The organism is Roseofilum sp. (assembly GCF_982964205.1).
Genome location: NZ_CEZBFX010000019.1, coordinates 1 through 57,671, shown reverse-complemented (window position 1 = coordinate 57,671; position 57,671 = coordinate 1). Strand labels below are relative to the sequence as shown.

Below are 57,671 nucleotides of genomic sequence, written 5' to 3'. Positions count from 1 at the left end.
CCTACAGAATTAAGTTCATCATTTCTTGCGGGCTTTCAATTTTAGCCCGAGGTTTACAGCTAGTTCCTTTTATTCTGATTTATTTAGGCATTACCGCTTTTTTAAATCCTCCCGTCCAACCCGAGAATATTTGGCCATTGGTTGGTATTGCTGGTATTGCTATTCTTCTGCGTTGGGGACTGCTCGCAGTATCGGGAGGAATTGCTCATAAAATTGCATATAATATTCTCTACGATATCCGCGTAAAACTCGCCGAAAAATTAGGTTATTTACCCTTAAGTTATCTCAATCGTAAATCAACTGGAATGCTTCAAAAAATTGTTAATGAAGATGTAGAATATCTCGAACAGATGTTAGCTCATGGTATTCCCGAAGGAATTGGGTTAATAACAACTTTGTCTTTCACAGTGCTGGCTCTTTTTATTATTGATTGGCGTATGGCTCTAGCAGCTTTAGGAGGAATTCCCGTAAGTATTGGCTCTCAGTACTTACTCTTTAAAGACTTAAAGCCTATCCTTAAAGAGTATTATGAAACCCAAGATTGTATGAATGCAACAATCATCGAATATGTGCGTGGAATGCCTGCTATTAAAGCTTTTGCACAAACTATTAAGTCTTTCGATCGTTACGAAAAATCCGTGCGTAACTATCAAGAATTTGAAGAAGATTGGTCTAAGCGCGCGCTTCTGCCTTGGACATTATTCAGCGTTAGCGTATCGCTCAATTTGATTATTATTCTTCCTGTGGGTTTACATCTCTTTCAAAAAGAAAGTTTATCCTTAGAAACATTTATTCTGTTTTTGTTACTCGGGGTTGGTGTTAGTACTCCGTTAATGCGCTTACTCGAATCGGTAGAGGTCTACACACAAACCCAAAAAGGATTGGAGAGAATTTTTACTATTTTAAACGAACCAGAATTACCAGAAAGTGAAAATTTAGATTTGCCACAAGATTTAAAATTTGAATTTCGTAATGTTTCTTTTGCCTATGAAGAAAAAGAAGTTCTACAAAACATAAACTTACACATTCCCCCCGGTCGAGTTACAGCTTTAGTCGGGGCTTCTGGCTCTGGAAAAACAACAATTGCGAGATTATTAGGTCGCTTTTGGGAAGTATCAGAAGGGGGAATTTACTTGGGAGATGTGAACATTAACCGTTTAAGATATAATGATCTTCTCTCGCAAATGACATTTGTTTTCCAAGAGGTTTCTCTATTTAACGATACTATTTACAATAATATTACTATGGGAAAACCAAACGGCAGTCGTGAAGAGGTTTTTTTAGCATCAAAAGCAGCTCAATGTCACAGTTTTATTGCCGCTCTGCCTCAAGGTTACAATACTATAATTGGTGAGCAAGGTGCTAAATTAAGTGGCGGACAAAAGCAGCGCATCTCTATTGCTAGAGCAATTTTAAAAGATGCGCCTATTGTCATTCTCGATGAAGCAACAGCTTTTCTAGATCCAGAAAGTGAAGCACAAGTGCAAGCAGCAATTAGCCAACTGATTGCGGATAAAACGTTATTAGTCATTGCCCATCGCCTGTTTACGATTGTCGATGCTGACCAAATTATCGTGATGGATAGAGGTAAAACTTGCGGTTGTGGGTCTCATTCCGAACTCTTAGAAACTTGCGAAATTTATCGCCATCTCTGGGAGGCTCATTTACAGGCGAAAGGATGGACTTTACAAGAAAGGCAAGCATCCATTTTAAATGCTGTCTCTCCGTAAATATTGAAGCGTTGATTTGGGAGAAATTAGAAAATGTTGAATAATTTATTTAAGATAGCAGGAAGCTATCGATTTCAACTGATTCGCGGAACTTTTCTACATATTATTTCCTCAGTTTTAGCAGCAACCCCCTACGGTTTTCTCTATCTAATTTTGAGAGAGTTATTATCAGAATCTATTGACTCACAGAAACTGACAATCTTGACGATCGCGATTGCTCTGTGCCTGCTCTTGCAAGGAATCTTTCTCTATAGTGCGAATTATCTCACTTATTTAACCAGCCATCGCGCCATTGCCGACTTGCGCTTGCAACTGGGCGATCGCATTCGCCAACTTCCCATGGGATTTTTCAATGAAAGGCAAATTGGCGATCTCAATGGCTTGGTGAGCGACGATATGCGGAAGATCGAACCCATTCCTTCTTGGGTTTATCCGAAAGTTGTCACGGCGATTGCTTTCCCAGCCACCATCGCCGCTTTCCTCGCTTTCATTGACTGGCGTTTAACCCTAGCAATGCTGGCAGGAGTGCCGATCTCAGTTATCATCTATGTCAGCTATCAACGCTCCATGCGGGCGATCGCCAAAGAGCAAAAAGCAGCAATTATTGAAGCCAATTCCCGCACAATTGAATACATTCAAGGATTGGCGACTATTAAAGCCTGCAATCAAACGGGAACTCGCTTTGCCAAATTACAAAATGCCTTGCAAGAATACAAACAAGTGAACTTAAAAATGGTTTCTGCTTTAACACTGCCCATTGTCGCATTTGCTGGCATGTTAGAATTGGGTTTTGCAGCCGTTTGGGCTGTGGGAACTTATTTATTGTTGCAGGGAGAGATCGCGATCGCAGTTTTTCTCCTCTTTCTCGTCCTCGGATTGCAGTTTTACACCCCCATCTTTGGGCTGATGGAGTTTGCCGCCATGACTCGCATAATGGATGCTGCTCTGGATCGTGTTGCGGAAGTGTTAAATTTATCACCTTTACCCGAACCCCAACAGTCGCCAAAGTTAGAGCGTTTCGATATCGAGTTTAAAAATGTCTCTTTTAGCTATGAGGGAACGCCAATCTTACAAAATATGAGCTTTACCGTTCCCGAACACAGCATGACTGCTCTTATTGGTGCTTCTGGTTCTGGCAAAACAACCATTACCAACTTAATTGCTCGATTCTGGGATGTGGATGGGGGGGAAATTTGCATCGGCGGTCATAATATTAAGAACCTTCACATTGATGAATTGCTCTCGCACATCAGTATTGTTTTTCAGGATGTCTATCTGTTTAACGACACCATCGCCAGTAACATCCGCTTAGGCAAACCGGAAGCAACCATGGCAGAAGTGATCGCAGCAGCAAAATCTGCCTGCTGTCACGACTTTATTCAACAATTACCCGACGGTTACCACACCCAGATTGGAGAAGGTGGAACCACCCTATCCGGAGGAGAAAAACAGCGCATCGCGATCGCCAGAGCCATTCTAAAAGATGCCCCCATTGTCTTGCTCGATGAAGCAACCGCCTCTATCGATCCAGAGAATGAGCTGCTTGTACAAAAAGCAATCAATGCCCTCACTACCTCAAAAACCCTGATTGTCATAGCCCACCATCTTTCTAGCGTCGCTGCTGCTGAACAAATTCTCGTCCTCGATCGCGGTCAAATTGTCGAACAAGGAGATCGGAAAAAACTCCTTGCCCTCAATGGAGTCTATAAGCGTTTCTGGGATGTCCAACAGCAGGCTAAGGGATGGAAATTAACCGCAACTCAGTCTTGAGAAACTTCATTCTCTTGTTCCTTCGGACGGATTCACAAAAAATTGATAATATTTCTCTAATACTAATTCTCCGATCGGCGTGAATCCGGATTATGTGTTAAAAAATAAATAGTTTTTTAACATAGTTATTGACATTAATTTGCATTTTATGCCGTAAAATATGGCAATGGTTTTTACTGTAGTCTCAAGCACCTAAGTTCAGTTACAATGTCTATTGAAAATTTTTTCCTAGCGGGTGGTATCGTCGCTTGGCCCCTGCTCGGATTTTCGATTATTTCCGTCGCCCTGATTGTCGAACGCTTGTATTTTTGGTTAAAAATCAATCGCCGCCAGCGTCGAGTCATTCGCGATATCCTCAGAACATACCAAAGCGAACCCCAAACCGCGATCGCACGACTGCGGCAAAACTCTGAACTTCCCCTTTGTCGAATTTTTCTCGAAGCCTTAGAACTAGACCGACCGACTCCAGACGAATTTCGGCTGGCTCTCGAAAGTGCCTCTCAAGCAGAGTTACCAAACCTGAAGCGGTTTAATACCGTCTTCGAGACCATCATTAGTGTCTCTCCCTTGTTAGGCTTATTAGGAACGATTTTGGGCTTAATTACAGCCTTTAGCTCCCTGCAAATTGGGGATGTTGGAGGATCGCGCACCTCAGCCGTTACAGGAGGCATAAGCGAGGCTTTAATTTCAACAGTGATGGGATTAGTTGTCGCAATTTTCACGTTACTTTTTGCCAATACATTTCGCGGTCTCTATTTGCGCCAACTGGCATTAATTCAAGAGTATGGCGGTCAGTTGGAATTGCTGTATCGTCGCCATTACGAGCAAGATAAACCAGGAGAAGAAGCGTATGCAACTGCCCAATGAGCCAGAAGAGCGTTTGGAGATTAATATCGTGCCGATGATCGATGTAATCTTCTCCATTTTGGCGTTTTTCATTATTTCAACGCTATTTTTGACCCGTTCGGAAGGATTGGATGTTTCCTTACCCAAAGCCTCTACCGCTCAGGCTCAGAAGAGTCCTGAAATTACGGTAACTATTGACAAAGAGGGTGCCCTTGCAATTAATCGCCAATCTATTGAACTGCAAGGGTTGCAGAATGCGATCCGACAGAAAATCGAGCTGGAAACCGAACCCCTAGTCATTGTCAACGCCGATCGCAGCGTCGATCATGGTCGAGTGGTGGAGGTCATGGATTTGTTGCGTCAACTTGAAGGAGTGAAACTCGCGATCGCTGCTGAAAGACAATAGTATGGTTGTCTGATAACTTCTGATTTCCTTACACCACGCAGGATGTTCGCGAGTTCGATCTATTCATCTACATCGACTGACTCGGGATAATAACCGGTCAGTTCACGGTTTTTTTCGTGAATTTCGCTTTTTCTTTGCAAAATTTAAGTAGGGTTTACTGAAAAAGTTGAAAATGATGCGCTCGCCAATTTTTCTGGGAAGTTCCCGCCAAAATGCAAAATTTGGGCACTGCTAAATACCATAACTTTGCACTTAATCAAATCAAAAAAGCGCTAAAATTTCTATCTGTCTGTTAGTCTATTATTGGGCTTCAACAATACAGCACTTTTCGATGTTATGAGGTACAGTAATCGAAATTTTCCTTGAGAGTGCCTTCCCATGAAAAGCCGGAAGAATGGGCATTATAGCGTGAAAAATGGTTTTCCTATTACCTATTACCTATTACCTATTACCGCGCGAAGCGCTGTATGGGTTTAGTCACTAATAGCTAATACTATTTCAAGCATTTTTGGACTTTTTAGGTTTTAGTTTTAAGCCATAGTTATTGACAGTCCTATAAAGAGGAGCAAAACCTGAAGCAGCTCTAGTATTAGCTCCTAAAATCAGATAAATAGAGCTACTCATAATTCCGACTGATACTAGAGATTGTAGTAGTTTTGAATTCACAATTTTCTCTCTGGGGTAAAGTTTATCATTTTAATATACAATGTCATGAAAATTCTGACAATATATTGCAAATATTTCGAGACAAAACTTTAACATAAGTAGAGTGCATGATTGAGAAATGATTGCCCGGAATTTCTTGCACTTTCAAGTCTCCTAAAATGTATTGATTCCAACCAAATTCAGATGAATCTGGCATTGTTTCGGGTTGCTCTTGCGCCTTAAATAGCGTTACATTACCTGCATATTTTTGCAATTTGTAAAGCAGCATAGCGTTAGTATTAGTTTCGCTCAAATTCGCAATATTTTTTTGTTGTTCGAGAGAAATATTTTGGAGATTGAGATCCGCATTCGGATATGCTCGACTTAGTAACTCGAGTTGTCGATCTCGATCGTCGGCCATAATATCAATTAAGCCGAGAAAATCAACTTTAAGGTTATTTTTTTGCAGTTGTCGTGCCATCTCAAAAGCAACAATTCCTCCCATCGACCAACCGCATAAATAATATGGATCTTCCGGTTGAATGGTTTGGATAGCTTGGATGTACGCAGATGCCATTTCTTCAATCGTTGAAAGCGGAGATGATTCACCATTAAATCCTCGCGATTGTAAGGCATATAAGGGACGTTCTGGGTCAAAATATCGAGCCATCTCAATAAAAGAACTCCCGCTTCCTGTTGAAGAATGAATACAAAACAGGGGATTTTTAGAACCGCTTGGTTTAATTGCAATAGGAGGATTAAAATCGATATTTTGAGTGTCTGATGAGGACTGGTCTAAGAAAGAGGCAAGTTCAGCAATAGTAGGAGATTGAAAAATATATTGAGGTTTAAGTTCTAGATTGCATTCATTCCCGCGAGTAACGACTTGAATATTCAGTAAAGAATCGCCGCCAATTTCAAAAAAGTTATCGTGAATCCCAATTGTTTCAACTTGTAAAATTTCCGACCATACTCGAGCTAGTATTTTTTCGGTTTCAGTTTGCGGTTCCATATATTCACGAGTGGATCGATCGCTTTCTAAATCAGGTTTGGGTAGTTTTTTGCGATCGAGTTTTCCATTACTTGTGAGTGGAATAGCATCCAAGCAAGTATAGGACGAAGGAACCATATAAGCTGGCAGCTTTTGACTTAAATAATCTCGCAAGGCATGAGGATTAAAGGCTGTTGCTGATGTCGAGTTGCGAGCCAGAAAAACATCAAAGCCAATGCGCTCGCGAATGGAATGGGGAGGATTAAAAAAGAGACTTTCGCTAAACCCTTGTTGTACGAGTAACGTTTGCCATTGCTCTTTGGATAAGACAGGATGTGCCGATCGCAATTCCAAATCCTCGAAGCGTTCAAATCCTTGTTGTAGACCCATGTTTAGATCGAACCAAGGATGAAATTGAGTCTTTTCAATAGCTAAAAGCAAACCGTTGGGAGCAAGAAGCGATCGCGTCCAATCTAATGTTTCTTTGAGGTTGCGGGTATTGTGTAAAACGGTTGCTGCAATTACGAGATCGAACTCGTGCAAATGATAACCCTGTTGTTGGGGTGATTTTTCAATATCGAGAATATCGTAACGAACAAAAGGATATTCTTCAAACTTTTCCCTTGCTTTTTGTAAAAAGAAATGGGAAATATCGGTAAAATAATAGGTCGCGCGATCGCCAGTGAGTAAGGGCAACAAATGTGCCGCAGTTGTTCCATATCCCGCTCCAATTTCCAGGATGCGAATCGGTCGATCGCGATCGAAGGATTTAACAAAAGATTTAACTATTCCTACCGCTATCGCATTACAATCAGCGAATATTTCTCCGTAAATGTTCAGGGTTGTATCAGACGTATACAATTCTGCTGAATGAATCTTTTCAATCAGAATATCGGCTAAGACCTCATCGGGTTCTGTAGGGACGATATCGAGCCAAGTTCCAGAACTCGGTCGATCTCCAATGGTTGGCGAATAGCGCGATTTTGCTTGTTTCCATAGAGAAGCAATATTGGTAAAGCGATCGCCTTCTTGTTGCAATAATCCAGCTTTTGCTAATTCTTGTAGAGCGCGAGCTAGCCATTTCCGATAGCGAGGAATAATCCCAGATTGAGATAGGATATCTTCAATCGCGTAAGTTTCTCCCTGAGATTGATAAATTCCGAGTCGGTCGAAAGCCAAACAAACTGAGAGAAGATAGCGATGATTCTGTTCTTCCCAGAGCTGTTCAAAAGTTGCCCGGTCTAAATTCCAATCTCGTGCTTCCGATTGCTCTGTACCTGCTGCTACTAGAGTTTCCCAGAGTTCTATATTCTCCTCTATCTGACTGGAAGTTTCCTCATTTTTGGGAACGATGTAACTGGCGAGATGCTTACTTTCTTGCGAGTCTCCAACTGCTAGAATAACAGCTTCTTTAACCGCAGGATGCTGAAGCAATGCCGACTCAATTTCCCCTAATTCGATACGATAGCCATTGACTTTCACCTGAAAATCTTCTCGTCCGAGAAACTCGATATTACCATCGAGTAAATAGCGTCCTAAATCTCCCGTTTTATACAGTCGTTCTCCCGTTTTTGGATGTTGGATAAAGCTGCTTGCGGTTTTATCCTCATTGCGCCAATATTCCCGCGCTAAACCGATACCGCCGATGTATAATTGTCCCGGTATCCAAACCGGACGAGGCTCGAGAAGTTCATCGAGAACGTAAAAGCGTTGATTGGCTAAAGGGCGACCGTAAGGAATGCTTTTCCAAGCTGGATCGACAGTTTCGATCGCATAAAAAATCGACCAGATCGAGGCTTCGGTTGCGCCTCCCAAACTAATAACTTGCCCTCCTGTTGCCATTTGAATGCGACGGGGTAAAGTGAGGGGAATCCAATCGCCACTTAAAAGAATCGATCGCAAGGATGAGAGATCGAAATCGGTACGGGATGCTGTATAGTCGAGAAGCATCTGCATTAGGGCGGGTACTGAGTTCCAGAGGGTGATGCGGTGTTTGTGGATGAGTTCCGCCCAATTTGAAGGATCTTTACTGGCACCAGGGGCGATCGCCACAAGGGTTCCTCCCGCAGCCAATGTTCCGAAAATGTCGTAAACTGAAAGATCGAAACTAAGAGAAGAAACCGCTAGCACTCGGTCTTCCGCCGTTACCTCAAAGCGTTGATTGATATCGAGAATTGTATTGACTGCTCCGCGATGCTCGATCGCCACTCCCTTCGGTTTGCCCGTCGAACCTGAGGTATAGATGATATAAGCGAGGTCTGTTTCTGTTTGTTGAGGCTCTAACATGGGGCAAGATGGCTTTGGAACGATCGCATCTACCCAAAAGCGCTCCGGATTTTCCGGCCAATCGAGACAATCTTCAAACTTCGACTGAGTCAGTATTCCACAAATCCCTGCCTCAGCCATAATATGCGATCGCCGCTCTTCCGGTAATTCCGGATCGATGGGAACGTAAGCCGCCCCTGCGGTGAGAATGGCTAAAGTTGCGACAACTTGTTCCCATCCCCTTTCCATCACCACTGCAAGCAGTTTGTTGGGTTTTGCCCCCCTCTCGTGTAGTTGACGGGCGAGAGTGAGGACCAAATCGCGCAATTCGCCATAAGTTAACATGCGATCGCCCGCAATTACCGCCGTTTGCTCTGGTTGTGCCATTGCCTGCTGGAAAAACAGGGTATGCAGCAGCTCATCATTTCCCGGCAACTCAGTGTCGGTATTATTAAATGCTGCCAGATATTCCCGTTGCTCCGAAGGCAGCAGCGATTGCTCCGCCCCTATCCAGACTTCCTCTTCATCAGCCAAACGTTGCAGAAAATTGCCGTAAGCAGCAAACATGTCATCGAGCAACCCTGGGGGAAATAATCCCTCTACCGAATCCCAACAAATAACTAAACTGCCGGCATCCTCGGAAATTTGACTGTCCAGGTAAACTTGGGGAGTTTGGCTGATCATATAGATGAATTTGCCCAAACCTTGGAGTAAATCCGTTCTTTCTCGATCCTCTTGCCCCAACCCGAGCATACTGGTAAATACAATAGGCATCAGTGCCGCCGATCTGCGTTGGGAGCGCCGGGCTAATTCCCTCAAAACCTGCACCCCGCTATAGGTTTGGCGATCGAGATCCTGCCAGAGTTGCTTTTGCAAGCGCTGCGATCGCGTTATAAATGCCTCCTCTCCCGTACAATTAGCCTCGAGGAGAGTAATCGAAGTAAAATCGCCGACAAGCTGCCCGATTTCCCGATGTAAGGGCGGACGGTTCACCAAAGTCAGATTGAGGGTAAAGTGCGGGTTTTTGCTCCAGGTTGCCACCACCTCAGCAAAAGCCGCCAACAATACCCCTGATGGAGTTAATTGCGCTTGACTGGCTCGGCGCTTGAGTCGTTGCCAATCTTCAGAAGGCAATTGTCGGCGACGGCGGGTAAATTGAGGATTAACTAAGGCAGCCGGATTACTTTGGAGGGGAATTTCCGGCGGAGGAGGAAGGGTTTCCAGGCGAGTTTGCCAGTAATCGCGATCGCGCTGATAGCGGTTGCTCTTTCTTGCTTCTTGTTCGGCTAAAACACAATCGCGAAACGAGAGGGTTAGAGGAGGTAAAGCGAGAGTAGGTTGCCGGAGAAAATAGGCTAATTCTGCCATCAAAATTTGCACGCTCCAAGCATCTCCGAGAATCAGATCGAAACTGAAGCAAAAGCGCACCGTTTGAGAATCGAGACGCGCGGCTTGCAACTCGAAAAGCGGCCAGCGATCGCTCTGAAACACTTGATGGGAGAGGTCTGTGCGAATTTCTTCTAGTCTGGCACTTTGAGTGGCTGCGGTTTCTCCTTGCAAATCGACGACGAGAATTCGATAAGGAGGAGTATGCTCTAAAATGCGCTGTTGTCCGTTTTCTGCAATGATCGCCCGCAACATATCATGGCGATCGATCAGGCACTGCCATGCCCATTCTAGCTCTTCTACCGCAATCCCTTGGGTTTCGATTTCCCAGTAGATATGAGCCGAAATGCCCCCTAATTCTAGTCCCTCTTGACGACCCAACCAATAGGCTTGCTGAATGTCGGTTAGGGGAAACGGTTGATGGCGCAATTCCGGTTGCGGAATAATGGTCTCGATCGCCATTTGCTGGCGCAAAAAGTCGAGAATTTCACTCTTGCGTTCCTTCAGTCGCGCTTGTAACGAAGGAGTGAGCTTCTCTTTCGGCGCATTGCACCGCAAGATATCGCCCTCAATATAGAGGTTAATATCTTGCTGTTTGAGATCGTCGAGGAGGGTTTGAACAGATTGCATGGCAGTTATCGGTATCGGTTATTGGTAGGGATATGGCCGGCAACATCCCGAGATGAAATCGGGGTTATAATTCGATTTCGACGCGATCGGCTCCCAAAGCTCCGGTTTGCTTCTGGAGGCGCTCGATGGCTGCAGCTAGCTCGGCGATAGTTGGGGTTTCAAACAAGCTACTCCCCGGCAAATCCACATTAAAAGCTGTGCGAATTTTTGCCATCACTTGCACGGCAATTAAGGAATCTCCCCCGAGTTCAAAGAAGTTATCGCGAACGCCAATAGGAGTCATTCGCAACATCTCTTGCCAGATGTCTGCGAGAATTTCTTCGCGAGGATTGCTCGGGTTTTGATAGGAATTGCTCAATTGAGGACGGGGATAGGAAGAAGTTACCAGGGTTTCTTTGCCGTCTGCAGGTTGAGCCAAAACCTGTAATTGTTGCTGTCCGCGAGCGGTAAAATCAATCGTTGATACCAAGATTTGCGGTAGAGAACACCCCAAGACGCGATCGAAGACTTCTATGCCTTCCGAAGGCAATAACCAGTGCTTTAACTCGGAAATTTCTGCCTTTTTCATGGGGGAAACGGCGGGCTTTTGTGGAGAAGAAGCGGCTGGCATTACCCATTCGCTTAGAGATTCGCACCCTTGCCAAGAGACGACAACTTTCCCGATATGGCGGGCGTTGGCGACAAAGTCGAACGCTTCTTTCACGTTCGTGCTCGAAAATACTCGATACTCGAGTGGAGCAAATGTGCCTTCCTCAACTCGTGCCATCACATCCTGCCACAATTGTCCGAAATGGGGATGGGCGCGATCGAGATTGATGGCAAAGAAGGAGAGATTTTTGGCAAAGGGACGCAAACCGATCGCCGCATTGTTGAGAATATCGCGCTGACCTAATTCCAGGAAGCGTCCGTATGGGGCTAAAACTCCCAAACTTTCCGTGAGAAATTCACCTCCCAAGGAGTTGAGAACTACATCGACTCCACGGCCGTTGGTAGAATTCATTACCTCTTCGGCAAAATTCAGCGATCGCGAATCCATCACCCATTGAATCCCTTGGGATTTCAAGAATTCCCGCTTGTGCGGACTTCCCGCCGTCGCCCAAATTTCTGCTCCTACTCCTCGGGCGATTTGGACGGCAGCTTGTCCGACTCCTCCGGCTGCGGAATGGATGAGGACTTTATCCCCTGCTTTAAGTTGTCCCAGTTCGATCAGGGCATAATAGGCAGTAATAAAAGCGACGGGGAGAGTTGCGGCTTCTTCCCAACTCAGGCGATCGGGTTTGGGAGCGACAAAGTCAGCGGGGACGGTGGTGAAGCGGTTATAACAAGATGCGCCAAAACCCATCACCGCATCTCCAACTTTCCATGCGGTGACCCCTTCTCCGACTGAGGCAATGGTTCCCGCGCATTCGAGACCGAAGCGCAAGGATTCATCTCCCAGTCCCGGAATTAATCCCAAAGCTAATAAGACTTCTTTAAAGTTCACTCCCGTTGCTTTCACTTCAATTTCCACTTCTCCCGGTTGGGGAGTGGGACGAGAGGTAGGAATAAAGCCCAGGGTGCTTAAATCTCCCGGAACGGCGATCGCCAGTTCGGCATTTTCAACGGTGGGGGTAGCCGGTTTTTGCGATCGCTTCAGGGTATAATCTTCAATCTCTGCCAGAACATTACCCTCTGCATCCATCACCGCAATGTCAAAGTGCAGGATATCTTCAGTAGATGGATTATCTCGGGCTTCGCCAATATAGCTGTATAGGCGAGCTGGGAATTTGCCATACAAAGAGAGGCGCTTGTAGAAGAAGGGTAGATAAGCTCCCTCCCGCTGGCGAACCAGAGCACCCGTTGCATTATCCAAAAGGGCGGGATGCAAGCCGTAAAACTCCAAGTCGCCGACGAATTCTTCAGGGAGTTCTAAAGCTGCTAAACCGCTCTGATTTCCCCAGAAAACTTCTTGCCAATTCTGCCACCGCGCTCCATAAGTTGCCATTCCGCTATGATTGGAGACATCGATATCCGCTCCAGAAAATTGCCGATCGCCACATTGCGATCGCAGAGCGGCCAAATCTCGAGTTTGGGCTGCTTTGCGATCGAGAATCTCAACTTCACCGCGAGCGCATTCTTGTCCCGTTCCTAAATCTCGCACCGTAAATTCCCAACTTCCATTCTGAGGAGAAAGGACGGTTTCAGCGGTAACAGTTTGTCCTTTTGGTGCAACTAAAGGCGTGAGGAAATAGAGATTGCGGAACTCGAGAACTGAAGAGTTCAAACAATGCTCGCAAGCCGCTCGCACCAGTTCCAAATACCCCGTTCCCGGTAGCGTTGCCCGATTGCCGATGCGGTGTTCGTCCAATACCCAATCTTTGTCAGAATTTAAATTCGATTCAAAAATGTGGCGTTCCCCTTCAAGTCGGTAGCGATGGAGCAGGGGATGAGACGGCGACGCTTCGGGGGCGCTATCATCTGAAGGACGGGTGAGATATTTCGTACCTTCGACTCCCATACCGCTTCCTTGCCAGCCTTCCCAGTCGATCGAAAGGGCAAAAGTACCATCCTTCGCCATTTTGTAGTGAGCGAAAACATCGAGGAAGTTATTCGCTCCACAATAGGCAACCTGTCCGAAGAGGGGGTGAAAGGCGGTTCCCGAAGAGCAAAAGATGAAGAAATCTAAGGGAATATCCGACAACACATCCTCGAGCAGAAGAGTACCTTTGACTTTGGGGGCAAGAACCCGCATCTGACGATCGCGATCGCCCCGTTCGATGGCTTCATCCTCCAGAACTCCCGCACAGTGAACAACTCCGTTAATCGTGCCGAACTGCTCGATGGCAAGGTTGCGAACCCGTTGCAAGGAGTCGCGATCGCAGACATCGGCATCGGCAATGCAAACGGTTCCACCCAATGCCTCAATCTCTTCGATCTGTTGAATTTGCTTGCCAAGGCGATCGTCATTGCGCCATCGTTGCCATCCTTCCCGAGGCGGTAAGCCCGTGCGTCCGCTGAGAATCAGTGTTGCTTTAGTTTCTCTAGCCAGATGGGTGGCTAAAGTCAAGCCAATGGCTCCAAGTCCGCCTACCAACCAGTACACGCCTTCTTCTTTCAAGCGAGGGATGGTATTGCGCTTGGGTAAAGGCAAAGGTTCCACCTCTTGCACCCACCGATTGCGATTGCGGTAAGCCACAATCGTATCGCCGTTAGGGTTTTGCAATTCAGCGGCGAGGCGATCGTAGAGTTGTTCGCTCTGCCAGTTGTCCTCAGTAGGAAGGGTAATATCGATGCTGCGACAGCGCAGGTCTGGAAATTCGAGGGGAATGGTTCGGATCGGACCGAGAACCGTTGCTTTCACGGGAGACAGGGATTCTTCTCCTGTTGTTGGTTGCATCTCGCTCGATAAGACTGTCACGAGCATTGCTTGAGTTCGCGCTTGTTTGCCGAGGGCACGGGCGAGGTGCAAGACGCTGTAAAATCCCCGGTCTAAAAGAGCATCCGTATCGCTTGCTTTGGGGGGGGTAATGCTCCAGCAATGGGCGATCGCATCGGGGTGCAGGCGGCGATCGCGCAGTTCGGACAATAAGGTTTCATAATGCTCCTGCTGGCAGGGGTCAAGGGTATAAGTATTATCTTCGATTTGACCGAATTCTTTCCCAACTTTAGCAAGAATGGCGCGATCGCCGTTTTCTGTCAATTTTTGCGCCAGTTTTGCCCCCACGCCGCATTCATCCGCAAACAGCAACCAGCATCGCGTTTGGGTTGCTGTTTCCACCGGCGGTTGCGAACGCTTCCAAACGGGGGTATAGAACCAATGAGTCGGATCGGGATTTTTGGTCGAGCTCGGGGCGGATTTTACGCTGGTTTCTGCAACCTTGGCAGTAGGTTCTTGCGCTTCAATCCAATAGCGTTGGCGTTCAAAGGGATAAGTGGGTAGAGCGATGCGTTGCGGAAGTTCCTCGCCGTAGAAGTTCGACCAATCGACGGCTACACCTCGCAACCATAACTGACCGAGGGTATCGAGTAAAACAGCGCGATCGGATTGGGCGTTTTTCGGATGGCGGGTGGAAGCGAAAATTCCATGATTTCCCTCTCGGGGAAGGTGGCGTTTGGCTAGTTGCGTCAGCACGATGCCGGGACCGACTTCGAGTAAAATTTGTCCGGGGCGCTCTAATAACATCTCGATTCCCGTGGAGAAGCGCACGGTGGAGCGCAGATGATTCGCCCAATATTGAGGGTCGGTTGCATCCTCCGCTGCCAGCCAAGTTCCGGTTACATTAGAAAGTAAAGGAATTTGCGGTGCCGAGAGCGTAACGGTTTTAACTGCTTCGATAAATGGCGCGAGCATCGGCTCCATCATGGGAGAGTGGAAAGCGTGGGAGGTGTGGAGACGACGCACTTTAATCTCTTTGGCTTGTAATGTTTGCTCCAAAAGAGCGATGGCTGTTTTCGTCCCGGAAATGGCACAGGCATCGGGAGCATTATGGACGGCAAGGACGAGATCGGAATTTAAGAAGGGTTGCAATTCGGCAGGAGAGAGAGGCACTGCCAGCATGGCTCCTTCTGGCATCTCTTGCATTAATTGCCCGCGCATGGCAACCAATCTCAAAGCATCTTCCAGGGTAAAGACTTCTGCCAAGGTTGCCGCCACCCATTCACCGATACTGTGACCGATAAGGGCATTGGGTCGAATGCCCCAAGATAACCACAATTGCGCTAGCGAATATTCGATCGCAAACAGAGCCGGTTGAGCCATCGCCGTTTGTTGCAGTCGCTCTGCTGCGGTTTCTCGGGATTCTGTCTCCGGATAAAGGAGCGATCGCAAATCCAACCCGAGGTGAGGTTGGAGCAATTCGCAACAGCGGTCGAGATGGGTTTGAAAAACGGGTTCGCTCTCGTAAAGTTCTTTGGCCATATCGGGATATTGCGACCCCTGACCGGAGAACATAAAGGCCACAGAACAGTCTTTCCCTTGGCGAACCCCGGTTCTCACCGGCGCTGCATCGGGAGCTGCTAAAGCTTGTATGGCTTCATCTCGCGTTTGCAGAGCGATCGCCCGGCGATAGTTAAACTCGGCGCGACCGACTTGTAGGGAATAAGCAACATCAGCCAGCTCTGTCTCGGGATGACGTTCTAAATAGTTGCCGAGATTAGTGGTTGCAGCATCCAAAGCAGAAGCAGTTTTGGCCGAAAGCAACAGCAGGTGATGGGTGCGAGCCGATTTAACCGATTCTCGCTCTGGTGCTTGTTCCAGAACTAAGTGAGCATTCGTGCCACCAAACCCAAAAGAACTCACTCCTGCCCGGCGCGGCGTACCATTGCTCTGCCATTGCAGCAGGCGATCGTTGACATAAAAGGGGCTGCTGGCGAAGTCAATTTCTGGGTTGGGAGTTTCAAAATTCAAGCTTGGCGGTAACATCTTGCGGTCTATCGCCAGCACGGTTTTCAGTAACCCTGCAATTCCCGCTGCCGTATTTAAGTGACCGATATTGGTTTTCACTGACCCAATAGCGCAAAATTGTTTTTTCGCTGTACTGCCGCGAAAAGCTTTAGTTAAAGCGGCAATTTCGATGGGGTCTCCTAGAGGCGTTCCCGTTCCGTGAGCTTCGATATAGCTAATGGTTTCGGGATTGACCTCCGCGACTTCAAGGGCCTCTGCGATCGCCTTTGCTTGACCCTCGATACTGGGGGCAGTATAACCGACTTTTGCCGCCCCATCATTATCAATGGCCGAGCCGCGAATCACCGCATAGATGCGATCGCCATCGTTGAGGGCTTCTTCGAGTCGTTTGAGAACGACTAAACCAGCTCCATTGCCGCCAACAGTGCCTCCCGCTTTGGCATCAAAGGCGCGACAATAACCATCAGAGGATAATGCACCCCCTTCTTGATAGAGATAGCCCCGTTCTTGGGGAAGGGTAATCGAAACTCCACCAGCTAGGGCTAAATCGCATTGATAATCTAAAAGATTCTGGCAGGCTAAATGAACGGCGACTAATGAGGTCGAACACGCCGTTTGTACGGTCAGGCTCGGACCGGTTAAATTCAGTTTATAGGAGATTTTTGTGGCTAAATAATCCTTATCATTAGCAACACACATCTCAAAATAATTTTCTGTATCTAAAGGCTTGCGATCGGCTAAATTAAACAGTAGATAAGTATTGAGATCTGCTCCGGCAAAAACCCCGATCGATCCATCAAAGCGATCGGGAACGACATTAGCACTTTCCAGGGCTTCGACAGCACATTCGAGGATAACGCGGTGCTGGGGGTCGGTGATTTCTGCTTCTCTGGGGGTGAAGTTGAAAAAGGACGCATCAAACCATTCGACATCATCGAGCATGTAGCTGGCCCGAACATAATCCCCATTATTCAGCAAATCGGGTTCGACGCGACCGGTCAGTTCGTCCCGAGAAAATTCCGTTCTTCCCGTTATGCCATCTTGCAAATTCTGCCAAAATTCCTCCAGGTTTTTTGCTTGCGGAAAGCGTCCGGATAAACCGACGATGGCAATTGAGTTGAGATTATCTTCCATGATTGATAAGAACCTAAATACGAGAAGTTAAATGGGATTGCTAAAAGTGAATCGATGGTTTTTCTCAGCGCGAGCGATTTTTTTGCCGTCGTTTTAAGGCGGCTTGCTTGCGCCGATCGCCGCGATCGCGCACGGTTTGCATCAAGGTTTCGCTGCCTTTGGTTTCCCCGAGATGGCGGGCGAGTGATTCGATAGTGGGATATTCAAACAGGGTTAAAACTGAGATATCCTGTTTCAAAGTTTCGGCGAGTTGAGCGCGAACTTGTACAGCCGCGATCGAATTGCCTCCCAAGTCGAAAAAGTTTTGCTGGATATCAAAGGGAGGTTCTAGATTCAAAACCCCTTGCCAAATTTTGGCGATCGCCTCTTCGAGTTCGTTACTCGGCGGCACAATAGAGCGAGTTTCTGAGGAGGTAATGTCCTCGAGATTAATCAGCTTTTGTCGATTGATTTTGCCGTTAGCCGTGAGCGGCCAGCGATCGAGGGGAATATACTGAGTGGGGATGGCATAATCTGGCAGCCGTTCTTGTAAAAACGCTTGTAGTGCTTGGCGTTTGAACTGTTTTTCCCCATCTCCTCGGGCGAGAATGACGTGTTGTCCCAAAATATCTAAGGGCGATCCAGCTTTCGGGAAAAATGCACAGTCTTCAAATCCTTGCTTGGAAAGGCGATCGCACCACTCTTGGGGCGATAGGGTGGGTAGATTAGCGCTTAAGCGTTCGTCTTTGTAGTCCCTAAACCCTTCGGTTAAACCAATCGTCGTCATGTGCGAGGGACGAAAGTCCGTCAGTTCGACTAACAGTAACGATCCGCCGGCTGCGAGCAGCGATCGCGTGTAGGGTAAAGTGACGTTTAAATCTCGCGCTACGTGGATAACATTGACGGCAAGGATGAGATCGAAACTCCCCAATTCATAGCCCTGTTCCTGCGGATCTCGATTAACGTCAAAGAGACGATATTCGACAAAGGGATAATTTTTGAATTTTTGCCGTCCTTGATTGAGGAAAAATTGGGAAATATCCGTGTAAGTGTAACGGGTATTTTTTATTGGTAACTCCGGTAATAGAGAGCAAGTAGTTGCGCCGACTCCCGCACCAATTTCCAAGATGCGCAGAGGTTTATCTTGCGGCCAAGTGCGAACCAATTGCGCCACTGCCGCTTTCACCAAATTGTTAGAATAGCGCGCCGAAGGCGAACGTTCATAAGCACTTTCAGCCGTCTCTTGACTCCCTTGGATAAAAAGCAGATCGACGGGATTTTTCTCCCCTCGCAAAATGGGAATGTGATGTTCTCCATTGCGTTGCAGATAAGAAAGGAGATCCTGAGAGATAGGATCGGTTAGTCCAGCGGCATTTTGCCAGAGTTGTTGCAGATTATCCGTATTTAAGGGTTTGGGACTGATCCAGCGATCGCCGTCTTCGCAAATTAAATCCCCTTGGTTGGTCAAGATGCTCAACCATTGACGGATAGTTTTGTCATAATCCGGTAGAAGCCCGCATTGCTCGATGAGTTCGCTGCTCGAATAGCTCTCTCCAGCTTGGGTATACACTCCCAAATCCTTGAAGGTTTGCCTCATATAAGCAATGCTCAATGCTTCCAATCGTTCTCCGGTCTCTGCTAGTCCATCGAGATCGAATTCGGGTAAAATGCGATGGGTTTCGCGATCGCCAGCCGCGAGCAGCGATCGCCATGCTGTCTCGATCTCCGACTCATCCCGATCTTCAATAGCGAACAAGCTTCCCTCTGGAGAAGATTGACAAATCAAATAAGCGGCAAGCTGATGCTTGACATTCTCTTTCACCATCACCAAAGCATCCCGAACTCCCGGATGCTGGCGCAATGCCACCTCAATTTCTCCCAATTCGAGGCGATATCCTTGCAGTTTTACGAGATTGTCTTCCCGTCCGAGAAACTCGATATTGCCATCTCGAAGGTAGCGCCCTAAATCTCCCGTTCGGTACAAGCGCTCGCCAGTAGCAGGATGAATGATAAAACTCGCCTCGGTTTTCTCGCGATCTTCCCAATATCCTTGTGCCAAACCGATACCGCCAATATACAATTGTCCGGCAACCCAAACCGGTACGGGTTCGAGGAACTCGTCTAACACATAAAATTTCTGATTTGTCAAAGATTTGCCGTAAGGAATGCTCTGCCACTGCGGATCGACCGCCTCGATGGGGTAGAAAATCGACCAGATGGAAGCTTCCGTTGCTCCACCCAAACTGACAACTTGCAGATCGGGCATGAGGGAATGGAGGCGATCGGGCAAACTCAAGGGAATCCAGTCACCGCTCAATAATGCCAAGCGCAAGGAGGCGAGGGCGGAATCGTTGTCTTGGCTCACATATTCCGCCAGCATTTCCATCAGTGCCGGGACGGTATTCCAAAGGGTTACCCTTTCTCGCTGAATTAACTCTAACCAATGAGCGGGATTTTTCCCATGTAAAGGTTTGGGAATAACAAGTGTTCCTCCCGCAGCCAACACGCCGAAAATATCGTAAACGGATAAGTCGAAAGTGAGGGCGGAGAGGGCGAAAACGCGATCGCCAGAAGTGACTTGGAAGCGCTGGTTAATATCGATAATGGTATTAACCGCACCGCGATGGTCGATGGCTACGCCTTTCGGTTCTCCCGTAGATCCAGAAGTATAGATGACATAGGCTAAATCTTCTTGTTCTTGCAGCGCGTCGTCAGGATCGAGCAGATCGTCAGCTAACTCTGCCTTATCGACCAAAAGCCATTGCACCCCAGTAAACCCAGCAAGATGTTCTTGCAAATGAGATTGAGTCAAGGCAACTGTCACATTAGCACTGGTCAATATTTTTTGTTGGCGGCGTTCCGGCCAAGTCGGAGCAATGGGGACGTAGGTTCCTCCCGCAGCCAGAATAGCTAAGACGGCAACCATTTGTTCCCATCCTTTTTCCATAACCACGGCAACCATTTGATGGGGACGGACTCCCAGTTGGCGCAAATCTCGACTTAATTGACAAGCGCGACGAGAAACTTCTTCATAGGTGAGAACTCGATCGCTGGTAACAAGGGCAGGATGTTGGGGTTGTTGGCGAGCGCGAGCGCTAAAGAACTGATGTAGTAGCCCTTCGGGGGCAATCGCCTCCGTAGCATTAATGGCTGTCCGTTGCGCCAATTGAGCCACGGGAATGAGGTGTAATTGTTGTTGCTCCCAAGTCTCTTCTTTATCAGCCAAGCGATCGAGGAGATGCTGATAGGTCTCGAACATATCTTCGATCGTGCCTGGAGGAAAAAGTCCTTCAACATAATCCCAGTTGAAATCTAAGGAACCATCCGCCCGGACGTAATACTGATAATCGAGCCAAACTTGCGGGGTTTGAGAAATACTGTAAACGGTTTCGGTTTGCTCTTCCAGGAAGGCGATCGCGGTGGGATTAGTTTCGCTTTGTTGCGGCCCGTGGGTAAAAATAATAGGCATCGCTGACAAGCTGGCTTCTCTTTGTTGCGCTTCCACCCATTCTCGCAAAACGCGAACGCCACTCACCGCCCCATGTTCTAAATCTTGCCACAATTGCTCCTGCAAGCGTCGGGCGCGGACAGCAAAAGGTTGATTGGGAGAACAATTCACTTCAAGGAGAATAAAGGAGGCACATTCCCCAATAATTTCATTAATTTGTGGGTGAAAAGGTAGGCGGTTAAACGAAGGGACGTTAAGGGTAAAGTGAGGAGATTTACTCCAGCGTGCCAGGACTTCCGCGTAGGTAGCCAGGAGTAAGCCTGTTGGGGTTAAATTCCGACGGGCGGCTTTCTGTTTTAAAGTTTGCCATTTTTGAGAATCGATAACTGCTCTCAGGCGTTTAAAGCGCGGCTGAGAGATATTGCCGGGATTTTGAGCGAGAGGTAATTCGGGAGCGGGAGGAAGATGGCTGATGCGATCGCGCCAATAGGTTAAATCTTTTTCGTAGCGAGGGGTTTCTTCGAGGGTTCGAGTCCCCAATACATAATCTCGGAAAGATAATTCTAAAGCTGGAAGTTGACTATCGCTCTCATTGTAAAAATGCGAGAGGTCTTGGAATAGTTTTAAGGTACTCCAAAAGTCGGTACACCAGCCATCCAAACTTAAATGCAGGCGAAAATCACGATCGCTTAATTGCGTGGCGACTACCTCGAATTGCGGCCAGCGATCGAGAGGTAAAACTTGATGGGAGAGGCGATCTCTCACGGCTTGAATATGGGAAGAAATAGCCGTTTCATTCGCATCCCGCAGGTCGGTTAGGGCAATTTCATAAGGGGGAGGTGATTCTAAAACTTGTTGGCGACCATCGCTTAAAACCACTGCCCGCAGCATATCGTGGCGATCGATTAACTGTTGCCAAGCGTGTTGAAAGCGAGGGAAATCAAAGTCTTTGGCTTCCAATTCCAAATAGTTGTGCATGGAAACATTGCCCAACTCAAAAGCCCCACTTCTTCCCAACCAATAGGCTTGCTGCATTTCTGTTAGCGGAAACGCCTCGTACCGTCCGGCGCGATCGGGAACGATTTGCGGCACGGAAACGGTTTTTTCTTGTTCGGATTTCAGAGATTTTTTAACTTTCCCCTGTAATAGTTTTTCGAGTAATTCTCGTTTGGGAGTTGATAAATTTTCTTTACTTTTCATTATCCTGGTTTGGGGGTAGGTCTTTCCCCTCCTAGGAGGGGTTAGGGGTGGGTCTCTCCCCTCTAGAGAGGGACTGGGTCTGGGTCTTTCCCCTCCTAGGAGGGGTTAGGGGTGGGTCATTGACCGCTCAACAAATCGGCTGCCTCCTCATCAGATAACCCTTCAAGTTGAGCCAGTAAATTCTCCTCGATAGCCTCGGCCAATTCGGCAACGGTTGACGCATCGAGCAGTTGGCGCAAACTTAAATCGGCGGCGGGTAAAGCTTCTCGAATTCGCGTCAGGATTTGCGTCGCTTGCAGGGAATTCCCTCCGAGTTCAAAGAAGTTTTCGCCGATGCCAATGCGATCGAGCTCTAAAACTTCTTGCCAAATTTGAGCGAGGAGTTCTTCTTGGGCATTACGCGGTGCAACATAGGGGGTTTGAGCCGGTTTAGATTGAGGAGAAGGAAGAGCTTTGCGGTTAATTTTGCCGTTGGCTGTCAGAGGGAATTCATCTAAGAAAACAAAGGCAGAAGGAACCATATAATCGGGCAGGCGGGTAGTTAATAAATTCCGCAATTCTTCCTCGAAAGAGAGGGATTTTTCTGTTGTTTCTTCTGGGTTAGATGCTTGGGGTTGCAACCATTGCTGCTTTTGTTCGGGGGCGATCGCGCCGCCCAAGAATCCCTGGAGCAGGATATTATTACTTTCGAGTTGGAAACAGTCCTCGATCACTTCGGCATCCATGGGGTCGCCAATAGCACAGAGTCCAATGTTGTAGCGCTGACATTCTTCGCTCAATAATTGACCTATATATCCCGCTTCAAGCAAGCAAAAGTCTCGGGCAAATTCGCCGTAAAGTGGCGAGATCGCGTCAAGAGAGCCAATGGAAAAGAGGGCAAAAGCAGCGCGATCGAAAATATCTTTGTTGGAGTAACTGTATAAATCTCGCTCCAAACGGGCTGTTTTGGAGATTAAAATCAGGCGATGCTTGACCGGATGGTAGTAGTAGGTTCCCCCTTCTAAACCGTCAATGCGTCCCGGTTTGACATAAATATAAGTCTGCACGGGATACAGATGGCCGGCTGAAGGATAGCGATATTTCGGCAGAGGAGATTCTGCTAACTGCAAGGAACGCAGGCCATTTAACAGGTTGGCTAAGTCAGTTAAAGGGAAGGGGGCTTGCAAATATTGACGGTAGCTTTGACGCTGGAGATAGATATCGCGCCGCAGGGGTTCGGAGGTGGGTAATTCCGTCTCTACATTCCCCTCTAGGGACCGAATTCCTCGTTGTTCCAGGCGAAACTCTAACCGCGCCACCGGATCGAGAACCAGACCGCTTTCAGAGGTTTCTGTAGGAGTTTCTGGAACGTCAGTATCGCTCACGACATAAGCTACCAATTGTTCTTTGCTACGACGATCTCCCGCAGAGGTGACAATTGCTTTACGGACGCGAGGATGTTCGGCGATCGCACTTTCGACCTCTCCTGCTTCGATCCGATAGCCGCGAATTTTCAGTTGGAAGTCTTCTCGACCCAAAAATTCGATATTGCCATCGGGAAGGTAGCGTCCCAAGTCCCCAGTAAGGTAGAGACGTTCTCCCGTTTCAGGATGAATGATAAAGCTGGCGGCGGTTTTCTCTGAGTCCTTCCAGTATCTCTCGGCTAAACCAACGCCACCGATGTAGAGTTGTCCCGTCACCCAGATCGGACAGGGTTCCAGATTTGGGTTGAGGACGTAGAAGTGTTGGTTGAGCAGGGGAAGACCGTAGGGAATACTGTTCCATGCCGGATCGATCTCGTCAATGGGATAATAAATCGACCAGATAGACGCTTCGGTTGCACCTCCCAAACTCATTACCGTCGCTTCTGGAGCAATGGCTTTAATCTGTGGAGGTAAGGTGAGGGGCAGCCAATCTCCGCTCAAGAGTACCGATCGCAGAGAATTTGCTTTTAAGTCGGGGCGAGATTCCATGTAATCGACAAATAGCTGCATGAGGGCGGGCACCGAGTTCCACAGAGTTATGCCATTACTCTCTACCAACTCCGCCCAATGAGCTGGATCTTTAGCGACTTCCGCTTCGGGTATTACCAGAGTTGCTCCGGCTGCTAGAGTGCCGAAGATATCGTAGACCGAGAGGTCGAAACTCAGAGAAGAGAGGGCGAGGACGCGATCGCTCGTATCCACTTGGAAGCGCTGATTGATATCGACAACAGTATTTAATGCACCCCGATGGGCGATGGCAACTCCTTTCGGCTTGCCTGTCGAACCGGAGGTATAAATAACATACGCCAAGTTTTCAGCAGTTTGTCGGCTTTCTAGAGGAATGTCGGGTTGCTCGGATAGGTCGTCGCTCTCGGGGAAAATAACGGTGATATGGGCGGGAAGAGTAATCCGATCGCGTAATTTCGATTGGGCGATCGCAATGTTGACATCCCCATTTTCCAATAAGTACGCCATGCGTTCGGAAGGCATTTCCGAATCGATGGGCAAATAGGCAGCACCGGAGGCCAGAATTCCGAGAACCGCAGCGACTTGTTCCCAGCCTTTTTCCATGACTACGGCTACCAGTTCGTCTGGCTTTGCCCCTAACTCGCGCAGCCGATGGCCCAGTTGACAGGCAAGGCGAGAGAGTTCTTGGTAGGTAAAGGTGCGATGCAGAGTGGAAATGGCGATCGCTTTGGGAGTCTTTTGCGCTTGTTGGAAGAAGCCATCGTGAAGCAATCCAGAGGGAAGGGGAGCATCTGTTTGATTGCTTTCTTGTTGAATATCGAGTTGGGGAATGTGCAACTGTCGCCCTTGCTCTTCCCAAGCACTCTCCACTGTCGCCAAACGCTGGAGGAAGGTCTCGTAGGTGGCAAACATGGCATCGAGAACCCCCTCGGGAAAAGCTTCATCCACGCAATCCCACGTAACCACTAAAGTCTGTCCATCCTCGTATACTTGATAGTCGAGAATCACTTGGGGCGTTTGGCTGATGCCGTAGGTCAACTGACCGAATTGGGAAATTGCTGGGGGTTTGGCCTCGACTCCATCTTGAATCAGATTGCTGGTAAAGACAATGGGCATGAGAACTGAGGAACCATCTCCTTGCAGTCGGTTCAGTTCTCGCAATAACGTTACGCCACTAACGGCATTGTGATTTAAATCTTGCCAAAGTTGTTTTTGTAAGCGTTGGGCGCGAGTGATAAAAGACTCTTGTTCTCCACAGTCAATTGCCAAGAGGATGAGAGAGGTAAAATCTCCCACGACGCGATCGATTTCTTCGTGAAAGGGGAGGCGGTTGAAAAGCGTCAGATTGAGGGTGAAACAGGACTTTCCGCTCCAAGCAGCCAGAATTTCCGCAAATGCTGTTGCCAGCAAACCCGAAGCAGTAATATTAAATTGACTGGCTTGTTGCTTTAAAGGCTGCCATAATTCCGGGGTGAGACGATAAGAACGACGATGGAAACGGACTTCCTTTAAGGTCGCTAAAGGTTTGGCTAGGGGCAGATCCGGGGCAGGAGGAAGTTCATGCAGGCGCTGCTGCCAGTAATCTAAGGCGCGTTGATAACGATCGCTCTCTTTTAAAGATTCCAAGGCACAGACATAATCTCGGAAGGAAAGAGAAAGTGGCGGGAGTTCGAGATCGGGGGTTTGATAGAGTTCGTAGAGTTCTCGAAATAATATTTCCGCACTGCCCAAGTCGATAATGAGGGCATCAAAACTCAGGTGCAGTCGGACGCGCTCAGAGTCCATCATGGTAGCGCGAATTTCAAATAGCGGCCAGCGATCGCTGGGAATAACTTGGTGAGAGAGGCGATCGCGAATGTCGGCTAGGGTACCGTTAACTTCAGTTGGCGATTTTCCCCGCAAGTCAAGGACTTCAATGTTATAGGGAGGAACCTCTGCCAGAATTTGCTGTTGTCCGTCGGGACGAACGATCGCCCTTAACATTTCGTGGCGATCAATTAAACGCTGCCAAGCTCGGTTATAACGAGGGATATCGAGAGAAATAGCATCGATTTCTCCATAAAAGTAAGTCGCCACATTTCCGAGTTCAAATCCCTGCTGGCGACCGATCCAATATGCCTGCTGAACTTCAGTGAGGGGAAAAGGATCGTTGCGTCTTTGCCAGTCGGGGACGATTTCGGGGAGCGGCGTTGTTACTTTTGACTCGGAGGAGTTGGTATCGATAATTTCTGCTAAACCCGCAATAGTTGGGGCATCAAATAATTCGCTTAAGAGAATCTCCGTGGCAAAGGTTTCGCTAAGCTTAGCAATCAAACGAGTGGCTAAGAGAGAATGACCGCCCAAGGCAAAAAAGTCATCGCGAACCCCAATAGGAACAATACCTAAATAGTTCTCCCAAATTGTGGAAATTTCTTGTTCCCTGGTATTTCTCGGTGCCAGATAGGGCGTATCTAATTGAGGTCGAGAATATCCGGACCGAGAAGATTCTCTCTCGCTAATGTCAATGTCCGGACTGGAAACGGGCAATCCGTTCTTTTCTTCTAAGAAATCTTCAATAGACACGAGAACTTGAGAAAGAGAACTTGCCAAAATTCGCGCAAAGATTTCGACTCCTTCATCGGGAAATAATCCATCGGCAAATTCCACCTGGGAGCGATCGCTGCGAGCGGCCATGCCCACCTCTTGCCAGGCATCCCAATTAATGGCTGTGGTAAATATCCCAGCCGTTGTTTTATAACGAGCAAAAGCATCGAGAAAAGCATTAGCTGCCGTATAATCTACCTGTCCGAAACCACCTTTAATTGAGGCTAAAGAAGAACATAAAACAAAGAAATCAAGGGGAATATCTTTGACGATCGCATCGAGAACTAAAGTCCCCCAAACTTTCGGGGCGAGAACGGTTTGGGCCGTCTCTCGGCTTTTGCGCTGAATGATTCCGCCTCCAGGAACTCCCGCCGCATGAATGATTCCGTGCAACGTTCCATATTGAGCGCGAAACTCACCGATCGCCTTTTCCATTGCCGAGCGATCGCAGACATCAGCTCGGGCGATCATTACTTGTGCCCCAAGACTTTCCAGTTCTTGGATGGCGCGGATTTTCTCGGCGATCGCTTCATCTCCTTGCCAAGTTTCCCATTCTTGCCTCGGCGGCAGGGCAGAGCGCCCGGTTAACAGGAGTTTAGCTTGCGCCGTTTTCGCTAAATAACGGGCTAAAACCAAACCGATACCGCCCAAACCGCCTGTAATTAAGTAAGCGCCTCCTTCTTTAATTCGGGGAGGTTGGCTTGTCGCTTCCAGGCTAACCCGAGAAAAAGTTGGCAACCATCGCTCGTCCTCGCGATAGGCACAGATGGGATCGGAGGCGGTTAATTCTTCTAATAATCGGGCAGATGCTGCCTGGCTATCCTCCAATGCCGAGCTATGGAAATCAATGCTACGACAAGTGAGCTTAGGATATTCCAAGGGAATGACTTTCACCGCTCCCAATACAGTTGCTCGTTCGGGATACACTATTCCATCGGGCGTAACCGGCTGCATATTGTTGGTTATGACATTAATATGCAAAGGTTGATGCCATTTCTGCTTTCCTGCCGCCCGAGCAATTTCCAGCAAACTGAAAAAGCCGATATCCTGACTTTGTTCGATCTCCTCCCATCCTTTTTGAGGATAGCCTTTTGAGTCAATCGTCCACAGATGAACAAGACTGGTGGGGAGCAGATCGCGATCGCGCAAATCGGCAAATAAGGCTTCATAATCTGCCGTAGAATTGGGAGCGATCGCATAACCCTGTTCGCCGTTTCGGGTAAAGCGATCGCCAACTTCTACCACAACCGCCGTCTTGCCTTGAGTGTGCAACTGCTGCACCAAGTTTTCTCCCAAACCGCAACGATCGCTAAAAACCAGCACTCGCGCTAATTTTGCCTCATTTTCGGAGATCTTTTCCCAAGGAGCGCTCTGCCATTGTGGTGCATACAACCATTCTTGCGGCTGGCGTTCTTTTGTAGACTTCTGGGGTTTGGCAGTAGGTTGGGGAGCATCCACCCAATAACGCTGGCGCTCGAAAGGATAGGTGGGTAAAGGCACGCGATCGCGCTTTTCATCTCCGTAAAATCCCGACCAGTCTACCTCAACCCCAGCCAACCACAGGCGACTGAGAGTGCTTAAGAGACATTTTTCCGCAGAGATTGGGTCTTTGGGATGGGGGAGAGAAGAAATCGCAATTCGTCCGTTTCCTTGTTGCTTAACCAGGGTACTGGCTGTTTTTCCGGGGCCGACTTCGAGGAAAAGAGCAGTTTCATCTCGCAATAGTTCTTCTACCCCTTCGCTAAAGCGTACGGTTTGACGCAAATGCCGCGCCCAATATTGGGGATCTGTAGCTTGCTCGGGGGTCAGTTCTTTTCCAGTAACGTTGGAAATGACGGGAATTTCGGGAGGATGGAGAGAAACCCCTTCTAAATGACGGAGGAGGGGTGCGATCGCCTCCTCCATCAAAGGCGAGTGAAAGGCATGGGAAGTATGCAAAGGACGACAGGCAATTTCTGCTTTCTGCAAGCGATTTTGCAGAGCTTCGATGGCTGCGCCAGACCCAGAAATGACGCTGAGTTGGGGTGCGTTGCAGACCGCCAGAGTCAAATCGTCGTTCAAATAGCTGGTAACGTCTTGCGCCCCCAATTCTACGGAAAGCATGGTTCCTTGCGGACACTCTTGCATCAAGCGACCGCGAAGGGCAACGGTGGCTAAAGCATCTTCGAGAGAAAAGATTCCCGCCAAACAGGCTGCCACATATTCGCCAATACTGTGACCCAATAAGGACTGGGGACGCACTCCCCAAGACATCCACAAGCGAGCGAGAGCATATTCAATCACAAAGAGAGCTGGGCCAGCGATCGCTGTTTGTTTGAGAGTATTTTTCGCTTCTGCTCCCGGTTCTTCCGTCGGATAGAGGAGTTGGCGCAGATCTGTATCCAGGTGGTTTTGCAGAATCTCGAAACAGAGATCGCACTCTTGACGAAATAATGGTTCGCTTTCGTACACCTGCCGAGCCATATTGATATATTGAGAACCCTGTCCTGGAAAGAGAAAGACTACAGGAGGATTATCTAATGCCGGAGTTGCCGACATGGCACCGTTTGTTAAAGCAGCGATCGCTTCTGTGGCATTTTCGACAACGACAGCGCGGCGGTGAGAAAATTCCCGCCGTCCCACTTGTAAGGTATAAGCAATATCGGCGAGATTGCTCTTGGAATCAGTTTGTAAGAACTGCGCTAAATTCTCGGTTGCTTTCTCTAATGCTGTAGCGCTTTTAGCCGAAAGCAGAAGCAACTGCCAAGGTCTTGAAGTACTGGCCGGAGTTAAGGTGGGAGTTTCTTCTAAAACGATGTGAGCATTGGTGCCGCCAATGCCGAAAGAACTCACCCCAGCACGGCGGGGACTGCCATTGCACGTCCATTCTTGTAACTTATCATTGACGTAAAAAGGACTATTGGCAAAATCAATGCGGGGGTTGGGTCGGGAATAATTGAGAATGGGAGGAATCAGTTGGCGATCGAGAGCGAGAATTGTTTTGATCAAACCCGTAATTCCCGCCGCCGCATCTAAATGTCCGACATTGGTTTTTACTGAACCGATGGCACAATAGCCTTTGCGAGACTCCTTTGGAGTCGCTTCGCGAACGGTACTGGTGCGAAATGCCCGAGTCATAGCCGCAATTTCAATCGGATCTCCCATCGCCGTTCCCGTGCCATGGGTTTCCATATAAGAAATCGTTTCCGGCTCTACTTCAGCCATTAATTGCGCGGCCTTAATCGCTCGAATTTGACCTTCTTCACTCGGTGCCGTATAACCGACTTTAAGAGCGCCATCATTATTGATTGCCGAACCTTTAATGACTGCATAAATATGATCGCGATCGGCGATCGCATCTTCCAATCTTTTCAGAACGACAACACCAATACCATTGCCTCCCACCGTACCATCGGCTTTAGCATCAAAAGCTTTACAATGCCCGTCAGCAGACACAATTTCATCGGGAGATAAAGTCAGTCCGCTTTGGGGAATTTTCACAGCCACACCCGCCGCTAAACTCATATCGCATTCGCCTGCCAACAAACTTTGACAGGCTAAATGAACGGCAACCAACGAACTCGAACAAGCTGTTCCCACACTAAGGCTCGGTCCGGTCAAATCTAACTTATAAGAAACGCGAGTTGCCAGATAATCTTTATCAACCCCCACTAAAGTTTGCAGAAAACCTCTGGATTCTACCAAATCTGGATTGGGGGCTAAATTATAGAGTAAATAAGTCCCCATGCCGACTCCCGCATAAACGCCAATCGGTCGGTTTTCTCTTTGGGAATCATACCCGGCATTTTCTAGAGCTTCGACAGCACATTCTAAAAATAAGCGGTGTTGCGGATCCATGGTTTCTGCCTCTCGGGAATTGAGACCGAAAAAGGACGCATCAAACAGGTCTACATCCTCAAGAATGCCCCCAGCTTTAATCTTTTTCGCGGGTTGGCCGCCATTTCCTTCTGAATCGGGAAAAACCGACACTAATTCGACTCCGCCGATCAGGTTTTCCCAAAAACTTTCAATGTTTTTACTTTTGGGAAAGCGTCCCGAAAGACCGATTACCGCTATTTCTAATCCTGTCGTTTCAGAAGTTGAATTCATCGTTAAATTTCAAGTGATAGATACTAGCTGGATGGAAGGGTTAAGGTTTTCTGACGATCGCTATCTTGTTTTTTTGAATTTTTGTCTGAGACGATTCTTGCCGGCAGCCACTTTTTCTGCCAGTTCCACAGTTTCCGAGATTGGCGATCGCTCTTCTCGTTGGGGTTTTACCTGTTGGGCTAAAGCGCGAATGGTGGGATATTTATACAAGTCCAATAATGAGATCGATGTAAATTCATCGGGGAACTCGTTTTTCAGTTGATTGTAAACTTTTGCAATCAATAAAGAGTTACCACCAATTTCAAAGAAATTACTACTCGTTCCCACTTTTTCTAAGTTTAAAACCGTTTGAAAAATAGAGGCAATGGTTTGCTCGATATTATTTTGCGGTGCGATGTATGTTGTGGTTACTTGTTCAATCGATACATCCTTTGTAGGAAGGGAACGGCGATCGACTTTTCCATTAGCTGAAAGGGGAAAAGCTTCCAAAAACAAGAACACGGATGGAATCATATAGTCGGGGAGTTTGGAACTGAGAAAGCTCCTCAACTCTTCAAAATCGGGGGCGATTTTGCCCTCGGGAATGATATAAGCGAGCAGGCTCTCTTTACTTTGTCCTTGCCCAAGGGCGATAATAATCGCCGCTTTTACTGCCGGATGCCGAGTCAAAACGGCTTCAATTTCTCCAGCTTCAATGCGATGTCCGCGAATTTTGATTTGGAAATCAGCTCGTCCCAAAAATTCAATATTGCCATCGGGTCGATAGCGACCCAAATCTCCCGTGCCGTATATACGTTCGCCGGTGCGCGGATGAATAATAAAATTATCGCGGGTCTTTTCCTCATTGCACCAGTAGCCTTTGGCCACTTGGACTCCAGAAGAATACATTTGACCGGAAACCCAAATCGGACAGTCTTCTAAGGCATCATTGAAGATATAATATTTCGAGTTAGCCATCGGTTGACCGTAAGGAATGCTTTTCCAGTTCGGATCGATCTGTTCGATCGCGTAACAAATATTCCAAAGCGTCGTTTCCGTCGGGCCGCCGACACTGACGATTTGCGCGTTAGGAACGAAAGCGCGCAAGCGATCGGGTAGAGATAGGGGAATCCAATCGCCCCCGAGGGTTGCCAAACGCAGACTACTCGAAAGAGTCAGAGATTGACTTTCCACGCAATCAACCAACATCTCCAGCATGGCGGGAACGGAGTTCCATAACGTGACTCCTTCGCGGCAAATTAACTCGACCCAGTGATGGGGATCTTTAGCTCTCGCCGCATCGGGCATAACAATTGTGCCTCCAGCAGCTAATAAACCAAAGATGTCATAAACTGACATATCGTGATTGAGAGCCGTTAGAGCTAACATGCGGTCTCGATGGTTGACTTGAAAGCGATCGTTCGTGTGGACGATCGCATTGACGATGCCGCGATGAGAAATCATCACTCCTTTGGGCAAACCTGTCGAACCGGAGGTGTAGATGACATAAGCCAAGTCGTCTGCACTTTGAATGGAAGAGAGAGGCTCTTTACTTTCGCTGCTGAAATCCTCGCTATCGACGCACAGATAGGGAATGCCGCGATCGCGAACTAGCTGGTCTGCAAACCGAGATTGAGTGAGAATGATTTGCGCGTCACTATTTTCGAGCAGATAGGAAAAGCGCTCGGAAGGCAAGCTGGGATCGATGGGAACATAAGCTGCACCAGCAACCAATATCCCCATAACGGCAACAATTTGTTCCCATCCCTTTTCCATGACAACTGCAACTAAGCAATTGGGAGCAGCTCCCAACCGTCGCAACCGATGCCCCAGTTGATGGGCACATTCGTATAATTGCTGATAAGTTAGGTGGCGTTGGGAGCTAATTACCGCTAAGCGATCGGGTTGTTGCGGGACTCGCGCGGCAAAGAGTTCGTGCAGCAGGATTTGGGGAATGGGCGCGTCTGTTGCATTGGCGGCATTGCGTGCCGCCAGTTGAGCCGGAGGTAATAGTTGCCCTATCGTTTCTCCCCAAAGGCATTCGGGGGCAGCTAGTTGTTTGAGGAGAAAGGAATAGGCCTCAAACATATTTGCAATTAAACCCTCTGGAAAAAGCCCTTCAACTGCGTCCCAATTGAAGGTTAATTCTTCTTTTTCCTCCCAAACTTGAATATCCATCCAAGCCTGGGAAGCTTGGCTAATACCATAAACAAGTTCTCCAAAATGACTGAAGGTGCGAGTATCTTGTCCGATGGAACTAAACCCTAATGTACTCGTAAAGACAATGGGCATGGCACTCGGCGCGCTTCCTTTTTTACGAGCCAGTTCCCGCGTTACTCGCACGCCGCTAAAATAACGGTGTTCTAAATCTTGCCAAAGTTGCTTTTGCAAGCCCAGGGCGCGATCGCGGAAAGATTCTCCAGAAGACCCCTCGACCGCAAGGAGGGTGACGGAGGTAAAGTCCCCCAAAAGATCGTTGACTTGACGATGCAGGGGCAGGCGATTAAAGAGTGCCAGATTGAGGGTAAATCGAGAGCTATTGCTCCAAAGGGCGACGATTTCGGCAAAAGCAGCAAGGAGCAAGCTGGAGGGAGTGATACCTTCTCGAGCGGCTTTCTGCTTTAACTGTTGCCATTGAGTTCGGTCCAGCCGACTCTCATAGCGCTTGTTGCGATGCTGTTGCAGTTCTTTGGGATTTTTAGCTAGGGGTAATTCTGGTGCGGGGGGAAGGGTATCGAGACGAGAGAGCCAATAGTCTTGCGATCGCTGATACAATGGCGTTTGTTGCAGGGCCTGCTCGGCGAGGACATAATCGCGGTAGGAAAGGTCTAAAGGTGGCAGCATCCCCTCGGGGTTTTGATAGAGTTGAATCCACTCGTCGAAGAGGCGAAATAAACTCCAAGCATCGAAGACCAGCAGATCGTAGCTGACGTGCAGTCGCATCTGTCCTGCGGGCAAAAGCGTGGCGCGAAATTCAAATAGAGGCCAGAGATCGGCTTGCAAGATTTGATGGGATAGGCGATCGCGGATATCTTCAAGGCGAGCATCAATCTCGGCACTCTCGCATTCTCTTAAATCCAGAACCTTCATCTTATAGGGCGGTACGGTTTCGAGAATTTGCTGCTGACCGTCCGGCAATACTACCGCCCGCAGCATATCGTGTCGGGCAATAATTTGCACTAATACAGCTTCGAGTCGGTCGGTATCGAGAGCATTGCCTTCTATTTCGTAGTAACCGTGATTGGAAACATTACCCAGTTCTAATACGCCACTGCGACCAACCCAAAACGCATACTGCATATCTGTCAGGGGAAAGGGGTCGTAACGATGGGCAGGATCGGCGATCAGAGGGGGGAGAGCCGATACTTCTATGGCTTCATTGCCTTCGAGCAACGCCAACAGTTCGGTTTTTCGTTCCTGTAAGACTTGACGCAGTTCGGCGGTTAATGCTCCCGCAGGGGCATTGACAGCAAGGGAACCATCTTCAACGGCAAGTTTGATATCTTTGGAATGAAGATCTTGGAGTAAGAGTTGTAAATTCATCGATTTAATTAATTGCGTCAAAATGAGAACGATACGGTCTTTTCCAGAGATAAAATTTTAATGACAAGAAATAAATTGCAGTTTATAAATGGATGGTTTCTCGCGATCGATCGCTTTGCGTGGTAGAGGTCACCATCAATTCTTTCAAGAACAAGCGATCGCAGAGATAGGAAGCGAGGCGCTCGCTATTGTTCTCGCCAAAGAATTGTTCCAAGGGAACGCAGATGCGAAAGTCTTCCTCTAAGCGTCGCTTAAGTTCGATCGCCACGAGGGAATCGACTAAACCGCCAAAGGGTAAATCGACTGTCAGTTCTTCGGGAGAACATTGCAGATAAACCGCCAGCCAACCTAAAAGATAGGTAGAGATCCAGGCAGGGCGTTCTGTAGGTGGAGTGGCTAATATTTCTCGGAATGAGGGCAGTGTTGGCGAGAGTTGTTCTTCCTGTGGCGCAAAACTGGCAATGTTCTCTTCGGCTTCAGAAAGATTGAGAGGTGGAGCGGGAGGCGTTCCCAACATCGTTTCTCCCCAACGGACGATGACAGCGGCAGAGGTAGCAGCAGCACCGTTGGCATAAATTAAAACGAGGTCGCCCGGGTTGAGTTTCCCAACGCGAGCGGCACGCTCTAAATTGGCCAGGGGAAAAACAGGTCCAATATTGCTATAATGAGGGTAGAGGTTGAGAGCGCGATCGCGATCAATTCCTAAAGCTCGAATACAAACATCGGCATACCAAGCCGTCGGGGTATTGAAAGCGAAAAAGTCGATGTCAGTTAAGCTGACTCCAGCCATTTCGGCAGCTTTTTGACAGCAGGAGCGCGCTGCATCGACAGCGGTTTCAGCCAGGGCAATGGCATTATCTCCCGTTCGCGCCAGAAGGTGAGTTTTGCCTTTGCTATTGCCAGCCAGTTCGTAACGATAGGCATTGCAAGTTTCGGTTGCGGGGGCGATCGCCACGCTCAATATCCCTTCCTCTTCTCGAACCGGACTGACTATTAAAGCCCCAGCTCCATCTCCTAAAGACCAAGAGAAAGAATCACTGTTGTCCGTCGCATTTGAGCCAAAATGAGAAACGACGATGAGAATATGTTCGTATCGTCCCGACGCGATAAAGGTGCGAGCAGTTTCTAAGGCAACGAGAGCACTCGAACAGGTGGATTCAATATTCCATGCTGGACAGTGCAGCCCGACATCTCGCCCTAAATAAGCGGCATGACCGGGACCGGGGGAGTCGGGAAATAGGGCAGTGATTAAGGCTAAATCGACCGCTTCTGGAGTTAGTCTGGCAAGGGCGATCGCTTCTTTGGCTGCCTGACATTCTAAAGCCAGTCCCGATTCTTCCGGTTGCAGAATGCGTCGTTCTCTTGCTCCTCGGAAGGGATCGGTAAGATAAGGAGCAACGGCCTGCGACCAAATATCGGCATCCTCTCTAGCAATAGGAGCAACATTTCTTTGCCGCTTTCTTGCTTTCGGGAGCAAGTGAGGACAGTTCTCGCGCCAATAATCATTGGTGCGAATGGTGTCGGGAAAGGCTAGAGTTAAGGAACGAATGGCGATAGAAGCGTTCATGGTAGGGTTTGACTCCATTAATAAACGGACATCATAAAGTCAGTTGTGCTTGCCGATCGCCCAAGCGGCAGCATAGCGGGAGGTATGGCTGATACTTAAAAGCCATTCCCCAAAACCGACATCAGCGGCGGTAATTTGACCGCGAGGACTGAAGGCAACAGCAGGCGCGCCGCAGGGCAATCTGCGAATCTCCACATCTTGGTGCGAGAGTTCGGGCATATAACTGAGGATGCTCTGTTTTGCTGCTAGACGACCTCCTAGATGCTGCAACCGTCGTTCTCCTCTCTCGAAAGAGTTGCGTTCGGCAAGAGTGAAGTATCGCTCTTCGTCGATTGCTGGCAAACTATCGACTTCGACTAGAGTCAAAGTGCGATCGCTCGTCGGGTTGTAAAATTTCCAGGATTTATCTGTCATTGTTTTTGCTCTTCTTGCCCGATATTTTTACGGGATTTCCAATGTCCAGTTACTCGATGACAAGATTGGCAAGCATCGTGTTCATTTTGTTCACTGACTCGATATATTCATTGCCAGGAACGGACTCGGCGATAATTCCGGCTCCGGCATTGAGATGAATGGTGTCTCCGTATTGGAAAACTGACCGAATGGCAAGAGCGAAGTCGGCTGTTCCGTTACTGCTGACCCAGCCAAGGGTACCGGCGTAGAGGCTTCGGGGTTCGTCTTCGAGGCGATCGATCCAGTACAATGCTTGCTGCTTGTCAATCCCGGAAACTGTAATCCCCGGAAAGAGAACTTTCAGTGCATCCCAGAGGGTGCGATTGGGTTGCAGGAGACCGCCCACGCGAGAGGAAAGGTGCTGAACGCAACGATATTTCTTAATTTCCATGAAATTGAATACGCCAACGCTGTTGGGCAAGCAAACCGAGGCCATTTCTTGCTGTGCAAGCCAAGCAGAAAGGGCGTGTTCTTTTACTTCTTTAGCATCAGCAAATAACTCGGCATAAAGGCGCAAATCTTTCTCAGGGGTTTCTCCTCGAGGTCGCGTTCCAGCGAGAGGGTTGGTGACGACCCAACGTCCATCTGCTGCTTTCATGAGAATCTCGGGACTGAAACCCACTCCTTTGACTTTTCCGAGATCGAAAGCGTAAGAACGGTAAGCATTATTGGCTTGGTTGGCGATCGAATACGTTCCAAGAACGTTTAATTGTCCCGAATACTTAGCAGTGCGGGAAATAATGGCTTTTTGCAAGCGATTGGCTTTGATGGCTGCAATCAGTTCTGCGACCCGATGTTCGTAATCTTGGCGATCGCTAAAGTCAATTGATATAGGAGTTGCTGTATAAGTCGGGAGTTGTACCTCATTGGTTAATAGTGTATTAATTTCATCAATCCCCTTGATACTCCGGTAACAAATTCCCTCTGGAATAAAGATTAATTCGCTATCGGGGATGATGAGGTAGAGCAGTTCATTCTCGCTTTGTTTGGAGTACGAAGAGTAAAAACTCGCCATATCGAAGGAAACGTAACCATACGCTGTCCAATTTTCTAAGGGCAGAGTATTCAGCATCTCTTCTACTTGTTTGAAGGGATCGCGAATAGGTTGAGAATTGACTTCATTCCCCGACATTTCAATGCGATCGCGGCTGACAGCAATTTTTCTATATTCGCCAATTGCAATTCGGACTTCGTCTTCTCCTTCATAAAGCAGGTATGAATTGATCATTCCTGCTTTTTTTAGATTGCTGAGAACGGTGAGAGGTTCAATGTTATAGTTTGGGAAGAACTGTTCTCTATATTTTACTTTTGTGCTATCTTTCACTTGGTTGTTCATCTTTTTTCTTGTGATTGAGGAAATCTATGCTGACTAAAACTTATCCATTAAATAGATATAAAATGATAAATAAAACCTTTGATATCTTACCTCTATAGTTGTTTACATTAAGATCAAACTCTCCATCATGCCTATAATTACCGCATCAGGTTGAGTAGGATGACTTCGATCCCTTGAAAGGTTTTTATTGTTAATTACATTCTGAAAATAATATTATCAGTATACTCCATAAAAAAAAAGATCATATCCGGTTTTTTTTTTGCTTCAAACGTATTTTTTCTCGATTTTTCTTTGGGGCCTATTTATAAAGAAAAGTCAGAGTGTATACCCAGTCTACTTTGTAGAATGATATGCGAGTCAATGGCTAACGATTGTTGGCCAATATTTGAGTTATAGCTATGTCTTATAGTCTGGCAAATTCACAAGGCATAGCTTTTGGAAAGATGGAAGCAAGTCTCTATATCACGGGAGCAACAGAACTCTCCTGTAAAGTAAAACGTCACAATTGTTTTACATCAGATGCTATAGGTTCTTATAACTTGATTTTTTCATCTATTGGTCTTATTTGACGAAAACCTAAACCTCATAAGCGGTTTAATCTTTACACTGATTTACAAGTTATATTTCTTACAGTTCTTTCCTTGTTTTATGAGGTTCAGTCAGAAAAATTCCCCTAAATCCTCCTTTTTAAAGAAGGTTAGGGGAATAAAACTTAAGGAAGAATAAGGCAGTTTAAAATCGCTATAGCAACTTTTTCCGTTGTATTTTGCTTAAAATCTCAACCGAAAACTCTATTTCACTCTGCAATCACATAACGATAGACCAATCTCAATCCAATCGACCATACTTTTTTTGTGTACACAACTGAAGAAAGAATTTAAGTCTACGGCTTTAATTTTGTCTCAAAAATGAGAGTCATCGAGCGAATAAAAGGCAACCAAGTTAGCAAACGCATCATTCCCCACCGTTCGGGATGTAATTGAAAAAGTGATTGCACTTCAATAATCTCGACTCCCATACGCGCGACTTCGTCTATATCTTTGACAAACCACTGTAGGGGAGCACCTAAGGCTTCGAGTTTCTTGGCAGACTTGCGATAAGATGTTCCGACAATATCAAAGATAAAAGTTGCTCCCGGAAAGCGTTGCTGCATTCGTGAGATCAGTTGAGCAACTGATTCCGCATCGAAGTACATCAATAAACCTTCAGCAACAATAACAATCTCCTCGGGAGATCTCGAAGGCAGTTGCTCCATCCAGTTAAAGTCTAAGGCGGAAGCTCCAATAAATTTATAGTTTTCGGTTTCACGATCGAGTTGGCTGCGAATGTCATTCACTTCCGGTAAATCAAGATTAATCCAGTGCAAATTTTCTTGTTGCAGGCGGTAGTATCGACTGGATAAACCCGCTCCTAACTCGATAACCAGGGGGTTTTTAATATGGGCAATGTTACGTTGTACTGCACAATCAAAGTGCTCTGCGCGAATAGCCCAACCGGCTTGGGTATACGTGCCATAAAAAGAGTCGAGTTCCACATTCCAACCCAGATGATCGCTCCACTCTCGGGCGTGGCGATCGCGAAAAAGACCGTTAGAATTTCGATCTTCGTCAGCTCTGGCGCGAGTCGTAAGAACCATTGTGCGCGGTACACCTGCGAGTTGTAATTGAGATTGGGACATGATGACTGAAGATTTAATGAGATTGAGAATTTTTTTGGTAAGTTTTGGGGGTCGTGCCAAAATAATCTTTGAATGCTGTACTAAACCGACTGAGGCTGGCATAGCCAACCGCTTGAGCGACTTCCGAGACATTCATTTGTTGTTCGAGGAGGAGTTTGCGGGCCCATTCCATACGTTGATTGCGAAGGTAGCCGAATACTGTCGTTCCGAAGACTTCGCGAAAGCCAATTTTGAGCTTGTAATCGTTGATTCCTGCTTTTCTGGCGAGTTCCAATAAGGAAGGGGGGGATTCTATATTGTCTATGAGAATTTCCTTGGCATGATGAATACAATCGAGGTCTCGGGGTTGTAAAGGGGAATTTTTGGGCCGTAATTTTGTACTTTCATCGATTTGAGCCAGCTTGAGGGCGACGAGTTCGAGAGCCTTGCTCTCAATATAGATTTGCCCGGTCAGACCCTCATAAGGACAGTGCAAAAGTTGATGGAGAGCGATCTGCATAGTGGGGGAGGTTGGACTGGTATGAAAAAAAGTTTCGGCTGATGGCTCAATTGCTTGTAGCAAGGGCTGGGGTATATCAGATTTCCCCTCCAGAAAGGCTCTGAAAAACTCTGGAGCAAGCAAAATCGTTACGGCTAAATAGGGGTGATCGGCATAGTAGGTTATCTGAGCGCCATCTCCTCCACAAGCAGTCAAGCAATTGTGTCCTTCCTGCAAGATAAAAGAAGAGGTCGGCCAGCCGACAACACCAGTTACTTCGCCAGAAATCAGAAAGTAAAATTTTAAGGGATCGGTATGAAGGTGCTGACCTTGCAGCACCAAATTCTGCTTCATTTGCTGATTTTCAATCGAGATTTGCAAGCCCGAATCCAAATAAGCGAACCGAACTGAACCTCTACCGATCTTCTTCAACCATTCTAGTCGTGCTTCTGTTCTCTCCGCATCATAGGAATACAGATTGGACAAATTCATCTGCTCTAGCAGTTCGGGAAAGCTTTGTTGCATCCCATGCCGTGGAAAGATCAACTTTATAGTCATTGACTCTCACTTTCAATTTCTACTTATTAAAAATGATTAGCAATTATTTTAGCTCAGAAGGAAGTTAAAAAAACGAAAATTTTCCTTAAGGAAAATTTTCATAGCTTTCAGAGCGCTCGATCGCCTTCCAATACTCAATTTCCTATGGCTCAGAGAAAGATAATCCCTTTAGAGCTAAAAAAAATCCGTTTGGAGTTAGTTCTGTTCTTTGTCCTCTGATAGAATGTGCCTGCCTTGGGCTGACAAAGCCACTGTTCTCATTTATTGAGAAAAATTTGGAATTGTGAAAACGCAAATATGGAACAGAACTCCTCTCTTGACACTCAAAACACCTTAAAGAGCATTTTGAGAAACTTGGGTATTTCCGAAGAGTTGTTATATGACGATGCTTTACTCTATCGCGATCTGCAACTCGACTCGACTGAGATCGTGGAAATCGCTCTAGCCCTCAAACGGCAACTTGGAGTTGCCCTTAAATTAGAAACCCGTCAGGACAAAACTTTGGCTGAAATAAGTCAAGAGATTGCGGATGCGCGCTCCAGTTTGGCATAAGCTTTCGGGAGCCAACCAGCAAAGCAATAGACAAGACGGGTCGATCGCGGCGATCGGTATCGATTTGGTGGAAATTTCCCGAGTCGAGAACTTTCTTCGCCGTTACGATCGCGACACTCTCACTTTAATCTTTGCCTCCAAAGAACTCGATGCCAGCCAACTTGACCCCACCCCTGCCAAATACCTAGCCCTTTGTTTTGCCAGTAAAGAAGCACTCGGCAAAGCACTCGGAACGGGATTAGCTGAAATTCACTGGTTTGAAATTTCTTCCCGACTCAACTCATTGGGACGTTTATCAGCGAATTTATCGGGTTCTGCCCGCCAAAAAGCTGACGAACTGGGATGGCAGCATTGGGAAATGAGTTGGTTATCTTGGCAAAACCATCTCCTCGTTTGCGCGATCGCCTATCAATCTACAACCAGCAACGATTCATGAACGATTTTCTCGACCCCTTACCCAGTAACTTCAACGCTGCTGCCTATTTCTTGGATAGAAATTTGATTCGAGAGAAGGGAGATAACATTGCGTTTTATACCAAGGATGGAACCTACACTTATAGCCAAACTCGCAAGCGCGTCCAACAAGCGGCTAATTTACTCGCCGAACTGGGAGTAGAACGGGAAAACCGCATTGCTATTTTACTGCCCAATACACCAGAATTTGCCTTTGCCTTTTGGGGCGCGATTTGGCTGGGGGCGATTCCCGTTCCCATCGTTCCCAGTTGTAGCGTTGAAGATGTACATTACATTCTCCACAACTCGCGGGCCAAAATTTTACTAAGCAATCGCGAGGGATTTGCTAGAATCGGACCGATTGACTCTCCTTTTCTCCGTCATTCTCTCTCCATTGATAGCTCTACAGAAACCGACCCCCCAAACTCTCACTCTTTCCTCTCCCTCATAGAAGAACAGAATAATCTGCCTCTCCCCGCAGACACCCACGGAGACGAACCCGCCTTTTGGCTCTATACCTCTGGCAGTACAGGCAAACCGAAAGGGGTCATTCACCGTCAGCAAAGTATGGTAATCTGCGATCGCGCCTATGGTCAGGGGATATTGGGACTAGCCGAAACGGATATTACTTACTCCGTCGCTCCCCTTGCTTTCGCTTACGGATTGGGCAACTCCCTTTATATGCCTATGGCTGTTGGTGCTGCTGCTGTTTTGTCAGCAGCCGGCAATGCCTTCGATATTATCGCCGACATCGATCGCTACCAACCTACTATTTTCTTTGGCATCCCCAGTATTTATGCCAATCTTTTAGCCGTGCGAGAGCTTACTCCTCTCAATGTTTCCAGTTTGCGCCTGTGCGTTTCGGCTGCCGAACAGTTGCCTCCAATTGTTTGGCAGCAATGGCGAGAGGTCTTCGGTCTGGAAATTTGTGAAGGGATCGGCACAACAGAATTTTTGCACATCTTTTTATCCAATCGACCGGAAACCTGCAAGCCCGGAACTTCTGGCCGTCCCGTTCCCGGTTACGAAGTACGCGTTGTAGACGAGAGCGGACAGCCCCAACCTGCCAATACCATAGGTGACTTAGCGGTGAAAGGAGAAAGCTTGATGCTCGGTTATTGGAATCGCCTGTCCGAAACCCGGGCAGCTCTGTACGGCGATACCATGCTAACGGGGGATAAATATATCTGCGACGAGGAAGGCTACTTTAAGTTTATGGGACGAAAAGGAGACCTGTTTAAAGCTAACGGTCAATGGATTTCTCCCTTAGAGATTGAGGAAGTTTTATTGCATCATCCCGACATTCTCGAAGTCGCGATTGTACCCGAGTCGAAGAGCGGCGAACAATTGACCAGAATTGTTGCCTATATCGGACTCAAACTGGAACGTCGCGCTTCTCCGGCTTTGGAGAAAAATATCTACCAGTTTACTAAACAAAATTTACCTCACTTTAAAGTCCCTCAATCCTTATGTTTTGTTGAGTGCCTACCGCGCACCTCTACGGGTAAAATTCATCGTAAATCGCTGCAAGGAATGGCGAATTCTCAAATTCTACAGTCTTAATTAACGATCGAGTATTTCACCAATTTTATCCCTTTGGAGTCAAAACAATCTGCGACCGATTGAACGATCGTTTTTTTTGCTGGTCAGAGTCCATTTTATCCCAATATTGACCCTCTCAAACTTAAACTCAGAATGAAACATTTCTCTCTTTTGCACAGTGTTTTGGTAGCTCCGGCGATCGTCCTCGTTTCCACCCCTGGTGCTTTCGCTCAAATCGCTGAAATTACCAACGTTCGTATTGAATCTACCCCCGAAGGATTGCAAATTCTCTTAGAAGGCAACGAAACCGAAACCGTCGAACTCTTTCAAACCGTAGAAGAGAATCGCCTTATCATCGAGATTAACAACGCTCGTCTCATCGGGGGCGAGTTCGAGCAAGAAAACCCTATCGAAGGAGTGAATTTACTGCAAGTAACTACCCGGGACGACAATAGCATTGAGGCAGTGATAACGGGGGAAATCTTAGCTCCAGAAGTTTCCGAAGTCATTCAAGAAAATGGACGATTAAACATTAATCTACTCGTCTTTCGCGACGAAGGTTTAATTATTACTGTCACCGCCGAAAAAGTAGAAGAAACCATTCAAAATGTTCCCATCAGTATCACCGCCTTTTCTGAAGAAAATATTGAAGATGCCAATATTGATTCTTTAGAAAGTATTGCTGACAATACCCCTAATTTTTCTGTATTTGGAGGAGGGTCGCAAACAGGACTTTTTAACACTTATTCCATCCGAGGTCTGTCCAATAGTAACTTTCTCAGTCGCGATACAGTTGGGTTCTTTGTCGATGATGTTCCCTACGATTATGGAGCATTTTTAGACCTCGATCTCGTCGATCTCGAACGGATTGAAGTGTTGCGCGGACCGCAAAATACCCTCTATGGCAGAAATGCTCAAGCTGGGGTGGTTAATATTATTACTAAAAGACCGAGTAACGATATCGAAGGAAAATTCTTTGCCCATTACGGGACTTATGACCAACGCCGTATGGCCCTTTCAGTTAGTGCTCCTCTCGCAGAAGATCGGCTCTTTTTGCGTTTGTCGGGACAACTCAACAGGGAAGATGGCTATATAACCAATACTGCATTAAATCGAGATCGAGAAGTTGGAGATCTTTCGGGGGGGAATATTCGAGGAACATTGGTTTGGACTCCCAACGATGATTGGGAAATTTCTTTGGGAGGATTTTATCAAAGTGATACCAATGAAACGCCCCTGGTCCAGTTATTGAGTTCAGATAATTCATTTCGCATTTCACAAGATTTTCAAAGTTTCAGCGAAACCCAAACGAATAGCCAAAACCTAAAAATCTCGTATGAAAATTCTAATTTTATTGGGACTTCAATTACGACTCGTCGTTATTCCAAACAAAGGGCAGAATTCGATTCCGACTTTTCAGCTATCGATTTATCGGTTGCCGTTGCCGGAACTAATTCAACGGTATTCAGTCAAGAGTTACGCTTTCAATCGGCTCCTTCTGACAATCCTTTCCAATGGTTAATTGGAGGATACTTTGAAAATCGTCTCTTTAATGTCACTGAGGACGGACAGCGCCTGAGCAGTGCGGCGGCAGAAGCATTTGGCTTGCCAGGACCAGGCTTTGATAACAACACTGCTGAATTGGAGCAAACGACCTACGCTGCTTTTGGTCAACTCAGCTATCAGCCGATCGATCCCCTCACCTTAACCTTAGGCTTACGCTATGACTCCTCGACGGTAAAAATGGATCAGCGGCGCAATTTTGCAGTTGCAGGTTCTCCAATAGTAAATCCTGTGGGGGAAGGCTTTGATGGGGCTGAAACCAACAGTGATGCACTCTTGCCTCGTTTGGCGATCAGATACGAAGTCACTCCGGATGCAACTATTTATGGGAGTATAACCCGGGGTTACAAGCCAGCCGGATTAAATTATCGTGCAAGCAGCGATGATACTTTAGTCATTGGTGAGGAACTTTCTTGGAATTATGAACTGGGAGTGAAAACCGCTTGGTTAGACGATCGCCTGATTGCCAATTTAGCCGTCTTTCACAATGTCATTGATGACTTTCAAGTTGGACTGGGCGATCCCACAGGAATTGTCCGTAATATTGCTAATGCACAAGTGAGTATTACGGGAGTAGAATTTGAGTTGAAGGCTAGACCTGTCAGTGGGTTCGATATTACAGCCGGATTTGGTTATACCAATGCTAGATACGATCGCTTTTTCAATCCCTTCACCGAACAAAGTCTCAATGGTAACAAACTCTCCTTTGCCCCAGAATTCACCTTTAATTTGGCAGCACAGTACCGATCCCCTGGGGGATTCTTTTCGCGGGTTGAATTGAATACTTTGGGAAATTACTTCACTGAAGAAACGAATACTATCTCTCAACGAACCGTGACGACAGTAGACGCAACGTTAGGTTATGAATTCGACAATGCTGGGATTTACTTGGTTGCAGACAATATTTTCGATACTCGATTCCTCACTTCGGGATTTATCTTTGGAGAGAGAGGGGGGATTGTAACTTATAACAAGCCTTTTACAGCTCGTGTTCTGTTTAAAGCATCGTTTTAACAGGACTTAAGCAAATATCCAGAAGTGTTGAATCTTGATATAAAACTTTACATTCAACTACAGAAAAGCCCCTAGTGAACTAAATCAGGGTTTCTGGAATCAGATCGTAGCTCCACTAAATCATAGAGCAGCGCCGACTAAGTTCGACTTGCAAATAACGGAATTTATCCAACAGGGTTTGGCGATAGAACTGATGAACTTCCTTATCTTATCCTCTTTTTTTCGGCATTAAGCTAACATTCAACACTTCTGACAGTAATTGACTAAAATTTCTAGACAATTACTAATCGCTCCTAAATGGGCAATTTCATAGCCATGGGTATTCTGAGTCGGGAAGCCCAAACAGGCTCCACGGCCAATATGACCCAGTTTCATCGCAATGGATGCATCACTGCCAAAACCACTTAAAACAGCTCGTTGGATGGGAATTTGTGCAGCTTCAGCCGCTTTTTGTAGCTGGTGATTTAAATCTTCATCGTAGAGACCATAACTATCTTGAGAGAGCAAAACCGGGGCTACGCCATCAGTGATGGGATATTCTGGCGCTAAAGGACAAATTTCTAGGGCAATTAAGGCTTCTAACTGATGACGTTGGCTGAAAAATAAGGCTCCGATCGCGCCTACTTCTTCCTTGGCTGAAGCAACTAAATAGACATCTATGGGAGGTTCTTTAACGCGCTCGGCTAGACCCAAGAGAATGGCCACCGAAGCCTTATTATCTAAGGTATAACTGGCAATATAATCGTTTAATCGGATGGCTCGCTTACGGTGTTTTCCGACAACTACACGAGTCCCTGGACGCACCCCAGCCTCCCGTAACGCCTCCTTACTGAGTTTGGTTTCTATCGAAACTTTTTCCCACTCTACTGGTTTAGTTTCCTGCTGTACCTTTTGGGGGGACTCATGGGAAACATGGCGAGAACCAAAACTGAGGATACCCGAAATGGTCTGGCGATCGCCTAAAATATCCACAACCCCCTCCCCATATACCCAAGGAAACGAGCCTCCAAGTCGAGCCACCTCTAAGCGTCCTTCCGGTTTAATTCGCTTGACGATCGCACCAATTTCATCTTTATGGGCCGTAATGGCGATCGCTCGGCTCGAATCTTTACCTGGAATTTTGGCAATCACATTATCTGCCAAATCCACTTCTGGTTTCACTCCCAGACACTCAAATTCGTCTAAGAGAAACGCATTCATCTCCCCTTCTACTCCACTTGGAGAATGGAGCATTACCAGATCTTCAATCCGTTTAAACCAGCCATCCCAGTCCATTGATCCGAGTCCCATAGTATTTGCATTGCATCAAATCATCCCATTCTCCGTGTCTCCCTATCTTCCTCCTCTCTCCTGTTCTTTCATAAACCCACTATAGGCTTCCATACTATGCTCGCTCAGATCTAAGCCCTCTAGTTCTTCCATTGGACTCACTCGTATCCCCACCGTAAAACTCAAGGTTAACCATAACAGTAAACTAAAGGCAATCATGGCAAATCCAACAGCTAACACCCCCAACAATTGATTCAGAAACTGAGAATAACCGCCCCCAAAAAACAATCCCGCCAACGGCCCCCCAGTTTCACTATACCAAGGATAAACCTCGGGTCCTATACTAAACAATCCCAGGGCCAACGTTCCCCAAATCCCACAGACTAAATGGACAGAAACCGCTCCTACCGGGTCATCAATGTGCCATTGTTCCAAATACATTACAGAAAACACAACGATGGTTCCAGAAATGACTCCAATGGCGATCGCACTCACTATATTGATATAAGCACAAGAAGCCGTAACTGCCACTAAGCCCGCCAAGATGCCATTAATAATCATCGTCAGATCGGGCTTGCCAAAATAGTGCCAAGAAACCAGGGTTGCCATCACTCCACTGGCAGCGGCTGACATATTTGTAGTTAGAAGAATATGGGTAATGGCTTCCGGATCGGCCGTTAATGTCGAACCGGGATTAAACCCAAACCATCCCAACCACAAAATCAGACAACCGAGGGTAGAAATTGCCAAATTATGGCCGGGAATAGCAGCAATTTGCCCATCTGGATATTTATCCATCCGCGGGCCTAATAAAACTGCCCCCATAAAAGCCCCCCATCCTCCCACAGAATGCACAACAGTCGATCCAGCAAAATCCCAAAAACCCAGTTGGGAGAGCCATCCATCACCCCAGATCCAATGGCCAATGATGCTGTAAGCCAATCCCACTAAGCCCAAACTAAAGAGAACAAAAGCAGCAAATTTAATCCGTTCAGCCACAGCTCCAGACACAATGGTAGCGGCAGTACCCGCAAAGGCTAGTTGAAAGAAAAATTTAGCCTTTAGAGGAATAGCAGCCCAATCTAACGAACGATAGATCCCTTGATAGGCTTCTGCCACGGCTGGACTATTGTCCGGCCCACTTAAGAAAAACCCGTGCAGTCCAATAAAGGAATTGCCATCACCAAACATTAAGGCAAAGCCAGTGGCCCAAAAAGCAAGAGAGGATAAGGCGAATACAATCAGATTTTTTGCTAAGATATTGACAGCGCTTTTATGGCGGCAAAAGCCAGTTTCTAGCATCGCAAAGCCAGCATTCATAAAAAACACCAGCACTCCAGTAAAGATTACCCATAGGGTATTGAGCGCAATTTGGATTTGATCGGGGATGCCATCATTGACCGTGCTTGGGGTCTGGGCTTGGGCGACCGCCTGCCCTGCCCAGGGAATTAAAGCTATCATGACTCCCAAACTGGCCCAAAACCAGAGTGAGTATCCCTTAATGCTTATTTGGGTTTGATTTGCCTTTTTTAAGACCTTGAGTTTTAATCTTGAATCGTGTTGTTTCATTTCTTAAATATACGGATTTTGGGTAAACATTTTAAGTGCCATTGACAACCGTACAAAAGGAGTTATCTTCTCGTATTAGAGAACTCCTCTGGCAAAAGTTTATCAAACTTAATGATACAAACGTAGATTGTGCCTGAAAGATCAGATTCTTAAATGAATTAAATGATACAGAAATTTCCTTTTGTTTTCTGCTATACCAAGCTTAAGAAAATCCTTAAGGGCAATTAATCAAAAATTAAATTATAAATTTAGCCTATAGTTTTGATTTGCTCCATCCTACTCTAAATCCAGTTATCTAATCCTTCCATGACTAATCCAAGAGCGACCATTCTTCTGTGTCAACCCTGCAACTTCCAACGCTGGGTATGGCAAAGAGTGTTAAGAAGCCAAAACTTGGCAGTCATCCTAACTGCTGATGCAACCCACCTATTGGAAAGGCTAGAAGAGACCCGATCTAGTGGTAACCAAAAACCGGCGATCGTTCTCATCGATCGACAAACTCCGGATTTGCAGCTAGAGGAATTCTGTCTCTTGTGCCAAGAGAACTACGCAGAAATACCTGTAATTCTTTTAGAAAGCACAGACTCTGAAGTGAGCCATTACCAACGTCAAGCAGCGATCGCCTATGGCGCGATCGATATTCTACCGCCCTTTGAAGCCGATACTCTAGCCCTCAAAGTGATTGCTGGCATTAAAAAAGTATTATCCGCTCTAGGAGGATTAATGATTCATAACGATCCTCTGGTTTCCTGTTTGCTAGCCCTAAAACAAGATATGGAAAACGCCCAATCCTTATCTACTCCATCCGTAGCAGGTTCCTTCAATAATCATGATGTCTTTGAGTATCCGGCTGACTCTTTTTCAGTATCGGAAATCAATAGAGAGGCTCCTGTCCCTCTACCACCTGTAACCTCTGTAGGTCTCCCAGGAGAAAACACCTCAAAAAAAGCCCGTCACAAACGAGTCTATCGAGGTAGAGTCTATTAGGGGATTTAGGAGTGTCTACTCGATTGTTTTATCTAAAATAGTGCATTGAAAAAGATGGGGGATAGGGAGAGGAAATGACCCATACACTTTCCTTTTTTATAGTGCTTTAGTACTCTGAACATTTGAGCGCTTTATATTCAAAAAAATGCCTAAATTTTTCACCTTTACCGAACAGTCGATTAAAAATTGAATCTGGCTTCATATATAGAACTTTGCGCTAGGGAATAGGCAATCGCTTAGGCTCTAACGGGACTTAAAGGTGACTGGGAGTGTGTGGGCAAGCCTTGGCTCTCATTCCTGATGCTCGACGAGCCAATTCCTTTCATTTCACTGATAGAGAGCGTCTGTCTCAGCTTCTAGCTCTTTTAGCCCTGGCATTTGTTTGGGCGATGAAGTCCGGGATCTGGCGACAGGGTCAAACGCCGATTTGTATCATTGAAGCTCATAGCCGCCATGCCCGTAGTTTGTTTCGCTATGGTTTTGACCTCCTGCACCACTTTTTCATTGACCTGCTCTCTTTTTCTGACTCTCTCTTCCAACCCATACAACTTTATGTCCTGTACTTAGGTCACCAATACCCATCAGTCATTACTCAATTTCAATAGACGTGGGCGAATTACTTGATGCTGGAGTCGATTTAGATTGACGGATGCTAGAGTAGAGGCGATCGCGCCATTCAAAAAAGGGTTGATAGGATGGATTGTCGGCTAATCCTGGGATGCCTTTACCTTGTAGCGATTCAGGGATATTCAGGTAATTGCCTTCAGGGAACTTAATTAAAATACTGAGTCCAGCCACTGCTAAATCAGCCAGGGTGGGGCGATCGCACACCAAATAAGGATGATCCACTAAAATTAGACTCAGTGCTTCTAAATCCTGTTTTAAGCTATCCTGTGCCGCCTGAATTTCTTCTGGACTTGCGCCAACTCCATAGCCTAAAACCTGAAATAATTCCTTCGGAACCCCTCCTACCAAGGTTTTGACAAAATCAGGAATAGGATTAGGTAAAACGGCGGTGCGGAAACTTTGGTCTTGACTCAATCCACCATATAGAGCCTTACGACTTTTGACTCCAATAGACTCATCTGCCCATTCTTCCATTATTAAGCATAAACCGCGCTGCCGGGGTTCGGTGGGAATAATCGGCTTTTCTGGGTATTGGCGATCCAGATATTGGGCGATCGCTGTAGAATCAGAAATCACCGTACTTCCGTCTTTGAGTACCGGTACCTGCCGTTGTCCAGAAATCTTCAACAGTTCCAGTTGTCCCACCCCTGGAGTCACTTCAATCGTACGGTACTCCAATTCCTTGTAATCAAGAATCAGTCTAACTTTCTCAGAAAATTGGGAAAATTCAAATTGGTATAGCTCTAGCATGATTCTAACAAATGCAAGTCTTAAGGCTTACCCTATCACGATCGGCCTTCAGAAAAAGTCATTTAAAATGGAAATGCAATAGATCGATTGCTAGCAGGACGTGTAGTTCGGCTACCAGGAACCTGGCAGGAGTATCAAACCCTGTGCGATCGCCGGACGGACAGTTCCATTCCGCGAATTGAATACCATAGAACAGGGTTATACTACATTAGAATTCCTATATGTGCCAAGCATTTAAGGATTTGATATGTTGATGTTGATGCATAATGGTCTTAAAGATCTACTTTTACTTGGAGATTATGCTCCAGGAAGGAACATTGGGTTTGTTTCGCTCGAAACACCTTTACCCCAAGGATTAAAGAAGTTTACCCAATCGATGAATTATCAGGTGGGACTCCAATTGCGCCGGGAGTATCGCCATATTGCCATGGGGACTCGCGCTCTACAGTTTCCGAAAGAGGTGGATACGATCTTTGTTTTTGAACTCTATAATCAACATCTCTCGATTCTTCTTCCCTTACTCGCACTGCAAGCTCTACAGGGGAAAGAGGTGTTGATCAGTTTGCATGGGAATCAGCAGTTTGCGATGTCGAGTCGGATCAAAAACCTAGGGTTGATGTATCTGAGGACTTATCTCAACCTGTTCAAGAACTTGAAGGTGGTTACGCTAGAACTTGATGATAGTGTGATTCCAGAAGCGTATCGATTACCTCCAGATTCGATGTTTGTGATTCCCCATCCGATTATGAGTGAGGTGGAACCGAAACTGAAGCCAGGGGAAAGGATACCCGCAGATCGGCGGATTAAAATTGGGGTGGTGGGGATGATTCGCCCGGATAAACCGATCGCCAAACTGGTTCAACAGCTTACCCTCTATACGGCGACTCATCCTAATTGCGAACTGGTTATTGGTACTCCCTTAAGTACTAAACCCAAGGAGCTAGAGAATATAAACGCGACTCTACGAGATACGACGAAGCAAGAAGACTATTTAAAGGTCTTACAGGAAATCGACATCCTGGTGATTCATTATGACCGCGATCGCTACTATTATCGTACCAGTGGCGTAATCAGCGATGCTGCCTCCTGCGGATGCTATATTATTGCCTCCCATTATCCCGTAATTGAGCATCAGGTCAAGTGGCCAACTCCCATCGGTGAAACCTTTGAGAATTTTGAGCAAATCCCTGAACTGATCGATCGGGCAATTCTCCATCTGTGTGAGCATGGACAAGATAATCATTGGCAATGGCGAAAACAACGCAACGCTGAGGCGATCGCCAAAATCCTCTTTCCGGAAACTCCCTCACCCTCCCCATGATAAAGATCTCCAATTGATACCGTGAACACAGATAAGTCAAGGGGATCGGGAATTCCAGGAAGAACCCCGGTGTCTGACTATTGGTTTAATACGAACAATATTAGTTTCAATTTCAACATGAATCCTCAACCCCGCAAACGCTTTGCCCAACATTGGCTCAACAGTGAAGCCATTCTACATAAAATTATTCAAGCATCAGATTTAGAATCCACAGATAAAGTATTAGAAATTGGCCCAGGAACCGGTATTTTAACTCGTCAATTGATTGCCCATGCACAAGCTGTTATTTCTGTGGAGATTGACCGGGATCTGTGTAAAAAGCTGATCAAAAAATTAGGCGACTCTCAAAACTTTATTCTTTTACAAGGGGATATCCTTTCCTTAGATTTAGAAGCTCTCCTTTCCCCCTATCCCTTGTTTCAAAATCCTAATAAAGTGGTAGCTAATATTCCCTACAATATTACCGGCCCAATTTTAGAAAAACTCTTGGGAAAAATTTCTTCTCCAGGTCCCAAAAAATATGAGAGTATTGTCCTATTGGTACAAAAAGAAGTAGCCGATCGCCTAGTGGCAAAACCGAGTACCAAAGCCTTTGGTGCCTTATCAGTTCGCGTCCAATATTTAGCCCATTGTGAACTCATTTGTCCTGTCCCGCCAAAAGCCTTTTATCCCCCTCCTAAAGTCGAATCTGCCGTGATTCGATTAACTCCCAGAACTCTGGAAAAACTGGCTCTCAACCCCCGTCATTTAGAACAAATTGTAACTCTTGGCTTTTCCTCGAAACGAAAAATGTTACACAATAATCTCAAATCGAGGATTGAGAGCGATCGCCTGACTCCCATTCTAGAACAACTGAATATTAACCCTCAAGCTCGCGCTGAAGATCTGAGCCTAGAAAATTGGGTTAATCTGAGTAATGTCTTACAAGAGAGTTCCTTATAAACGACAATTGAGTTGTTCAAAAATTGGCTTTAACAATAGCTCAGGATCATCCTTGAAAAACATATGACCGCCCTCAAATAGCTTGAGTTTAAATGTTCTTGAAGTATGCTGATTCCATTGCTCAATTTGTTCTGGAATAGCCACAGTATCATTCATCCCCCCAAACACCGAGATCGGCAAATCCAATGGCGGTTCTAAGTGATATTGATAGTGTTCATTAACGGTTAAGTCTGAACGAAAAATGGGTAAAAATAACTCCATTAAATCTGAATTTTGTAGAACGCCCTCCGGTGTCCCTCCATATTCACGCAATGCTTCAATCAAACTAGAATCCGGTTGGGAACAAAGAAGATTCTCTATTGGAATATGTGCGGCACGGCGACCACACATAAATAAATGCTCCGGTAAAGGCAAACCTTGGCGACGCAGTTCATGGGTGAGTTCAAACGCAATCAAGGCTCCCAAACTATGACCAAAAAACGTGAATTTTCCTAACTCTAAATGAGGAATAATAGCTTGGGTAAGGGACTTGATTAACGGATCTAATTGGGTGAAGCAAGGTTCTTTTAAGCGACGTTCTCTCCCTGGCAATTGAATCGCTAGAATTTCAATTGCCGACGAGCTATAGGTTAACCAAGGACGAAATAAAAAAGCGCCTGCTCCTGCGGGAGGAAAACAAAACAGACGTAACGGAGCATCAAAGCGCTTAGGAGCAGAAATAACCCAGGGGGTTGATGGATGAGAGACAACCATACAATAAACTCAGATTGAACAACCACAGGGCGATCGGCGATCGGAGATCCAATCGATATCGATCCCGTTGAATTGTACCGTAGAATACCCGACCTAACGGATAAATCTCTGTTTCGTTGGATTTCTTCCCTTCCCTAGATTCTCTTGACTCCTTTAAGATAGAGAGATAGTCCTCAGTGCTTCCCCGTAAGCATTAGATCACAAAATCAATGGGTTACAGTAATGGCAGATAGCAATAGGACAAGCCCTGAAGAGAACGCGATTGTTAGTTACAAAACCAGCAAAATTCTGGTGGTTGATGATGTACCTGAAAACCTGCGCCTGCTGAAAACTCTACTGAAAAATGAAGGGTATGATGTACGATTCGCCCCTAATGCTAAATTTGCCTTAGCGAGTCTCACTCAATTTGTCCCTGATTTAATTCTCCTGGATATCATGATGCCAGAAATGGACGGATATACTCTGTGTGAACAATTAAAAGGCAATCCGGAAACCCAAGATATCCCTATTATTTTTTTAACCGCCTTGAATGAAGAAGCAGATAAAGTCAAAGGGTTTCAACTGGGAGCAGTAGATTATATCACTAAACCATTTCAGAGTGAAGAGGTCTTGGTGCGGGTAGCCCATCACTTAAAATTAACTCAGTTAAACCTCCAACTTCAGGAAAAAAACCAAATTTTACTCCAGAAAAATCATCAACTCCAAGAAGCAGAGCGAGAAACTCGGCTCTTGTTAGAAGTCACTCAATATTTAACCCAAGCCTCTACCTGGGAACAGGCAATTGCACAAATCATCAAAAGTATTTGCGATCGCATTTTCTGGGATTATGGAGAAGCCTGGTTACCCCAAGAGGACACCCAAACCTTATCCTATCTTCCCAATCCCTTCGCTACTCATCCCACGCTTAAACCCTTTTGTCAACTCAGTTCTACCTTAGAGTTCCAAGCCGGAGAAGGACTACCTGGAAAAATCTGGCAGAATCAGACTCTAGAATGGATTCAAGATATTACTCAGGCCCCTGAAACATCATATACGCGGCAATCGTTAGCCCTTCAAATTGGCTTAAAATGCGCCTTTGGTATGCCAATTTTAGTCAACCAAAAGGTGATGGCAATTCTAGTGTTTTACCAAGGTAAAATCACCCCTTGTCAACTAAATCTTGTTGCTCTCGTTCAGGCGATCGCCAGCCAAATCAGTTTCCTGATCCAACGCAAACAAAGTGAACTACAACTTCAACAGCAAGCCCAAGATCTAGCCGAAGCGCTTCACCAACTGAAAACCACTCAAATCCAACTGATCCAGAGCGAAAAAATGTCCAGCTTAGGGCAACTCGTGGCTGGAATATCCCATGAAATCAACAACCCCGTTAACTTTATTGCGGGTAATATCGATCACCTGGAAAGCTACATCCACGATTTGATTCAAGTGTATTATGCTTATCAACAATCCTATCCTATACCTGCTCCTACCTTAACTGAACTTATTGCCGATCTAGAACTCGACTTTACCCTAACTGACTTACCCAATGTCATCCTTTCTATGAAAAGTGGAACCGAAAGAATTACCAAAATTGTTAACTCATTGCGTCGGTTCGCCCATTTAGATGAATCCCAACTCAAAACAGTAGACATTCATGATGAGATTGAAAGTATACTTACGATCTTAAATAATCGCCTTAAACTCGAGTCTTCTCCTGAAATGAGTCCAGTTAACTTCTCCGAAATCCAAGTGGAACGAGATTATGGCCAATTGCCCAAATTCGACTGCTTTGCTGGAGAACTTAATCAAGCTTTTATGCAAATCCTGATGAATGGTATTGATGCCCTACAGGAAAGATATGAAGTGGAAAAAAAACAGCCTAATTTCCCGTATATCCTAGGCATTAAAACTCAATGGATTCAGAATTTATCTCAAGTCCAAATCCAAATTAGTGACAATGGAATGGGGATTCCAGCAAATATTAAACCTCGCATTTTTGATCCCTTCTTTACCACTAAACCTGTGGGTAAGGGAACTGGGATGGGAATGGCTATCAGCTATCAAATTATTGTCGAAAAACATGGGGGTAGCCTTAAATGTCTAGATATTCCAGGCCAGACTACCTTCGCGATCGCTCTTCCTCAACGGCCCAAAAAACAGTAACTTAGGCTGTGGGAAGTTTGATCGATCTCGCTTCTCTTTTCTGGAGGAGTACAGCTTGAAGCCTTAGATCCTAATCAATACAAGCTATTCCCTAGCGCAAAATGCTCTATGACCTGATTTTAGAGTTATGCGATTCACCTAGCCTAGCGCGTAGCGCTATACTATGGGACTGAGTCAAAAACTAGATCAAACCCTATGGATTGGCAATTATTGAGTTTAAGTTTTGCAGCCGTATTCTTATCGGAGTTAGGAGATAAAAGCCAGGTAGCGGCGATCGCCCTGAGTGGCACATCCCGTTCCCCCCGCGCCGTGTTTGTAGGAACCGCAACAGCTTTATTATTAGCCAGCTTTCTCGGGGTAATGGTTGGTGAAGGAACCGCCGCCATCTTGCCGACCAAGCTATTGAAGGCGATCGCTGCCCTCGGATTCGCTATCATGGCCGTGCGTTTACTCTGGCCCCAAAAAGATATCCCTCAAAACTTTGATTCCGATTAGATCCTCCTCTTAAACAATCATCTCCAAAGACGGATTCGGCTGATGTTCCACCCGGAATACATTCGCGTATAAATTAGCAATTACCTGCTTCCCTTCCTGAGTTAACTCCAGATAACCCAGTCCCTCCTTAATATAGGGAAACACTCCATGCCAATAAAACTTAGGATAATTATTGCGCAAATCTTCTGGATGACGATACTTAAGAGCCTTAGCCGCTCCCGTTTCCAAAAACTCATAATAGAGAGCGCTAATTTTTTGCAAATATCGGGGATCGCTCAATTGGCCAATCAAATCCGCTGCCCGAATTAATCCCGGATAATCACTGGTCGTTTGATGATCGCTATCATTGGGAACCGGAAAGCGAGTCAACTCAATATTACGTTTAATTACATCCGCATCAATTAACTTATGACCGCCAAACCGTTCCTCAATAAACAACTTTCCCCGGTCTACATGATAGGGAGTCATACTTGCATCTGAAGCCCCTGGAGGTAAAGAAACCATAGCCCCATCCTTACCCGTCGCATAAAGACCTTCTTGATCTTGGCGGCAAACCCCACGCACATAGCCAATATCGTGACAGAGCAGGGAAATAATAAAATGTAACCAATCTTCGCAAGACACCCCGCCTTCTCGGATATGCCGTCCTCGAATGACCTCTTGACCAACCAAGGTCACTAAAATCGTGTGTTCTACATTATGGTATAGCGCATCACTATTGGCGATATTTTCCAAGGCCATATTAGCTGCCCAACCAATAATATCTTCATAGTCATGCTTCCAGCCGCCGTAGGTACGACGATATCCTTCTTGAACTTGCTCGACAAAATGGTTAATGAGAATTTCTGTAGTGTTTAACATGATGTCCCTGGCTAGACCGTTCTGGAACCTTGATCAATCAACTTAGTGTCGTTTCTTTATTGTAGATGCTAACAGATGTCCTCTAGATAAATTTTGCCGTTTAGCGATTGCTGGGGTTATAATTGGGTTAAGTGTTCATGATCTGTTTCTTGAATCACGCATGGGGCTGTAATGGTTTCGACGGGATAGTGAAAGCTGTTCTGTGATGCAAGCCGAGAGTGAGTCACCTCTCGTAAATCAAGGCTCAAACTAAATGTAACTGCGAACAACATCGTTCCTTTCGCTCGTAAGGCTGCTGCTGTAGCCTAAATCTAGCCTCAAACAGGCGCGAGCCATCATAGTCCGACTCCGTTAAGGTCTATGGTGAAACCCCAACGGATGCTCCCTAAAACAGCTTCTAGTCAATTGAAGGGCTAAGACTTTACTAGAAATCCCCACCATTCGGGGTCAAGAATGGTTCCTGCCCAGAGGATTTAGATGGGATAAGCTTGTGAATGAACAGAGAGTAATAGCTATTGCGGACGGCAGTTCGATTCTGCCCAGCTCCATTAATAATTAACTCCTGAAAGCCTTGCTAGACAGAGTCTCTCAGCCGTCCGCAATAGCCATTACTCTAAAAATTAGAGACCGCTCACACATATTTCACACAAATTCATCTTACATCACTCCAAAACAGTGCAAGGTAAATAGGTGAGGAAAATAAGCATTGCCTATCCATGGAAGCATCACCATAGATTTCCGCTAATAAATCAATCACATGACCATCACCTCAAGGGGTGACAAGGCAGCTCAAAGGTCGCTATAGCGACCTTTTTCGGTGGTA

General features: G+C 46.4%; 28 protein-coding genes, 1 other RNA gene and 1 pseudogene (1 of these 30 running past the window's edge). 15 read left to right on the top strand and 15 right to left on the bottom strand.

The genetic code is table 11. From position 1 onward, the window contains the following. From AC3A14_RS07720 to AC3A14_RS07705, 4 genes are all read left to right on the top strand, one after another. Positions 1-1,730, top strand: the 3' portion of a protein-coding gene (locus tag AC3A14_RS07720; RefSeq protein ID WP_318731789.1) for an ABC transporter ATP-binding protein. The gene continues 40 nt to the left of window position 1, outside the view; the window shows 1,730 of its 1,770 coding nt (coding positions 41-1,770); its start codon lies beyond the left edge, outside the window; it ends in the stop codon at positions 1,728-1,730. Positions 1,731-1,763: 33 nt separating this feature from the next. After that, positions 1,764-3,500 carry an ABC transporter ATP-binding protein gene (locus AC3A14_RS07715; RefSeq protein WP_318719917.1) on the top strand — a complete coding sequence of 579 codons (1,737 nt, stop codon included), beginning with the start codon at positions 1,764-1,766 and terminating at the stop codon, positions 3,498-3,500. Positions 3,501-3,707: 207 nt separating this feature from the next. Continuing rightward, positions 3,708-4,367, top strand: coding sequence for a MotA/TolQ/ExbB proton channel family protein (locus tag AC3A14_RS07710; protein WP_318698758.1), 660 nt, complete (start codon positions 3,708-3,710; stop codon positions 4,365-4,367). Then, positions 4,351-4,752, top strand: a complete 402-nt coding sequence (locus AC3A14_RS07705; RefSeq protein ID WP_318698759.1) for an ExbD/TolR family protein — start codon at positions 4,351-4,353, stop codon at positions 4,750-4,752. Before AC3A14_RS07710 ends, AC3A14_RS07705 begins: the two co-directional genes overlap by 17 nt. Before the next feature lie 709 nt (positions 4,753-5,461). On the opposite strand, the gene AC3A14_RS07700 is transcribed toward AC3A14_RS07705, so the two are convergent. From AC3A14_RS07700 to AC3A14_RS07655, 10 genes are all read right to left on the bottom strand, one after another. Then, on the bottom strand, positions 5,462-10,669 hold the full coding sequence (locus AC3A14_RS07700; protein ID WP_318731788.1) for a non-ribosomal peptide synthetase: 5,208 nt from the start codon (positions 10,667-10,669) through the stop codon (positions 5,462-5,464). Positions 10,670-10,733: 64 nt separating this feature from the next. Further along, positions 10,734-17,186, bottom strand: coding sequence for an SDR family NAD(P)-dependent oxidoreductase (locus AC3A14_RS07695; RefSeq protein ID WP_487778952.1), 6,453 nt, complete (start codon positions 17,184-17,186; stop codon positions 10,734-10,736). Positions 17,187-17,250: 64 nt separating this feature from the next. Then, complete coding sequence (locus tag AC3A14_RS07690; RefSeq protein ID WP_318731786.1) at positions 17,251-21,813, bottom strand: non-ribosomal peptide synthetase; 4,563 nt, start codon at positions 21,811-21,813, stop codon at positions 17,251-17,253. Positions 21,814-21,929: 116 nt separating this feature from the next. Beyond that, complete coding sequence (locus AC3A14_RS07685) at positions 21,930-30,416, bottom strand: non-ribosomal peptide synthetase/type I polyketide synthase (RefSeq protein ID WP_318731785.1); 8,487 nt, start codon at positions 30,414-30,416, stop codon at positions 21,930-21,932. Between the two features lie 60 nt (positions 30,417-30,476). Then, complete coding sequence (locus AC3A14_RS07680) at positions 30,477-33,938, bottom strand: non-ribosomal peptide synthetase (RefSeq protein WP_318731784.1); 3,462 nt, start codon at positions 33,936-33,938, stop codon at positions 30,477-30,479. Positions 33,939-34,020: 82 nt separating this feature from the next. Further along, the gene (locus AC3A14_RS07675; protein ID WP_318731783.1) at positions 34,021-35,505 is read right to left on the bottom strand and encodes a 3-oxoacyl-[acyl-carrier-protein] synthase III C-terminal domain-containing protein; all 1,485 of its coding nucleotides are present in this window, start codon (positions 35,503-35,505) and stop codon (positions 34,021-34,023) included. Between the two features lie 39 nt (positions 35,506-35,544). After that, positions 35,545-35,919 (bottom strand): holo-ACP synthase, encoded by a 375-nt coding sequence (locus tag AC3A14_RS07670; RefSeq protein ID WP_318731782.1) that lies wholly within the window; start codon positions 35,917-35,919, stop codon positions 35,545-35,547. 49 nt (positions 35,920-35,968) lie between these two features. Continuing rightward, the gene (locus tag AC3A14_RS07665; RefSeq protein ID WP_318731781.1) at positions 35,969-37,294 is read right to left on the bottom strand and encodes an anthranilate synthase component I family protein; all 1,326 of its coding nucleotides are present in this window, start codon (positions 37,292-37,294) and stop codon (positions 35,969-35,971) included. Positions 37,295-38,177: 883 nt separating this feature from the next. Then, positions 38,178-38,972 carry a class I SAM-dependent methyltransferase gene (locus AC3A14_RS07660; protein WP_318698771.1) on the bottom strand — a complete coding sequence of 265 codons (795 nt, stop codon included), beginning with the start codon at positions 38,970-38,972 and terminating at the stop codon, positions 38,178-38,180. 13 nt (positions 38,973-38,985) lie between these two features. Then, positions 38,986-40,008, bottom strand: a complete 1,023-nt coding sequence (locus AC3A14_RS07655) for a helix-turn-helix transcriptional regulator (protein ID WP_318731780.1) — start codon at positions 40,006-40,008, stop codon at positions 38,986-38,988. A gap of 297 nt (positions 40,009-40,305) precedes the next feature. Here AC3A14_RS07655 and AC3A14_RS07650 point away from each other — a divergent pair, with 297 nt between their 5' ends. The 4 genes from AC3A14_RS07650 to AC3A14_RS07635 all read left to right on the top strand — a co-directional run bounded on the left by AC3A14_RS07650 (position 40,306) and on the right by AC3A14_RS07635 (position 45,132). After that, the gene (locus AC3A14_RS07650) at positions 40,306-40,560 is read left to right on the top strand and encodes a phosphopantetheine-binding protein (protein WP_318698773.1); all 255 of its coding nucleotides are present in this window, start codon (positions 40,306-40,308) and stop codon (positions 40,558-40,560) included. Continuing rightward, positions 40,538-40,996: a holo-ACP synthase gene (locus tag AC3A14_RS07645; RefSeq protein ID WP_318731779.1), complete on the top strand. Its 459-nt coding sequence runs from the start codon at positions 40,538-40,540 to the stop codon at positions 40,994-40,996. The genes AC3A14_RS07650 and AC3A14_RS07645 overlap by 23 nt, the downstream gene beginning before the upstream one ends. After that, positions 40,993-42,576: a benzoate-CoA ligase family protein gene (locus tag AC3A14_RS07640; RefSeq protein WP_413039094.1), complete on the top strand. Its 1,584-nt coding sequence runs from the start codon at positions 40,993-40,995 to the stop codon at positions 42,574-42,576. The genes AC3A14_RS07645 and AC3A14_RS07640 overlap by 4 nt, the downstream gene beginning before the upstream one ends. Before the next feature lie 132 nt (positions 42,577-42,708). Next, the gene (locus AC3A14_RS07635) at positions 42,709-45,132 is read left to right on the top strand and encodes a TonB-dependent receptor domain-containing protein (RefSeq protein WP_318731777.1); all 2,424 of its coding nucleotides are present in this window, start codon (positions 42,709-42,711) and stop codon (positions 45,130-45,132) included. 240 nt (positions 45,133-45,372) lie between these two features. Here AC3A14_RS07635 and AC3A14_RS07630 read toward each other — a convergent pair whose 3' ends face one another. Beyond that, a complete protein-coding gene (locus tag AC3A14_RS07630; protein ID WP_318731776.1) occupies positions 45,373-46,422 on the bottom strand; it encodes a M42 family metallopeptidase in 1,050 nt (349 codons plus the stop codon). Between the two features lie 42 nt (positions 46,423-46,464). Then, positions 46,465-47,970: an ammonium transporter gene (locus tag AC3A14_RS07625; protein WP_318736207.1), complete on the bottom strand. Its 1,506-nt coding sequence runs from the start codon at positions 47,968-47,970 to the stop codon at positions 46,465-46,467. Positions 47,971-48,276: 306 nt separating this feature from the next. On the opposite strand from AC3A14_RS07625, the gene AC3A14_RS07620 reads away from it, so the two are divergent. Then, a complete protein-coding gene (locus AC3A14_RS07620) occupies positions 48,277-48,957 on the top strand; it encodes a response regulator (RefSeq protein WP_318731774.1) in 681 nt (226 codons plus the stop codon). 317 nt (positions 48,958-49,274) lie between these two features. Next, positions 49,275-49,524, top strand: a pseudogene (locus tag AC3A14_RS07615) (IS4 family transposase); the annotation flags it as partial. Between the two features lie 21 nt (positions 49,525-49,545). On the opposite strand, the gene AC3A14_RS07610 reads toward AC3A14_RS07615, so the two are convergent. Continuing rightward, positions 49,546-50,334 carry a glutathione S-transferase family protein gene (locus tag AC3A14_RS07610; RefSeq protein WP_318731772.1) on the bottom strand — a complete coding sequence of 263 codons (789 nt, stop codon included), beginning with the start codon at positions 50,332-50,334 and terminating at the stop codon, positions 49,546-49,548. Between the two features lie 247 nt (positions 50,335-50,581). On the opposite strand from AC3A14_RS07610, the gene AC3A14_RS07605 reads away from it, so the two are divergent. Then, entirely contained in the window at positions 50,582-51,655 is a 1,074-nt protein-coding gene (locus tag AC3A14_RS07605) for a glycosyltransferase family protein (protein WP_318731771.1), read from the top strand. Positions 51,656-51,772: 117 nt separating this feature from the next. Next, positions 51,773-52,597: a 16S rRNA (adenine(1518)-N(6)/adenine(1519)-N(6))-dimethyltransferase RsmA gene (rsmA, locus tag AC3A14_RS07600; protein ID WP_318731770.1), complete on the top strand. Its 825-nt coding sequence runs from the start codon at positions 51,773-51,775 to the stop codon at positions 52,595-52,597. Here rsmA and AC3A14_RS07595 read toward each other — a convergent pair. Continuing rightward, a complete protein-coding gene (locus AC3A14_RS07595) occupies positions 52,592-53,350 on the bottom strand; it encodes a thioesterase II family protein (protein WP_318731769.1) in 759 nt (252 codons plus the stop codon). The two genes, rsmA and AC3A14_RS07595, sit on opposite strands and share 6 nt — an antisense overlap. A gap of 222 nt (positions 53,351-53,572) precedes the next feature. On the opposite strand from AC3A14_RS07595, the gene AC3A14_RS07590 reads away from it, so the two are divergent. Next, a complete protein-coding gene (locus AC3A14_RS07590) occupies positions 53,573-55,492 on the top strand; it encodes a response regulator (protein WP_318731768.1) in 1,920 nt (639 codons plus the stop codon). Between the two features lie 195 nt (positions 55,493-55,687). Next, positions 55,688-55,987 carry a TMEM165/GDT1 family protein gene (locus AC3A14_RS07585; protein WP_318731767.1) on the top strand — a complete coding sequence of 100 codons (300 nt, stop codon included), beginning with the start codon at positions 55,688-55,690 and terminating at the stop codon, positions 55,985-55,987. Positions 55,988-55,996: 9 nt separating this feature from the next. Here AC3A14_RS07585 and AC3A14_RS07580 read toward each other — a convergent pair whose 3' ends face one another. Continuing rightward, a complete protein-coding gene (locus AC3A14_RS07580; RefSeq protein WP_271944711.1) occupies positions 55,997-56,848 on the bottom strand; it encodes an Npun_R2479 family HD domain-containing metalloprotein in 852 nt (283 codons plus the stop codon). A 162-nt stretch (positions 56,849-57,010) separates the two neighbouring features. On the opposite strand from AC3A14_RS07580, the gene ssrA reads away from it, so the two are divergent. After that, positions 57,011-57,399, top strand: a transfer-messenger RNA (tmRNA) gene (ssrA, locus tag AC3A14_RS07575). The last annotated feature ends 272 nt before the right edge of the window (positions 57,400-57,671 follow it).

Excerpts from the sequence above, each read along its gene's own strand:
- AC3A14_RS07590 (WP_318731768.1), top strand. The coding sequence starts at position 53,573 with ATGGCAGATAGCAATAGGACAAGCCCTGAAGAGAACGCGATTGTTAGT.
- AC3A14_RS07680 (WP_318731784.1), bottom strand. The coding sequence starts at position 33,938 with ATGAATTTACAACTCTTACTCCAAGATCTTCATTCCAAAGATATCAAA.
- AC3A14_RS07650 (WP_318698773.1), top strand. The coding sequence starts at position 40,306 with ATGGAACAGAACTCCTCTCTTGACACTCAAAACACCTTAAAGAGCATT.
- AC3A14_RS07715 (WP_318719917.1), top strand. The coding sequence starts at position 1,764 with ATGTTGAATAATTTATTTAAGATAGCAGGAAGCTATCGATTTCAACTG.
- AC3A14_RS07640 (WP_413039094.1), top strand. The coding sequence starts at position 40,993 with ATGAACGATTTTCTCGACCCCTTACCCAGTAACTTCAACGCTGCTGCC.
- AC3A14_RS07705 (WP_318698759.1), top strand. The coding sequence starts at position 4,351 with ATGCAACTGCCCAATGAGCCAGAAGAGCGTTTGGAGATTAATATCGTG.
- rsmA (WP_318731770.1), top strand. The coding sequence starts at position 51,773 with ATGAATCCTCAACCCCGCAAACGCTTTGCCCAACATTGGCTCAACAGT.
- AC3A14_RS07580 (WP_271944711.1), bottom strand. The coding sequence starts at position 56,848 with ATGTTAAACACTACAGAAATTCTCATTAACCATTTTGTCGAGCAAGTT.
- AC3A14_RS07605 (WP_318731771.1), top strand. The coding sequence starts at position 50,582 with ATGTTGATGTTGATGCATAATGGTCTTAAAGATCTACTTTTACTTGGA.
- AC3A14_RS07700 (WP_318731788.1), bottom strand. The coding sequence starts at position 10,669 with ATGCAATCTGTTCAAACCCTCCTCGACGATCTCAAACAGCAAGATATT.
- AC3A14_RS07610 (WP_318731772.1), bottom strand. The coding sequence starts at position 50,334 with ATGCTAGAGCTATACCAATTTGAATTTTCCCAATTTTCTGAGAAAGTT.
- AC3A14_RS07685 (WP_318731785.1), bottom strand. The coding sequence starts at position 30,416 with ATGAATTCAACTTCTGAAACGACAGGATTAGAAATAGCGGTAATCGGT.
- AC3A14_RS07645 (WP_318731779.1), top strand. The coding sequence starts at position 40,538 with ATGCGCGCTCCAGTTTGGCATAAGCTTTCGGGAGCCAACCAGCAAAGC.
- AC3A14_RS07670 (WP_318731782.1), bottom strand. The coding sequence starts at position 35,919 with ATGACAGATAAATCCTGGAAATTTTACAACCCGACGAGCGATCGCACT.
- AC3A14_RS07635 (WP_318731777.1), top strand. The coding sequence starts at position 42,709 with ATGAAACATTTCTCTCTTTTGCACAGTGTTTTGGTAGCTCCGGCGATC.
- AC3A14_RS07585 (WP_318731767.1), top strand. The coding sequence starts at position 55,688 with ATGGATTGGCAATTATTGAGTTTAAGTTTTGCAGCCGTATTCTTATCG.
- AC3A14_RS07675 (WP_318731783.1), bottom strand. The coding sequence starts at position 35,505 with ATGAACGCTTCTATCGCCATTCGTTCCTTAACTCTAGCCTTTCCCGAC.
- AC3A14_RS07625 (WP_318736207.1), bottom strand. The coding sequence starts at position 47,970 with ATGAAACAACACGATTCAAGATTAAAACTCAAGGTCTTAAAAAAGGCA.
- AC3A14_RS07695 (WP_487778952.1), bottom strand. The coding sequence starts at position 17,186 with ATGGAAGATAATCTCAACTCAATTGCCATCGTCGGTTTATCCGGACGC.
- AC3A14_RS07690 (WP_318731786.1), bottom strand. The coding sequence starts at position 21,813 with ATGAAAAGTAAAGAAAATTTATCAACTCCCAAACGAGAATTACTCGAA.
- AC3A14_RS07655 (WP_318731780.1), bottom strand. The coding sequence starts at position 40,008 with ATGACTATAAAGTTGATCTTTCCACGGCATGGGATGCAACAAAGCTTT.
- AC3A14_RS07665 (WP_318731781.1), bottom strand. The coding sequence starts at position 37,294 with ATGAACAACCAAGTGAAAGATAGCACAAAAGTAAAATATAGAGAACAG.
- AC3A14_RS07595 (WP_318731769.1), bottom strand. The coding sequence starts at position 53,350 with ATGGTTGTCTCTCATCCATCAACCCCCTGGGTTATTTCTGCTCCTAAG.
- AC3A14_RS07630 (WP_318731776.1), bottom strand. The coding sequence starts at position 46,422 with ATGGGACTCGGATCAATGGACTGGGATGGCTGGTTTAAACGGATTGAA.
- AC3A14_RS07710 (WP_318698758.1), top strand. The coding sequence starts at position 3,708 with ATGTCTATTGAAAATTTTTTCCTAGCGGGTGGTATCGTCGCTTGGCCC.
- AC3A14_RS07620 (WP_318731774.1), top strand. The coding sequence starts at position 48,277 with ATGACTAATCCAAGAGCGACCATTCTTCTGTGTCAACCCTGCAACTTC.
- AC3A14_RS07660 (WP_318698771.1), bottom strand. The coding sequence starts at position 38,972 with ATGTCCCAATCTCAATTACAACTCGCAGGTGTACCGCGCACAATGGTT.